Consider the following 57671-nt stretch of genomic DNA (forward strand, 5'->3'; position numbering starts at 1 on the left):
TACCCCCTGCTGCGCAGGCCCGAATCAGTGATGAACCTTTAGCCGTCATTGCGAGCCGTACCCCCTGCTGCGCAGCCCGAATCAATGACGAACTGTTAGCCGTCATTGCGAGCCGTACCCGCCGGCGCGCGGCCCCGAATCAATGACGAACTGTTAGCCGTCATTGCGAGCCGTACCCCCTGCTGCGCAGGCCCGAATCGGTGACGAACCTTTAGCCGTCATTGCGAGGAGCCACAGCGACGCGGCAATCTGGGGCTTCGGGAGCAGGAGATTACTTCGTCGCCGGGGCTCCTCGTAATGACAGCGGGGCAAGTTCATCAGGAGGAGCCTCAGCGACGCGGCAATCTGGGGTTTGGAAGCAGGAGATTACGTCGTCGCTGGGGCTCCTCGTAATGACAGCGGAGGGAAGTTCTTCAGGAGGAGCCCCGGCGACGAAGTAATCTCTACTCCCAACCCCGAGATTGCCGCGTCGCCGGGGCTCCTGAAGAACGTAACGATTCACCCCTTGAATTTCGAACTAGGAAAAACGGGGCGCACTCGGTCCTGCGCAGCCGGGAGATAGTTCGTCACTGATTCGGGCTCCGGAGCGGCGGGTGTGCTCGTAATGTCAGGCTAAAAATTGCCGGCAAGTTTCCCATCTATATACACTTGGCACTGGGGTTTGGTGGTGCCCACGTCCGTATGATAGCGGCACGCAAAATCCACCGGGCGCCCGCCATGCTCACCTTGAACCCGCTCAAAACGATTCGCCAGGGACAGTGCGATCGTGGCAACAGACTGCCCGTTTATCACGAGTTCCATGTCATCCTTAATCGCTTTGTTTTCCTGATTGATTTGTAGCTGCCAGGCGGGGCCGGAGTAATTGGCGGGGCGGTATAATTGCGATGACGAAGTAGAGGCGCAACCGGACACGGCGGCGATGACAAGAATGATCGGCAGTATACGCATGGTTACGTCCTCCTGGTTCGGGACCGAAAAGCCTACCATGAACCATGAACGATAGGCCGGACTTGACTGGCAGAACCTTGCACCTTGTCGCATGCTGTGGTTCGCATAATGTATATTATGTAAAATTAGAGAACCGTGAAGATGCAGACTGGGACCTGCAGCCTCACCGTGGTCCAGTCCGCAACTCCAAATACAGCCAAGGTACCCTCGTACTTTTACCGCCCGCAGGCTTCAGCTGTAAGGGGCTGTACTTCTTCTGTTACCAGATTGTTGGTTCTGGCGAAATCCAGCAGAAACTTCAACAGCATCGGCTCATTCTGTTCCAGACTGACGTCCACCAGCACGCAGTTGGCACCGTCGATGGTGATCACGCGAACTTTGGGATTGAATCGAATACGGCCCCCTGAATCTGTAAGGCCGGCGACAGATGCCAGGCGTTGTGCCCAGTCGCTGGGTCGGAATCGCTGTCCGTCCTTGGTGAAACTCCTGATGATGAACTGCTCTGAAGAACCCATAAGCTCCCTGGATGTGAATACAAAAAGTTGCGAACAAGCCTTGTTTAGGGCCAAGTGAATTCTATATACTTATAACATATACTGATGGACTTAAACAATTATGCCGGAATCCTCACTGCGCCATCTGAAGCCCAGCGGCGCCTATGAACTGCTTCAGCACGAACCACGGGCCGTACTCATCGATATTCGTTCGAGCATGGAGTTCCTCTTCGTCGGCCATCCGGTCGGTGCCATTCACATTGCCTGGATTGACGAACCGGATTGGGACATCAATCCAAACTTCGTCAGACAGGTAAAGGCCCTGATGCTGGGAGGGGTAATCTGTGAGGCGGACAGTATGTGCGCCCCCGTGATTCTCATCTGCCGAAGTGGCAAACGTTCGCTCGAGGCGGGCAAGGCGCTGGTCCAGGCGGGGCTCCCACAGGTCTACAACGTGCTGGACGGCTTTGAAGGGGAACTGGATGAGCACCATCACCGGAGCAGTGTGGGTGGTTGGCGTTTCGAAAACCTTCCTTGGGAGCAGTGCTAACTCTCCCGACGGCATTTTGAACAGCTAAAGGTCCGCCCGCTATTTGCCCGGGCGGAACTGTAGTGCCTTACGAGGTCAATGCTTCCGCTGAAACTCGTCGGCCTTTTTCTCGGCATCATCCCTGGCGATGCCATAGCGCTCCTGGAGATAGCCGACCAGACGGTCACGTTTGCCTTCGATGCGATCGAGATCATCATCGGTCAGCTTGCCCCACTGCTCCTTTGCGCGTCCTTTCCATTGCTTCCAGTTGCCCTCGATCTGATTCCAGTCCATGGCTGCCTCCATTTGGTTTCCCTTCCTTATTTCTAGACGTTGAACTCGGGTATGGGCCATCCGTTCAAGTACGGAGTATTTCGGAACGTACCTTGCATCAGTCCGGTCTAGAATCGTTTAAGCAGGCCCCTGGCGTTCACGGCCTGCCTACCAACGACAGGGAGTTTGGGGCAATGATAATGGACATTGTGTGGCTAGGAGCCATTGTGGTCGCTGCCATTGGCCCGATGGTGCAGTCCACCTTTTTACGGGATCCCGCCGTGAATCCCGTCAAATACGTGGCGTTCACCTTTGTCTGGCCCCTCGTGGTTTTAAGCAGTCTGCCACTGCTCTGGAGCGACCAGCTATCCCCGGACATACTGGTGATTGCTGTACTGGTATCCATCTCCATGGTGATTTGTGCAGGGGTGTTCATTCTCCGGCGGAGGTGAACGGCGCAAGGTTAGAAGATACAGCCGCTGCCGATCGTTTCGGTGGCGGTCAGTTCAGTCGCCGCGATCGATGGTCGTCTTCAAGAAGTGGGTCGAACAGGAGATGCAGGGATCGTAGTTCCTGACCCCTGCCTCCAGATGCGCCTGCAACGCGCCATCATCCAGGTCCAGAGATTCCAGCACACTCTGACGCAGATCGTTTTCCATGTGCGCCTGGTTCTGGCTGGTGGGCGGGGTAATCACCGCCTTGACCACCTTGCCTTCGGCATTGAATCGATATCGGTGCCAGAGAAGTCCCCGCGGGGCTTCTGTGCAACCAGCCCCCTCGCCCTCTTTCGGTACGATGTTCACATACGGCTTGGGCAGGGGTTGCTTGAGATAGGCTGCCAGGATGCGGATGGCCTCTTCGATGGCGATATGTATTTCCACCGCCCGCGCCACAGCACTGTGAAAGGGATTGTTGCTCGGAAACCGGATGCCGGTCTTCTCCAGGAGGTGGGCCGTAGCATCCGGCAGTCTGTCCAGGTTGTTATTGAGTCGCGGCAACGGACCGACCCAATAGGGTTTGCCGTCTAGATGGGCGTGCAGGGCCGTGGAGTGCGGGACCTGGAATTCCCGATAGTGATGCTCGAAGTCCGCAACATCGATTTCCAGCCCTGTACTGGCAAGGATATTACCCTGCGCCATGGGGTACTCACTGTGGTGGCGAAGGCTTACCCGGGGGGCGTCCCGCTGAATATCGGGAAAGTTGAACTTGGCAGTCCAGGCAATGAGTTCCGCTGCATCGTCCTGAGCCGCACGGAAGCGCTCCAGCATGGCGCGTACTTCCGAGTACGAGGGCGCCCGATAGAAGCCGCCCGGCCGTGCACCCACCGGGTTGACGGCCCGGCCGCCGAACATCTTGACCAGGTCATTGCCCAGGCCCTGGAGATGCAGACCACGGCGGACCTCTGCGGGGTGAGATTTTGCCAGCGACATGGCATCCGGGAATCCGAAAAAATCGGGCGCCGCCAACAGATGAATATGCAGCGCATGGCTCTCGATCCACTCCCCGCAATAGTAGAGACGGCGAAGAGCACGGATCTCCGGGGTCAGTACCGCGCCAAACGCGGCTTCAATGGCCTGGGAAGAGCTAAGCTGGTAGGCCACTGGACAGATACCGCAAATGCGTGAGGTGATATCGGGAATTTCCCACCAGTCCCGCTGCTGAAGAAAGGTCTCGAAAAAGCGCGGCGGCTCGAAGATGCGCAGCCTCAGATCCTCGACCTGACCGTCACGGATTTTGACATGGAGTGCACCCTCCCCCTCGACCCTCGCCAGAACGGGGACTTCGATCTTTCGCTCGCTCACGATCTCATCCCTCCATGTTTATGGGGTTGCGGCGGCAGCGGTGCACCTTGAGCCCCCTGCTCCCATCTCCGGGATGCCTCCCGGAAAGGTTCGGCCCAGCTGTAGATTAGTCGCAGTCGACTCACCACATCGGTCGGCGTCAGTCCGGCGCCATTGAAGCGGCGGCCGAGGGCATCGATATTGCCTCCCCCCTGGGGTCCGAAGCAGCCGTAGCAGTCCCGCTCTTGATGGGGGCAGAGTGCACCGCAGCCAGTGCGCGTAATCGGCCCCATACAGGGCTGTTCCTGCGAGACCAGCACGCAGACATTGCCGTCGCGTTTGCACTGCAGGCACACCGCTTCACTGGGCAGGTTCGGCTTGGCGCCCGACAGCAGACTATTGATGACATATTTGAGTTGCCCCTGGTCCGGCGGGCAACCGGGCACCTCCCAGTCCACATCAATGTGGTCATGAAAAGCCGTGGACTGCGGCAGCGCGTCGATGTGCTCGGGTTCGGTATAGAAGTCATTGAGGTAGTAGGTGAGATCCCCCCAATTTCGCAGTGCCTGAAGACCACCGGACTGACCGCAGGCACCGATGGAAACCACGACCTTGCTGATATCCCGAACATGCTGGATTCGCTCTATCTCATGCGGAGTGGAAACCGAACCTTCGACGAAAGAGACGTCGTACGGACCCGGATTCATACGGCTGGTGGCCTCGGCGAAGAAGGCGATATCCACCCGGTCGGCCAGCTGCAGCAGTTCTTCCTCGAGGCTCAATATCTGAACCTGGCAACCGTCACAGGAAGAAAACTTGTGAACGGAGATCTTCGGCTTCTCCATTGTTCAGTATCCCTTGACCTTCATCAGTTTACGGACCCGTGCATAAGGAAAAACGGGACCATCCTTGCAGATGAAATCGGGCCCGTACTGGCAATGCCCGCAATGTCCCAGACCGCACTGCATACTCCGCTCCATCGACAGATAAATATCATCGATGGGCCGCCCCCGCCTCAACAACTCCTCGGCTACGGCACGCATCATCGGCTCAGGGCCGCACATCATGATCATTCCCTCGATAGCCTCAGGCTCGACCTGGTCGAGTAGTTCGGTGACCAGTCCGAGGTGCCATTTCCAGTTCGGGCCCGACTCCTGGGAAGCGAACAGGCACTGCGTGTCTTTCGCATCGCACCAGGCATCGAATCGATTGCCGTAGATCAGATCCCGCGGCTGGCGAACACCATGCAGCACCGTGACCTTTCCGTACTGATCACGGCGTTCATGGGCATAGCCCACCACCGAGGCGGTCGGAGCACAGCCGATACCGCCGGTAATCACCAGCAGATTCCGGTCTTTCGCCTTTTGCATCGGCCAGCCGGTACCGAAAGGACCGCGCAGCCCTACCTTGTCACCCTCGCGAAGTCGGACCAGGCCCTCGGTCACGCGCCCTACTGCGCGAATGGTGTGGTCGATGAGCTCCGGCTCGGCCGGATCCGATGAAATGGAAATGGGGACCTCCCCTACCCGTCCCAAATACAACATGTTGAACTGGCCAGGCTCGAAGCGATAGGCATCCCGCTCATGCGGCTCCGTCAGGCGCAGGCGCAATGTGACGATATCGGGTGCCTCCTCCATCTGGTCCACCACTTCGGCGACCATCGGCAGATAAGGATTGTTGCTCGGTAGTGCACTCACGATGCCTTCTCCCCCGGTTGATCCCTGATGGCGGCGATCTCTTCGGTCAGATCAATCCCGGTGGGACACCAGGTGATGCAGCGGCCGCAACCGACACACCCCGAGGTTTCGAACTGTTCCCACCACGCCCCCACCTTGTGCGTGAGCCACTGCCGGTAACGTTGACGTACCTCGGGCCGAAGGTGTCTGCCGTGAGTACTTCCGTGTTCGAGGGTAAAACAGGCATCCCACTGCCGAACGTGATCACTGCCGGTACCGTCCATAGAGGGCACTTCCACTTCACGGTGGCAAAAACAGGTGGGACACACCATCACGCAATTGGCACAGGAGAGACAGCGTTCGGCGACATCATCCCAACGGGGATGCTCCAGATTATTGAAAAGCAATTCATAGATACCGTCATTATCGATATAGCGCACCTGGGCTTGGGCACAGGCCTTGATGGACTCTTCGGCGCGCTCCCTGGCACCTTTGGGTGGTATCAGGTCCAGCTTTGCTGCAATGGCCTCACCCGCGGCACTGCCGGTCTCCACTACGAACCCGTCCTCCAGCTCTGTTAATGAGATATCGAAACCGTCTTCTGCCATGGGCCCGGCGTTTTGGGAGGCGCAGAAGCAGGTGCTGACGCAAACAGTGCAATTAACCGCAACTACAAACAGGTTTCTCCGTCGATCGGCGTAGTAAGGGTCCGTATGGGGCGAGTGTTTCCCTTTCAGGAAAGTCCGGTCCTGGACCTTCATCCCCGCGATGTCACAGGCCCTTGCCCCGATGACTGCGGTTCTGGGGGATTCGGACAGACCGGACTGGAAGGTCCCATCGGCAGAAAAGGACCACAGTTTTTCCTGAGAAGCGAAGGTGAAACGCTTGAGCGATTCATGACCATTGACGAAGTCGAAGAACCGGCGGTTGCCGCTTTCCTCCAGCCGGTAGCGGCCCGGCTCCTGAACGCTCGCCAGCCCTACCGGCAGCTGCGCCGCAGAATCGACCCGATCGAAAACCACGGCCCCGGCCCGGACCGTCGGCCCGAACACACGATAACCCGAATCGGCTAGCTGCCTGATCAGGTCATCCAGCCCTTCCTTCGGCATGAATGCAGTGTCCATAGGCTCTCCGGTTCGTTATCAGTAAACGCGGGATGTTGCTGCAAGGTCCCCCCTAAGCAAAGCAGCGGGACAGTGAATTTCAACTCGGCCCGTCGACACTGCAGAATACCTGTGTTGTCACAACCAGAGAACACCGAATACGCCGTCAACCGTTTAGCCCCTCCGGGCAGGGTAAACCATCTCACAAGCTAGATAGAAGTTCCGAAATGGTGCCCGTTACTCCCCTCATCCTAACCTTCTCCCTGAGGAAGAAGGGACTATAGGTGGATACCATTTCCCAACACGTATCGGTGCATCACTCGCTTCAATGTACGGTTGCCCTGCCCCTCTGGGTCACCTGATGGAAAAAGCTGTTCTCCACGCGCTAAGGTAGATGTCTATTCGACAAGCTGGCAAAAAACATGACCGAACAGGAGTTCCCCCTCAAAGAGGGCTTCATTCATCTCAACCATGCCGCCGTTTCGCCCTGGCCCCGCCGTACCGTCGAGGCATTGAAGGCATTCGCCGAGGAAAACGGAACCCAGGGTTCACTCGGCTATCCACGCTGGCTGAAAACCGAAGAGCAGCTGCGGGAGCAACTGCGCAGGCTGATCCATGCGCCGGCAGTCGAGGATATTGCGCTGGTTAAAAACACCTCCGAAGCCCTTTCCTTCGTGGCTTATGGTCTCGACTGGCGGGCCGGAGACTCCGTCGTTATCACCGATCAGGAATTCCCTTCCAATCGGGTGGTTTGGGAATCGCTGCAGGACCAGGGTGTTTCGGTCCGAAAGGCCAGACTCGACCAGCATGCCTCTCCCGAAGAGGCGATTATGGCCGAAACGGACGGCTCCACCCGGCTGGTGGCGGTCAGTTCCGTTCAGTACGCCAGCGGACTGCGGATGGATCTGGCCCGAATCGGCCGCTTCTGCCGCGAACGGGAGGTCCTGTTCTGTGTCGACGCGATTCAGAGCGTCGGCGCGCTGCCGATGGACGTTCAGGCAATCCATGCTGATTTCCTGGCCGCCGATGGGCACAAGTGGATGCTGGGTCCCGAAGGGCTCGGGGTGTTCTATTGCCGTTCGGAGATTCGACCCCGCCTGAAACTGATGCAATATGGCTGGCATATGCTCGAAGCCATCGGTGAATTCGATCGCCAGGAGTGGAAAGCGGCGGAAAGTGCCCGCCGTTTCGAATGCGGCAGCCCCAACATGCTGGGGGTTCATGGGCTGCACGCCAGCCTTTCACTGCTTCTGGAGATCGGGATCCCCGCCGTGGAGGAATCCATCCACAGGCGAATGAATCGACTGGTGACCGGTCTTCAGGCGATACCGGATATCGAAATCCTGTCGGATCTCCGTTCGGAACGGCGCTCCGGAATCTTGACCTTTCGCCACCGTCGGCTATCGGATGAAGTGATCCATGATGTCCTGAGCCGGCAAGGCGTCTTTTGCGCCCGTCGAGGCGGGGGAATACGTCTGTCCCCGCATTTTTATACGCCACTGGAAGCGATTAACCAAACCTTGAAGTGGATCACCGAATGCCGATGAGGCCGAGCCCCTTTGCCCATGTCTCGTTGTGAGGTGCGATGGCAGGTGTTAGCATCAGCCCCGTCCAGCATCCCGGCTCTCCGATTTATGCCGGCCCCCTTGACCAGCCGATTCTTCAAAGATGAGCGAGAGCACACACGTCAATGCCCAGGAGTTGAGGCGCTTTATTCCCCTTGCGGAATTGACGCATGAAAACCTCATCGACGTGTCGAAGAAAGCCGTTATCGAGAAGCTTTCCAAGGGGCGGGTCCTTTTTAAAACAGGCGATACGATCAACCAGTCGTTTTACCTGCTCTCGGGAGAAGTGCAGCTCGCCGCAGCCGGCTCTGAGAAAGTGATAGCGGCCAATACACCCCAGGCGCGTTATCCGCTGGACCACCACAACCCCCGTTTGGCTACGGTAACCACCCGCACCGATATCCGCTTCTGCCGGATCGATAATGATCTGCTGGATATCCTGCTCACGTGGGATCAAAACGCCGGGTATATGGTCAGCGAGATCGATGCCGCCAAGAGTGCTGAGAAAGGTGTCATCGCGGATAAGAAGGATCGAGACTGGATGACCCAGATGCTGCGCTCCAGTATTTTCCATCGCATTCCACCGACCAATATTCAGGCCGTATTCATGCATATGGAGCCGATATCCGTCCGTGCCGGTGATGTGGTCATCCAACAGGGTGACGAGGGGGATTATTATTATCATCTCCAATCCGGCCGCGCCATCGTGACCCATACCTCGGCAAAAAGCGGCAATATCATCAAGCTGGCAAATTTGGGGCCCGGTCAGGGATTCGGAGAAGAGGCGCTGATCTCCAATTCCAGACGTAACGCCAACATCACCATGCTGACCGACGGTTCACTGATGCGGCTGGCCAAAGAGCATTTTGGAAAGCTGCTCAAATCACCGGTCCTGCGGACGGTTGACTGTCAGAAGGCCCAGGCCATGCTGAAAAACGGCGCCCTGTTTCTTGACGTTCGTCTCGACAGCGAGCATCGGAACGCGAGCCTTCCGAACAGCCTCAATATTCCTTTTTACCTGTTGCGTATCAAGGCGAAGAGCCTCGACCCGGGAAAAACCTATATCGTTTACTGCGATACCGGACGGCGCAGTTCCTCGGCCGCCTATCTCCTCAGTGAGCGAGGCTTCAACGCCTACGTCCTCGACGGCGGTCTGATGGCCGTTAAACAGGCCAAAACCACTTGATTTTTTCCTGATTGTGGGAAGACAAAACCCGGGAGGCTTCTCCGTTTCCCCGGAAAAGCCGCCCCGGCACGATATCTCCGTGGGGAAATTCGCCACGGGGATATGCCCCCTGGCGGGATGTGCCTCTGTTCTTAGTCGGATTACCTGGATACCGGCGGCTGCATCCTTTAGCCGGCACTGGGAAACAGTCGGCGGTAATTCTCCGTAGTCCGGCGCGCCACACTCTCCAAATCCACGCCGCGCTCCTTGGCAATCCGCTCGGCCACATGCAGCACGTAAGCGGGATAATTCGGCTTTCCACGTTTCGGCACCGGGGCCAGATAGGGCGAGTCGGTTTCGACCAGCAGGCGGTCATCGGGCACCTGCTTCGCCACTTCCCTCAGTTCCCGGGCGCTGTTGAAGGTGATGATCCCGGAAAAAGAGATATAGAAACCGAGTTCGATGGCCCGCCGGGCGGTTTCCCAATCCTCGACAAAGCAGTGCATGATGCCACCGGCTTCGTCTGCCCTCTCCTCCTGCATGATCCGAATGGTGTCCTCGCGCGCCTCACGGGAATGGACAATGAGCGGTTTTCCGGCACGTCGCGCGGCACGAATGTGGGTACGGAACCGGGCCCGTTGCCATTCCAGATCGCCTTCACTGCGGAAATAATCCAGCCCCGTCTCCCCGATGGCCACCACGTCCGGGACATCGGACAGCCGCAGTAGTTCATCCTCGTCCAGTGCATCTTCCTCTTCATTGGGATGCACGCCCACCGACGCCGAGACATTCGGGTAGCGGCGGGCGATCTCAAGAACGTCGGGAAGGCTGTCACGGCTGATGCCGACGCACAGGAGGGAGACGACGCCATTTTCGGCCGCCGCTTCGATGACTCCGTCCAGGCTGCCGCCGAAAGGTTGGAGATCGAGACGATCAAGATGACAGTGTGAATCGACGAGTTTTGAATGCATAGAATTCGCTGGTATTTTCCCTGCACCGCAAAGATACCGGAGGAAGGGGGCGTGCCTTTTGCGGTGGATAACCGGGGTCATCCTTGGGAGAATCTTACATCGTATGGGTTTGGCGTTCCGACTTCAGGGCCCCGGCCAGGTAGGTTTCGACCTTGCTGCGCACCGTGCCTTTATCCTGCTCACTGAATTGCACACCAATGCCGGCGGCACGGTTGCCTTGGGCACCTTTTGGCGTGACCCAGACGACCTTGCCGGCGATGGGCAGTTTTTCCGCTTCATCCATCAGGGTCAGGAGCATGAAAACCTCATCCCCAAGCTGATAGTCCTTCTCGGTGGGGATAAACAGGCCACCGTTTATAACAAATGGCATATAAGCGGCATACAGCGCGCTTTTATCTTTAATGGCCAGCGAAAGAATGCCTTGTCGGCCTCCACCAGGGATCATGTCCGCCTCGTCTCAATATCAACTGTTAGCCGCAAAGGCACAAAGAACCCAATAGATACTTCAGGTATGGCTTCGTTCGCATTCTACCGGTGCACAGCACGAAAATAGCGTGCCCAGGTTATGACGATCTCTTCCAGCAGCAGCTGCGCGTTCACCTGGCGCTGAACCTGCTGCACTCCCTGCTGGGTGCGGTCCAGCAACCGATAAAGTGCTTCCAAGTCTACCTGTTCGGCAAGGGGTTGCAAACGCCCGCGCAGGTCGGGATTGGAGAGCCGCGCACTCTGTGGAGCCGACCGCAGGCGGATCAGATCGGCCAGACAGCTCGACTGCCAGCGAAGTACCGGTTCCGCGCCTCCCTTGAACCAGCGTTCGGAGACTTCGAGAGGCAGTTCCCGCCGTTCGCTGAGGGCCTGCAATGCGCCGATAACGGATTCGCGTATGGCCAACTGCTCGCCACTGGCCAGCTCCAGAGCCGCCAGGGGTGCCCCTCCACTCATCGTCAGCAAATCCGCGGCAGCACCCGCCTCCTCGACGCGGGCCTGGAGCCATTCACCCGCTTGCGCAAGTGTCGCGGGCGGCAGCGGGACCTGCTGACAACGGCTGCGGATGGTGGGCAAAAGGGCCGCTGGCCTGGCGCTGCACAGCAACAGGAGCGTATCCTCAGTGGGTTCCTCAAGGGTTTTCAGCAGGGCGTTGGCGGCATTCACGTTGAGCCGATCCGCGGGGGAAACAATGGCCACCCGCCGGTTGCCGTACTGTCCCTTCAAACCCTGAAATGCCACTACCCTTCGGACCCGATCCACGGTTATGGCCTTGCCCTCCTCCAGCGGCTCCACCATCAGGAAGTCCGGGTGACTGCCCGCCGCATAAAGCGTACAGCCGCGGCACCGACCGCAAGCCGTTCCATCTTCGCCGGGCTGCTCACAAAGCAGGGCCTGGGCCAACGCCGCGGCCAGCGAGCGTTTGCCGATCCCCTGTGGACCGGTCAGCAGCAATGCGTGGGGCAGACGATCGGCACGCTGGCGCCGTACCAGCTCCTGCCAGATGGCAATTTGCCACGGATATGGCTTCAGAGGGGCAGCATTCACGCGGCATGCCCTGCCAAATACTCATCCAGAACGACACCGATTACCCTCTGGACCGATTCGAGTGGGCCGGATGCATCGATAACCCGGATCCGTTCGGGGTACGCCGAAGCGCGACGCCGATAGCCTTCACGTACCCTTTCGAAAAACGCGACCGCCTCACGCTCGAAGCGATCGGGTTCGCTGCGCGCGCCGGCTCGCGCCAGCCCCACCTCGACAGGTACGTCGAGGTATAGGGTCAGATCGGGCTGAAGCCCCGCCTGAACAAAGGATTCCAGCGTAGCGATACGCTCATCGGGAACACCGCGGCCAGCCCCCTGATAGGCATAGGTGGCATCGGTGAATCGATCACAAAGCACCCAGTGTCCCGTATCGAGCGCGGGAAGGATCCGTTCATGCAGGTGTTGGGCCCGGGCAGCGAATATCAGCAGTAATTCGGTATCGGTACCCATGTCGGAATTGCGGTGATCGAGCAACAGGTCACGGATGGACTCGCCAAGAGGCGTGCCTCCGGGCTCACGGGTCACTTCCACGTCGATACCGGCCTCCTCCAACCGCTGACGAACATAGGCCAGATTGGTACTTTTACCGCTACCTTCGGAACCTTCCAGGGTAATGAAACGGCCTCGCATCGGACGCCCTCATGGAGTAGACCCCGCAATCGTACCGGGCGCCCGCAGGTCGGGCAAATGCATGGACCACTAGAACACTAAACAGATAAATCCCGAGCGGGGTGCAAGTCATTGATTTTGAGGCGTCGGCCGCACGCCGCCAGGGACGGCGGTGTTAGACAATGCAGGAGCACACTTGTCGAGGGATGCGGCCGTCGAGCCTACAGGGATGTATTCATGGCGTCCCCGAAATCAATGATTTGCACCTCGCCCCACAGGTATCTGATCGGTGCTTTAGGGGCGGGATCCAAATAAAGCGCAGTGCACCTCGAATCTTGCATCTCGAATCCCGTATCTGCGATGCGATCAGCCGAACGGCCCCTCGAAGGCGGTACGCAACCTTTTCAGCGCGGCCGGGGTCTCTACTTCCATCACCTGCTCCTGGACCCATTTGTTATCGGCACCCATTACAGACTCGACATGGCTTCCGAACAGGCGCAGAAGTGGATAGCTCGGCTCGCCGTCGATGACCTTGTATTGGGAGTAGTCGGACAGGCGCGCATTGAGCCGCTCGAGGAATTCTTCCCGGTAGTCGCCCGGACCGAGCTCCTCGACCCGGTTTTCATTCATGGTATCGACTAGCTTCAGTGCCAGGGCATTGGTGAAGCGCTGGCGCTCAGCGTCATCGGAAACACGCTCGACGACCCAGTGATCGGCCATGATGATAAAAAAACCGAGGAACTCACCGATAGTATCCAAAAGCTGTTCATTGGAGCGGAAATTGAAACCGTCACTGTACATCTTGTTGACGCTGTCCTGGGCGATTCGCCAGCCGTTGAATGCGACCACGCCGGCAATCTCCTCAATGGACTTCTCACGCTTTTTGTTGTGCCATTTACTCTTGACGCGCACGGGGAATCTCCTGGTTGGTGGCCGCACAGAGGCAGCCGGGATGCAAACGCTAGCGCTACCGCCATTGATAGTTTAGTATTTTACTCAACATTTATCTGGAGGCAACCTCTCCAGGCGATATGGAGTCCATCATGGTAACCGCCAGCGACGAGATGCTGCACGCCCTTGTAGCGACCGTGCAGCACAATTGTGACATCTCCGACGCCCTCTATGCCCGTGAATACACGATCTGCATCTATTTGCTGAAAATGCGTGAGTTATTCCGCTGGGAGCAGGCCTATGGTTACGCGGATCCCCTTCCCAAAGAGGCGTTGGGCGCCTGGGTGATGGCCCGGGAAGCCCACTGGGAAACCCTCGAAGGCCAGGAGTACGCGCCTGTATCGATAGACGGGGAGGAGTTTGACCCCTTTGCCGACCAAGAGATCAACAACAGGCTTTCCGAACTCGGCATGGTCTATTCGGGTGGCATCGGCACCTGGCGGAAACCGCACTTTTTTCTCGCCGACCTGGAGCGCCGCGAGACCCTCGATGAACGCACGATCTACATCGCCGGTCGTGAACGGGCCAGAGACATCACCGCGCCGCCGGCCATGACCCGGGAAGGCAGCGTTTTCGTCCGCCGGGAGTCACTGCGGCGCACGATTTGGGAAAAAGTCGAAGAGTGGCAGTGGCGCAAGGACTATGAGCACCCGATGGCGCATCTGATTCAGGCCTATCGACTGGACGATAATGTCGAAAAGGGGCTCGATCGGCTCACGGATGATGAAATCGAAACGCTGATCCTCCACGAACTCGGCGAAATCGAAGCCGGGAAACGCCTGGGGAGGGAGTGGGAGGAGATGCTGGCCGAAAGCGGTCGCACCCGCTTCGAACTGATTGCCCGGTCGGTGCGGGACCACCTGGCGGATACCCTGGTGACCCTCCCCCGTCTGCTGGAGCGGGACAACCCCGCCGCCCTGCACTTTTACATGGCCAATCTGTCCGGCATCCGCCGTGAACTTTTCCCCTCTCTGCGCAATGCCAACGCCACCTGGTTGAACAAGGGGCGTATCGAACCCCTCCTGAAAGTGATCGAAAAGGGCCAGTCCCACTGGGAAGCCGTGGCGCGCCAGCTTCTCGCGAACTACCGGGAGCAGCCGGAGCCGGAGGCCATGGCCATAGAAGAGGTCGCGTTGTAAGTTTCACCACGGGGTGCACTGGGAACACTGGGAAGACAATCCACGAGGGCGAGCCCACGGCGATGACGGCTTCGCCGTGTTTGGCCACGGGGTGGCCTCCTACCGGCGTAGAACCTCCGCCGGTGCAGGAAGCCGGCCCTCCGGCCGAAAACGGCCCGCAGGGCCATCCCTGTGTTCCCGGCAGGGCCAATGCGCCTCCAGACCGGGAACGCTTCGCGGTGCCTGCCCAATAAATCCCCCGTGTTCCCCGTGTCCCCGTGGTTAATCTTTCTTTCGCGCCTTGCGATCCAACTCCGCCAGATGGGCCAGTTTCTCGCCGATCTTGATCTCCAGGCCGCGGGGTGCTGGCTGGTAATAGTGCCGCTCGGGAAGTTCCTCGGGAAAGTAGTGTTCGCCTGCGGCATAGGCGTCCGGCTCGTCATGGGCATAGCGGTATTTACGTCCGTAGCCCAGTTCCTTCATGAGCTTGGTGGGGGCGTTGCGCAGATGGATCGGCACCTCCAGCGAGCCGTGCTGCTTTACCTCTTCCATGGCCGTGTTGAAGGCCTTGTAGACCGCATTGCTCTTCGGGGCGGCGGCCAGATACAGGATGGCCTGGGCGATCGCCAGCTCCCCTTCCGGGCTGCCCAGGCGCTCCTGGACGTCCCAGGCATTCAGGGCGATTTCCATGGCCCGGGGATCGGCATTGCCGATCTCCTCCGAGGCCATCCGCACCACGCGACGGGCGATATAGAGCGGATCGCAGCCCCCGTCCAGCATGCGCGCAAACCAGTAGAGCGCCCCGTCAGGCGATGAACCACGAACCGATTTATGCAGAGCCGAAATCTGATCGTAAAAGGCCTCGCCGCCTTTATCGAAACGGCGCACACCACCGGCCAACACCTCCTTGAGGACCGCTTCACTGATGACTTCCCGACCGGCCTCCGGCTCGGCGAGATCCGCAGCGATCTCCAGTAGATTCAACGCCCGCCGGGCATCGCCGTCCGCCACTTCCGCCAGGTAGTCCCGGAGCGCCGGATCCAGAGCGAGGTGGCGCGCTCCGAGTCCCCTTTCGGGCTCATCCAGGGCACGGTCGACAATCGTCCGAATGTCCGCAGCCCCGAGCGTCTTCAGCACATAGACACGGGCCCGGGAGAGGAGCGCGTTGTTGAGTTCGAACGAGGGATTTTCGGTCGTGGCGCCAATAAAGGTAACGGTGCCGTCCTCGACGTAGGGCAGAAAGGCATCCTGCTGGGCCTTGTTGAAGCGGTGTACCTCGTCGACGAACAGCACGGCTCCCCTTCCCTCCCTTGCCTGGAACTCCCGGGCCTTCTCGACCGCAGCACGAATATCCTTGACTCCTGAGAGCACGGCCGAGAGGGAGAGGAAAAGTGCCCGGGCGCGGCCGGCCGCCATGCGCGCCAGGGTGGTCTTACCGGTTCCCGGCGGCCCCCAGAGGATCATGGAGTGCAGATTGCCCGATTCGATGGCGGTACGCAGCGGCTTGCCCGGCCCAAGCAGATGAGCCTGTCCAAAGAACTCATCGGGGCTACGCGGGCGCATCCGATCCGCCAGCGGTCTCAGCGGTTCCGTTTCATGATCGCCCATGCCGTTTTCAAACAGGTCCGTCACTGGTTGGCCCGGATTATTTACCGCAGAGTACGCAGAGGATGAAATTTCATAAAACTAGAACCGACCCTGTTAGAGCTAGCTGATTGATAACCGTTCGACGCCCTTACAGGAACTGCTTTCTCTGCGTTCTCCGCGTCTCTGCGGTGATTGGTCTAGTAGCCCTCGCCAACGACGTCCACGCCCTCCGGCGGCTGGAAATCGAAGGCGGCGGGCCTGATGCCCGGATTGCGTTCCACGGTGTTGAAGTAGAGCCGGGTGATCTGGCCGAGCCCGTCGACCATCTCCATGGCCCGAAGCAGGTTCGGTTCGAGGGCGAGGCGTATCGACTCAAAGGTGGCATCGCCACCCTTGGGGCGCAGTTCCAGCCAGGTGAAACCTTCGTGATAGCCTAATTCCTTGATTTCGAAACCTTCGTCAATCGGGCGGGTGCCGGAAAGCAGCATCGCCGGGGTATCACCCAGCGTGTCGCCCTGTTCGCGGACGGAGACCTGTTCCAGATCGTGATCATACATCCAGAACCGTTCGCCATCGGCCACATAGGTTTGCCGGTAGGGCTTCAGGTACTCCAGCCGGAAGCGGCCCGGCCGCTTGACCAACAGCTCCCCCTGGCTCTCCTCGACAATGCTGCCGTCGGCCTCCACCAGGGTCTGGACGAATTCCGCACGCATCGTATCGAGGCCGCTCAGAAAGGATTCCAGATGCTGCTGTCCTTCGCCGCCCTGCGCCAGGGTGGCAAAGGCCAGCAGGGGTATCGAAAGCAGGAGGTTTGTTAAAGGTCGCATTATGGGTGTCTCTAGGTTGTGAAGGGCCACGGGCGTTGTGTAGCTACTTTTCGGGTGGCGGTGGCGCGAGCACCTCGCGGGAGCCGTTGGACTGCAGTGGTCCGACGATACCGGCCCGCTCCATATCCTCGACCATCCGGGCGGCACGGTTATAACCGATTTTCAGCCGCCGCTGCACACCGGAAATCGAGGCCCGACGCGTCTCGGCAACAATCTGGACCGCCTCGTCGTAGAGCGGGTCCGATTCATCACCACCGCCGCCACTACTTTTTTCACCGGGAAGCAGTATCTCCGCGCCGCCGCTGTTGCCTTCAAGGATCTCGTCCAGGTAATTCGGCTCGCCGCGCCTTTTCAGGTCCTCGACCACATTGTGGACTTCGTGATCATCCACGAAGGCCCCGTGTACGCGGGTTGGCACCGCCTGCCCCGGTGGCAGATAGAGCATATCACCGTGTCCCAGCAGGGCCTCAGCGCCCATCTGGTCCAGGATAGTGCGCGAATCGATGCGCGACGAAACCTGGAAGGCGATTCGCGTGGGGATATTGGCCTTGATAAGGCCGGTCAAAACATCCACCGAAGGCCGCTGGGTAGCGAGTATCAGGTGGACACCGGCGGCCCTCGCCTTCTGGGCCAGGCGGGCGATCAACTCCTCCACCTTTTTTCCTACGACCATCATCATATCGGCCAGTTCGTCGACCACGACAACAATGTAGGGAAGCGGTTCAAGATCGGGGCGCTGCTCCTCCAGTTCCGGCGCATCCGGCACCAGGGGCTGCCAGGTCGGATCCTTGATGGGCTGTCTGGCCTCTATCGCCTCACGTACCTTGCGATTGTAGCCATTGATGTTTCGCACCCCGAGGGATGCCATCAATTTATAGCGGCGCTCCATCTCCGCCACACACCAGCGCAATGCGTTGGAGGCATCCTTCATGTCGGTGACTACCGGGGCCAGCAGGTGCGGGATCCCCTCGTACACTGAAAGCTCCAGCATCTTCGGGTCGACCATGATCATTCGCACGTCGCGCGGACTGGCGTTGTAGAGTAGCGAGAGGATCATGGCGTTAATCGCCACTGATTTACCCGAGCCGGTAGTGCCTGCCACCAGCAGGTGGGGCATCTTGGCCAGATCGGCCACCGCCACCTGGCCATTGATATCCTTGCCCAGCGCCAGGGTCAGGGGTGAACCGGCCTTGTCATAGGTAGGAGACTTGAAGCATTCGGCGAGCTGAACGATTTCCCGGTTTTCGTTGGGGATTTCCAGGCCGACCGTGGTTTTGCCCGGGATCACCTCGACCACACGCACGCTGATGGCGGATAGCGAACGCGCCAGATCCTTGGAAAGGTTGCTGATTTGACTGACTTTTACGCCCGGTGCGGGCTGCAACTCGAAGCGGGTAATCACCGGGCCGGGATGGACTGCTTCCACCACCACCTCGATACCGAAATCCTGCAGCTTCATCTCCACCAGCCGCGACATCGCCTCAAGCGATTCCCTGGAGATGCTGTGCTTGGGGCCGGTCACCGCATCCAGCAGCGCCAGTGACGGCAGCGCTGCATTGGCATTCGGCTCGAACAGCGGAACCTGCCGCTCCTTTTGTTCCCGCTCGCTCGGTTTCGGTTTCGGGAGAGCCCCTATAGTGGGGGGGATGCGTCCGGATTGGCGCTTCTGCGCCGTTTCGCGGACCTGTTCGCGTTCACGGCGCGCCTTCCGGGCGGCTACGCGATCCGGGATCGAGGCCACCTGCTCAACGATCCGGTTGGCGATCCGAAGCGTAAGTGCGCCGGTCGCATCTATCACCCTGAGCCAGGAGATGCCGGTAAAAAGAGTGGCGCCGCTCAGAAAAAGGGCTAGCAGAAACAGCGTGGCCCCCAAAAAGCTGACGACACTTGCCAATCCGCGGCCGACCACATCGCCCAGCACGCCGCCCGCCGTCAAAGGTACCGAGGCCGGATCAAATTCAAAGTGCAGAAACGCCAGACCGGCACCCGAAGCCAGGGTGACGACGAATCCAAGCCCCCGAAGCCCGAGTTGCGCGGCCGAGGCCTGTTCCTCCACCCCGCTCCCACCACGGAACAGCAGCCATCCTGCATAAGCCACCATGATCGGAAACAGAAAGGCCATATGTCCGAACAGATAGAGGAAGATGTCAGCGAACCAGGCACCAGCCTGTCCGCCCCAGTTCGCGACCGGCCCCTCTCCCCCACTGTGCGACCAGCCGGGATCCGTCGGGTGATAACTGCTCAGCGAAATCAGCAGATACGCCGCTAGGGCGGCCGTCAAATAGAGCGCACCCTCACGGAGCCCACGGTGCAGGTGAGTTCCGAGACCGAAGCCGCTTTCATTTTTTGAGGTTGCCTGAGCCAAGAATTAATCTCTAACTTTAATTTAGTTGTGCAAGTTATTGTAAACGCGTATTAAATAGAAACCAAGAAACCGCAAAGGGATGGATTACATGGCCTCAGCTTAACAGGTCATAATGACCTTGCCCGGACCTCCGTTTCACTAACCAGAATTATTCACCGCAGAGGCGCAGAGCACGCAAGGATTAAGCAGAGATCATGTTCTTTGGGTCTCTGCGGTAATTCATGACTTCGGCCAGCGGGCCTCGGACCACATCAGGTCTTCAGCGCCGGATGGACTATCTCTCCGTCCCGGAGATTGATACCGGCGGCCAGTGACGGGTCTTCCTCCCAGCCGGGTTGGGCGAGACGTTCGGCAAACGGGAGCAGTGCTGCCGAAAGCGCCTGTGAGGCGGAGCGCGGCACGGCACCGGGCATGTTGGTCACACCGAAGTGCACGACACCTTCCCATATAAAGGTGGGGTCGGCATAGGTGGTGGGGCGTGTGGTTTCGATACATCCACCCTGATCGACCGAGATGTCGATCACGGCACTGCCCGTCGACATCCGTCGAATAACCTCCCCGGAGACCAGATGAGGCGCGCGGGCGCCGGGGATCAATACGGCCCCGATGAGCAGGTCCGCCGCTGTCACTGCGCTTTCCAGTTCGTGTGTGTACGGGTAAAGGGCGGTAACGTTCGGTCCCAGGTCGCGCATGGCCTCCAGCTTCTCCCGTTTCTTGTCGAATACGGTCACTTCGGCGCCCAGCGCGGCGGCGACTCGTGTGGCACTGCCTCCGGCCACTCCGGCGCCGAGTACCACGACCCGCCCCCGCTCTGCGGCAGGCAATCCACCGAGCAGCAGGCCTTTGCCGCCCTGGGGCGCATGCAGCAGGTGAGCACCGACCTGAGCGGCGACACGCCCGGCAATATCGCTCATTGGTGCCAGCAGGGGCAGACCACCATCTGCCTCCACAGTCTCGAAGGCGACCGCTGTCAAGCCGATATCGAGCAAATCGGCCATCAGTTTCGGCTCGGCGGCGAGGTGCAGATAACAGAACAGCAGATGGCCCCGATGGAGCAGCTTCAGCTCTTCCGGCTGCGGCTCCTTGACCTTGATGACCATCTCCGCCCGCTCGTAGACGGCAACGGCATCCGGCAAAAGACCCACGCCCGCGGCGCGGTACTGTTCGTCATCGTAACCACTGGCGGTACCCGCCCCCATCTGGATGAACACCTCGTTTCCGCGGCGTACCAGTTCCGCTGCGGCGGCGGGAACCAATCCGACACGACCCTCCAGCGTCTTCATTTCCGTGGGGATACCGATGCGCATAGCGTCTCCTTTACCCTGTGTACCGCATTTCGTACCATAGCCGGCCTTCGCCACCTACACTTCTGCACTAGCTGACGAACCGTCATCCAAGGTGCGTTAGTTAGAAATGCAGGTTTAAAAAGGTGCATAGAGCACCCACATAGTTCACATCCATGGAAACGGGTGCCGTCACACGAGATACCGGGGCTGTTGGGCCCAAGGGCACCGTGGCTGGGCACTTACAGCCGATACCCGTTTGCGAATGGCAACTACAAATACGGTCGAATTGCGTTCGGAGTCTAACACATGAGTGAAGTCAAGCACTGTCGCCTTCTCATCCTCGGGTCCGGCCCGGCTGGCTATACCGCCGCCGTTTACGCCGCCCGTGCCAACCTCAATCCGGTGCTGGTGACCGGCATGCAGCAGGGCGGTCAATTGATGACCACTACCGAGGTCGATAACTGGCCCGGCGACAACGAGGGTGTACAGGGCCCGGCTCTCATGGATCGCATGCGGCAGCACGCCGAGCGATTCGGTACCGAGCTGCGTTTCGACCATATCAATGAAGTGGATCTCACCAACCGCCCCTTCCGCCTCAAGGGCGACGCTGCCGAATACAGCTGCGATGCCCTGATTATCGCCACGGGGGCATCGGCGCAATATCTCGGCCTCGAGTCCGAAGAAGCCTTCAAAGGTCGCGGCGTCTCGGCCTGTGCCACCTGCGACGGCTTTTTCTATAAAAACCAGGATGTCGTCGTCGTCGGCGGCGGCAATTCGGCAGTGGAGGAGGCGCTATACCTCTCCAATATTGCCAACCATGTCACCGTGGTGCATCGGCGCGACAAGTTCCGGTCCGAAAAGATCCTCTCAGACCAACTGCTCGAAAAGGCGAAAAGCGGCAATGTCACCATCGAGTGGAATCACTCCATTCAGGAGGTCCTGGGTGATAACAGCGGCGTCACTGGCGTTCGCATCAAAAACACCGAGACCGGAGCCGTCAAGGACCTCAAGGCCCACGGTATGTTTGTCGCCATCGGTCACAAGCCCAATACCGTGATGTTCGAGGGGCAGCTCGAGATGGATTATGGCTATATCAAGGTAAAAGGCAGTACCGAAGGCAATGCCACCGCCACCAGCATCCAGGGTGTATTCGCCGCCGGCGACGTAGCCGACCACATCTATCGTCAGGCCATCACCTCCGCCGGCACCGGCTGTATGGCGGCGCTGGATGCCGAACGGTATCTGGAGGGGCTCGATAGCTGAAGCGGCACCTCTGCACAGCGCCAAGGCACCGAATATCTGCAATAAAGGAGCTGCACCACAGAGGCGTTAAGTAGGCAGAGCTTCGCTCTTCGTCCTCTGCGGTGAACGTCTTCCTTCCGGGCCATCGGCTGGTACCGGCGTCAGCACGGCACTACACTGCCTGAGTAGACTTCCACCGGGACCGCTAATGCAGGTTTCTGTTGTTGCCAGCCTGTCCGAGATCGAATGCGAAGCATGGGATCGCCTCGCCGAGCCGACAGGCAACCCGTTTCTTCGTTACGCATTTCTTGAGGGGCTCGAACGATTCGACTGTCTCGGTGAACGCTGGGGCTGGCTGCCCCGCCACCTGGTCGTTCATGAAAAAGACGAGTTGATCGGTGCCGCTCCCCTTTACCTCAAAACCAACTCCTATGGTGAGTTCGTCTTCGACTGGTCATGGGCAGACGCATGGGAGCGGGCCGGAGGCCGCTATTATCCCAAACTGGTATCCGGCATCCCCTACACTCCGGTGACCGGCCCCCGACTTTTGACAGCCGAAGGTACCGATACGGCAGCTGTTCGACAGACCCTCGCCACAAGCGAACTGGAGTTGGCCAGAGAGTTGGGGGTCTCCTCGCTGCACTGGCTTTTCCCGACAGTGGAAGAGCTCGATAGCCACCTCGTCGGTGGAGAACTGATGCGCCGCCTTGGCACCCAGTTCCACTGGTACAACCGGGGCTACCGCGACTTCGATGACTTCCTCGATCGCTTCACCGCACAAAAACGCAAGAAGATAAAACGGGAGCGAAAACGGGTCGCGGAGGCCGGGATCGAGCTGGAGGTGCTCTCGGGGCAAGAAGCAACCAATGAGCACTGGCGGGTCTTTCATCGCTTCTATTGCACCACTTTCGAGCGGCATGGTGGCTATCCAACCCTCACCGAGGGATTTTTTCGTCATCTGGGCGAGACCATGCCCGATGCAATACTCCTCGTGCTCGCCCGCAAGGGTGGGGACTACGTGGCCGGCGCCTTTAATCTGCGGGGCCGGGACGCTTTATTCGGCCGCCACTGGGGCTGTGCCGAAGCATTCCACAGTCTTCATTTCGAGGCCTGCTACTATACCGGCATCGAGTACTGCATCCGGGAGGGGCTGGCCCGATTCGAACCGGGAGCCCAGGGCGAACACAAGGTCTCCCGTGGCTTCGAACCGGTGCCCTCCTGGTCCGCCCACTGGCTGGCCGATGCCGGGTTCAGCGCCTCTGTTCGCCGCTACGTGGAAAACGAAGAAGCACTGATGCGCGATTATATGGACGAACTTGCCGGGCACTTGCCGTTCAAACAGGATACAGCGGCAAAATGAGAGAGACCGGCGCCCCGTTTCTGCTGGAGCCCGGGCGGCCCGGATTTCCCGATCCGGAGCTGGCCCTGGAGGATCCCGACGGTCTGCTTGCGATCGGGGGCGATCTCTCGCCGCGGCGCCTGCTGTCCGGCTACCGGATGGGTATCTTCCCCTGGTATAGCGAGGAACAGCCGATTCTGTGGTGGACCCCCGACCCGCGAGCGGTGCTGTTTCCCGCGGACCTCAAGGTCTCCCGCAGTCTTCGCAAGGCGCTGCGCAAACACCCCTTCGAGGTGACCCTGGATCGTGCTTTTGACGCCGTCATCGAGGGCTGTGCGGCCCCGCGCGGCGACGGCCTGGGCACCTGGATCACCCCTGAAATGAATGCCGCCTACCACCGGCTGCATGAAATGGGCTTCGCCCATTCGGTGGAGAGCTGGGAGGCGGATGAGCTGATCGGAGGGCTTTACGGTATTGCCATCGGGAGGGTATTTTTCGGCGAATCGATGTTCACCCGCCGAACCAATGCGTCGAAAATCGCCTTCGTACACCTGGTTCGCCAGTTGCAGGCCTGGGGATTCGAATTGATCGATTGTCAGGTGGCTTCGGAGCACCTGGCCAGTTTTGGCGCAATGGATATTCCGCGCCGGGAATTTATGAGCCTTTTGGATGATCATTGTGAGCGTCCCGGGGTCCCTTCACCGTGGCATTTCGATACGGACCCGACGGAGTTTCTCTGGTGATGAATGAACTGAATCACTTCATTCCGCCGGATATGGCCTTCTACGCCACCCCGCCGCACGAGTGCAGCTATTTCCCCGAGCGGCGCGCGGTCACCCTCTTCGCCGATCCTCATGTGCCGATGAGTAACCAGCTCTACGGCGTGCTGGCTCCGCTCGGTTTTCGCCGCAGCGGAGAGTATGTCTATCGTCCACGCTGCTCTCACTGCGATGCCTGCCAGCCGGCACGCATTCCGATCCGGGATGTTCGGCTTAACCGCAGCCAAAAGCGCACCTGGAAAGAAAACCGGGACCTCCGGGTCATACGCCGCCCCGCCGGATATCATGAAGAACACTACCGGCTCTATCGAGACTATATCCACGCGCGTCACGCCGAAGGCGGCATGGATGTGGACAGCGTCGAACAGTACACGGCCTTTCTGACCAGTAGCTGGTCCGACACCGACTTCGTGGAATTCCGCAGCCCTGAGCGACTGCTCGCGATTGCGGTCGTGGACCGATTCGACCATGGCCTGTCGGCGGTGTACACCTTCTTCGACCCCCGGGAGCGCAGGCGTGGACTCGGCACCTATGCCGTGCTCTGGCAGATGGAAGAGGCGCGGCAGCTTGGACTCGACTATGTCTATCTCGGCTATTACATCGCCGAATCGCCAAAGATGGCCTACAAGCGAAACTACCGCCCCCTCGAGATCCTTGTGAATGGTTACTGGAAACCGATAGAAACCTGAAAGCTCTTCTACTGCCCGTAGAGCACTTCCAGTAATCCAACGCGGATTCTGTTGGGTCCACAAAATCGTCGAGGCCAGGGGGCGCTGCGCAGGCCGCGGCTTCGGGCGTCCTGCCCTTTCACCGCATACCGGCCATCCTGGCCATCAGGGTGGCTCCCTTTCAAGCGGCGCACAAATCTGCCGGGAGCGGATTTGGACGGCCGCAGGCCGGCCCGAAGGGCGGGCTCCAGGGATGGAGTCCGCAACGCCGGGATCGGCGATTCAGGACCCAACCCTTCGGGCTCGGGACCGTTTTGCCCGCCTGGACTGCGTTACAGCTCGCTCATGTGAGGCAACCACATCACTCGCTGTGCCTTGCCAGCGAACAAAACGGCCGCGAGCAGCGTTGGATGATTAGAAGTGCCCTATACTTGCTCTTTGATTCCTGCGGCGAGATCGGGCACTATAAGCCGCCTTTGAAACGTAGGTGTAAACGCCTACCTCATTTCCAACTAAAAACGAAGACTGCATGGCGAAAGAAGAGAGCATCGAGATGGAAGGGGTGGTCATCGAGACCCTTCCGAATACCATGTTCCGCGTCGAACTGGAGAATGGCCACGTGGTTACGGCACATATCTCCGGCAAAATGCGTAAGCACTACATCCGCATCCTGACCGGCGACAAGGTCACGGTTCAGGTGACCCCCTACGACTTGTCGAAGGGGCGTATCACTTTCCGCACCCGCTAAATATCAAGCCGGCACCGCACCGCTGAAGGAAAAAGTGTCCGACCGGGTGACCGGCCGGCGCTTTGGCGTGCGCGCTTGTCCGAGGCGAATGCGCAGAGTTCAACCTGCGCCCTGCGGTTACCCTGAAACGAAAAACGCCCGACCGGTTTCCCGGGCCAGGCGCTTTCGTGCGTGCGGAGGGTCGGGCCGGTTAATGCACTACCGCCTCCTCCTTGCCCTCGAACTCGAAGGTGAGTTCGTCGTTTTGCTCGGTGACGATAACGTGACCGCCTCCCTCCAGCCGTCCGAACAGCAACTCCTCCGCCAGGGATTTCTTGATGTGTTCCTTGATAATCCGGGCCATGGGCCGGGCACCCATGGTGGGGTCGTAACCTCGCTTGGCCAGCCAGGCCTTCGCCGTCTCGTCGATATCGAGGGTGACGCCCTTCTCTTCCAGCTGCGCCTCAAGCTCCATGATGAACTTCTCCACCACATGCTTGATGGTGTCCGCCTCCAGGGACTTGAACTGGATGATGCCGTCGAGCCGGTTACGGAACTCCGGCGAGAACATCTTTTTGACCATCTCCAGGCTGTCCGTGGAATGGTCCTGCGGCGCGAAGCCGATGGAAGCCTTCGCCAGCTGTTCGGCGCCGGCGTTGGTGGTCATGACGATGATCACATTGCGGAAGTCCGCCTTGCGACCATTGTTGTCGGTCAGGGTGCCGTGGTCCATCACCTGCAGCAGCAGATTGAATACTTCCGGATGCGCCTTCTCGATCTCGTCAAGCAGCAACACCGCATGCGGATGCTTGGTGACCGCCTCGGTCAACAGGCCGCCCTGGTCGAAGCCGACATACCCCGGCGGTGCACCAATGAGACGCGAAACCGTGTGCCGCTCCATGTATTCCGACATATCGAACCGAATCAGTTCAATGCCGAGCACCCGTGCCAGCTGACGTGTCACCTCGGTCTTGCCGACCCCGGTCGGCCCTGCGAACAGGAACGAGCCAATCGGCCGCTGATCCTGACCTAGCCCCGAGCGCGCCATCTTGATGGCCGTCGACAGCGTACTGATCGCCTCGTCCTGACCATAGATCATCAACTTCAGATCCCGTTCCAGGGTACGCAGGCTCTCCTTGTCCGAGCTGGAGACCGTCTTCGGCGGGATGCGGGCCATCTTTGCGATCACCTCTTCGATGTCCTTAACGCCCACCGTTTTCTTGCGCTTCGATGCCGGCAACAGCCGCTGTTGGGCACCGGCCTCGTCAATGACGTCGATCGCCTTGTCGGGGAGATGGCGTTCCTGGATATAGCGGGCCGAGAGGTCCGCCGCTGTCTTCAGCGCCTGCTTTGTGTAACGCACACTGTGGTGTGACTCAAAGCGGGTCTTCAGCCCCTCCAGGATCTGGAAGGTCTCTTCGGCGGTCGGCTCCGGCACATCGATCTTCTGAAAGCGGCGTGCCAGGGCGTGATCCTTCTCGAAGATGCCCCGGTACTCCTGATAGGTGGTGGAGCCGATGCACTTGAGCTCACCGGAGGCCAGCACCGGCTTTATCAGATTGGAGGCATCCATCGCCCCTCCCGAAGCCGCACCGGCACCGATGATGGTATGGATCTCATCGATGAACAGAATCGCGCCCTTTTCCCGCTTGAGCTGGGCGAGCACCGCCTTCAGGCGTTTCTCGAAATCACCCCGGTATTTGGTGCCGGCGAGGAGCGCTCCCATATCCAGGGAGTGTACGGTGGCGTCTTTCAACACCTCCGGGACTTCGCCGTCCACCACCCGCTTTGCCAGCCCTTCCGCCAGCGCGGTCTTTCCCACGCCGGCTTCACCGACGAATAGCGGATTGTTCTTTCGGCGCCGGCAAAGCACCTGCATGGTCCGCTGCAGTTCCTGTTTGCGACCGATGAGCGGATCAATGCGACCTTTGCGCGCCATTTCGTTCAGGTTGGTGGCGTAGGATTCGAGGGGGCTGCGGGCGGACTCCTGTTCCGCCTCGGCGGCACCCAACTCATCCTCGTCGGACTCCTCTTCCCCCGGATTTTTGGCGATACCGTGGGAAATATAATCGACGATATCCAGGCGGGTAATCTGTTGTTTATTCAGGAAGAATACGGCCTGGGACTCTTTTTCACTGAAAATGGCGGCCAACACGTTGGCGCCCGTGGCCTCCTTTTTTTCAGAGGACTGGACCTGGAAAACCGCCCGCTGCAGAACGCGCTGGAACCCCAGCGTGGGTTGGGTTTCGCGATCGCTGTTCTCGGGCAGCAATGGCACGGTCTCGTCCAGAAAGGCGGAGAGCTCGCGTCGCAGCGTGTCCATATCAGAGCCGCAAGCCCGGAGCACCTCTACGGCTGACGGGTTGTCCAGCAATGCAAGCAACAGGTGCTCCACCGTCATATATTCGTGACGCTTGGCCCGCGCTTCCTTGAAAGCCAGATTCAGGGTGAACTCGAGCTCTTTACTTAGCATGATTACCTCGTGGGCTTAGGCAGCTTCCATTGTGCAAAGGAGCGGGTGTTCGTGCTTGCGTGCATGTTCGCAGACCTGCACTACTTTCGTTTCGGCGATGTCCCGAGCAAAAGTGCCGCAAACTGCTTTACCTTCGGTATGTATCGCAAGCATCACCCGCGTCGCTTTATGGCGATCCATGCCGAAAAACTGCTCCAATACATGGACGACGAAGTCCATTGGAGTATAGTCATCGTTCAGTAAAATGACTTTGTACATGGGTGGCCGTCTTAGTTCCGGCTTACTCTCTTGGACCACCAGACTTTCGTCGTGTTCGTGTTGGGTCTTGTCCTTTTTCGACATGACCTGTTCCCCAAAAGCTTGCAAGAATTATGGGTCAACCCAAGACGGCCCTGGAACCTCTTTCCAGCGCCTGGTTGGATAAACCCTGTAAAAATTAGAGATTCCACGCATCTTCAGGTTCCCCTCGAACCCGTGTTGTTGCAGTGAAGCTCTTAGCCGTAAGTGTACTATGCCCAGCCACGGGTAAAACCATGAATTTTGTACGTGATGGTGGGCGGTTCGAGCGGGAATACCACTCCCCCTGGAAGGGTCCGATCTTCCGGTTAGCTAAACGAAAAAGGACGAAAGTCCAGCTTCGCCCTCCTCGTCTCCGGTGTCCGGTTCGACTCACATGTTGTCGATGACGGCGTCGCCGAATCCTGAACAGCTCAACAGGCTTGCGCCCTCCATCAGCCGCTCGAAATCATAGGTCACGGTCTTGGCCGCAATGGCACCGGCCATACCCTTGACGATACGATCGGCAGCTTCGCCCCAGCCCAGATGGCGCAACATCATTTCGGCAGAGAGGATCAGCGAGCCGGGATTCACCTGGTTCTTGCCGGCATATTTGGGTGCGGTACCGTGGGTCGCCTCGAACATCGCCACGCTGTCGGACAGGTTGGCCCCCGGCGCGATGCCGATGCCACCCACCTGCGCCGCCAAAGCGTCGGATACGTAGTCACCGTTCAGATTCAGAGTGGCGATCACATCGTATTCGGCCGGGCGCAGGAGGATCTGCTGCAGAAAGGCATCAGCGATGGAATCCTTGATGATGATCGCCTTCCCGCTTCTGGGGTTTTTCAGGGTCATCCAGGGGCCGCCGTCCAGCAACTCGGCGCCGAACTCCTCGGCTGCCAGTTCATAGCCCCAGTTTTTGAAGGCGCCTTCGGTGAATTTCATGATATTGCCCTTGTGCACCAGGGTTACCGAATCGCGCTCATTATCAATGGCGTACTGGATGGCCTTGCGTACCAGGCGCTTGGTGCCCTCTTCTGATACCGGCTTGATGCCGATCCCCGAACTCTCCGGGAAGCGGATTTTGGTCACGCCCATTTCGTTCCGGAAGAAGTCGATTACCTTCCTGACCTCGGGGGTACCGGCAGCCCATTCGATACCGGCGTAGATATCTTCGGAGTTCTCGCGGAAGATGACCATATCGGTCTTTTCCGGCTCCTTTACGGGGCTGGGAGTACCCTGATAGTAGCGTACGGGGCGCAGACACACGTAAAGGTCCAGATCCTGGCGCAGGGTCACGTTCAGAGAGCGAATACCGCCACCGACCGGCGTCGTCAGCGGGCCCTTGATGGCCACGGAAAAATCCCTGATCGCCTGTAGCGTCTCGGCCGGCAACCAGGTGTTCTCGCCGTAGCGTTCGTTGGCCTTCTCGCCGGCGTAGATTTCCATCCAGGCAATGGAGCGTTCACCACCGAAGGCTTTTTCCACGGCAGCGTCGACCACCTTGCGCATCACCGGCGTGATGTCGACTCCTGTGCCATCGCCTTCAATAAAGGGCACAATGGGGCGCTTCGAAACCTTCAGCGAAAAGTCGGCGTTCACGGTAATTTTCTCACCGTTTTCGGGCACCTGGATCTTGTCGTAGGCCATGCTCACTCCACTTCCGGAAAGCCAAAAAGAGTCGCGGATTCTAGCATTCCGCCCGCAATTTTCGGTAGTTTCCCGAACACAGCGCCGCATACCGACCCCGGGGAAGCAAAGAATTACTTTAGTTTGGTACTGCAAGATATTGAATTAAAACAATAATAGATAAAACCGGTTCTTAGTCCATCGAAACACGACGGCCTGAAGGCCGACAACAACGCAAGGCACGCCCCGGGAGATACTCACGTGACGAGCTAAAGCCCAACCTGTCGCGGTATTCGATTTCCATGACGAGACTTATCCTGTTCAACAAGCCCTACGGCGTCCTCACTCAGTTTCGGGATAATGAGGGCCGTGTCACCCTGGCAGACTACATTTCCATCAAGGGCGTCTATCCGGCCGGACGGTTGGACCGGGACAGTGAGGGATTGCTGCTGCTGACCGATTCGGGTCCCTTGCAGCACCGGATTGCCGACCCGCGTCATAAACTTGCCAAGACCTATTGGGTCCAAGTGGAGAGAGAGCCCGGCAAGGAGGTGTTGCAGCAGCTGGCCATGGGGGTGAACTTGAAAGATGGCCGAACCCGGCCGGCGAAGGTGGAGCGAATTGCCGAACCGGAACTCTGGCCGCGAGTTCCACCGGTGCGAGAGCGTAAGTCGATACCTACCGCCTGGCTGCAGCTGACCCTGACCGAGGGCCGGAATCGACAGGTCCGGCGCATGACCGCGGCGGTCGGTTATCCGACCCTGCGTCTGGTTCGTGTAGCCATCGGCCCGTTTGTACTGGAAGGGCTGGCGCCCGGCGAGTGGCGCGAGGTTGACCCCGAACAGTATCGGGGTATAGTTCCGCGGAAACCGACCCAGCGGCCGGTTCCTCGACACCGACGAGGAGACAGCCATGAGTACCGAAAAGCCACACGTCACCGTCGCCGCGATCATTGAACACGATGATCGGTTTTTGCTCGTGGAGGAGCAGCCTGCAGAGACGGTGGTGCTGAACCAGCCTGCCGGACACGTGGAACCCGGAGAGTCGATCCTCAGCGCCGTCATCCGCGAAACCTTCGAAGAGACGGGGCGTCACTTCACGCCCGATGCCCTGATCGGCATCTATACATGGACGAATCCACGTACTGGCGCCTGCTTTGTCCGCTTCGCCATCCATGGCCAGGCTTCGGATGCCGACGAGTCCCATGAGCTGGATAAAGATATTATCGAAACACTCTGGCTCAATCGGGTCGAGATTTGGTCTCAACGCCACAAATTGCGCAGCCCCATGGTGCTGCGGGTAATCGACGATTATCTCGCCGGTCACCGCCATCCGTTGAGCATATTGACCGATATCAGCTAACCCGAAGATTTCATGATTCGTGCCGAGATCACGCAGGATATCGGTCTCGCCAAGGAAATTTTCGAGGGAGCGGCGTATCGGTCAGGTCTATGGACGGACTGTTAGGGCGAAGCAGAATGCCCGAGCCGAGATTACGGCCGACTGAGAAACTGTTTTTTGTGAATCAAGAGACAAGTGAGATCGGTGCAAATTCATGAAAGATTCGAGCTAAATCCGATGCCCCATTCCAAGCGCGTCATCGTCGGCCTGTCCGGCGGGGTAGACTCCTCTGTCGCCGCACTTCTTCTCCAGGAACAGGGCCACCAGGTCGAAGGCCTGTTCATGAAAAACTGGGAGGAGGATGACACCCCCGGCCACTGTACAGCGGCGGAAGACCTCGCCGATGCCCAGGCGGTGGCCGATGCCCTCGGTATTCACCTGCACACTATCAATTTTTCTGCTGAATACTGGGACCGCGTCTTTACCCATTTCCTCGACGAATTTCGCGCCGGGCGAACCCCTAACCCCGACGTCCTGTGCAATACCGAGATCAAGTTCAAGGCGTTCCTCGAACATGCCATTGACCTGGGTGCTGATGCCATCGCCACCGGACACTATGCGCGGGTACGCGAGCGGAACGGAAGCTTCGAGCTCCTCAAGGGACTGGATGCGGTCAAGGACCAGAGCTATTTTCTGCACGGCCTCAATCAGTACCAGCTCTCCCGGGCCCTCTTCCCGCTGGGTGAACTCGATAAGGGCGAGGTACGAAAGATCGCTGAAGCGGCCGGGCTGGTCACCTTCGCCAAGCGCGACAGTACCGGGATCTGTTTTATCGGTGAGCGTGACTTTCGCACGTTTCTGAAGCGCTACCTGCCCGCCCAGCCGGGCGATATGCGGACCCCTGAAGGGGAGACGATCGGACGTCATGAAGGGCTCATGTACTACACACTGGGGCAGCGGCAGGGACTCGGTATTGGCGGTATACCCGGTTATCCGGAGGCGCCCTGGTTCGTGGTGGACAAGGACCTGGAAAACAACATCCTTGTGGTCGCCCAGGGACACAATCATCCGCGACTGCTGAGCAGTGGACTGATCACCGGCCCCGTTGACTGGATCAGCGGCGAGACGCCAGTCATGCCGCTGCCCTGCTCTGCCAGAGTCCGCTACCGGCAGTCCGATCAGTCCTGTATGGTGGAGAGCCATTCCGGGAATACCGTCCGCGCCAGCTTCGATGTCCCCCAGCGGGCGGTAACCCCCGGTCAGTCGGTGGTATTCTATGCAGGCGAAATCTGCCTGGGCGGCGCGGTGATCGAGACCGCGTTCACCCTGGTGTCCTGTCCGAGCATGGCAATGGGCTCCAAAATGTAGGTTGGCGCTGAGGAACGAAGCCCAACAAAAAATGAGCGTTGGGGTTCGCGTAGCTCACCCCAACCTTCAAAAAACGATGTTCTCGGACAAGCTCCTGGCCCCGGAGATTGAGTCGGGCTCTCTCCGCCCTTATCTTCCTATCGGATACATCCGTGGATCTTTCATGAACAAAAGCATCACCGACAGAACCCTGGCGCTCGCCGGTATCTTTCAGGCGGTCTACCTGGTCGATCAGGTTGCCCGGCGGGGGTCCGCTAATCCGGCGGCGTTCGAGACCTCCATCCGCAGCCTGTTCGCAACTACGCCAAAAAGTGCCGAGGATGTCTACGGGAGCAGTAGTCAACTGCGAACCGGACTGGAATGCCTGCAGTCCCAACTCGGCTTCGGAAAGTCGCCCAGAAACCTGGAATTGACCCGCTACGCCATCGGCATTCTTAACCTGGAACGGAAACTCGCTAAAAAACCCCGATACCTCGACAATATCGGCAAGGGTATCGATCGCGCCCGTCGACAGGCAGAGCACTTCTCCCTCACCCACGAGAACGTCGTTGCCAGTCTGGCCGATACCTACGTGAACAGCGTCAGTATTCTTACGCCGCGAATCATGGTGGCCGGCGAACATGGCCATTTGAATCAAAGCGCCAATGCTAACCGGGTGCGCGCCCTGCTGCTCTCTGCCATACGCTCAGCTGTGCTCTGGAAACAGAGCGGTGGTGGCCGTCTTCAGCTGCTGTTCCGCCGCAAGGCGTTTTTCGAAGAAGCGCAGAGGCTGCTCAGATAGGCGGCAATCCTGCTGGCGGTTGGCATCACGTCATATCGCGCCGGGGGCGGTTCTCCACCGAGAACAGCGCCGGCAATCCCCGGGGTAGGTGGCACGCCCTCGCGGCGATTGGCGTCACGGAGCTCTCGCGCCGGCCGCTTTCCCCCTAAGCCCGGGCCCAAAACAGTGCCGCGCATCCGACGATCTCGATGCCGCTATGTGGGAACCGCTCCTCAAGGGTCGTCTTCAGCTGCTCGAGATCATCATTGCTATTGCTGAAGATGCGCTTACGGTTATAGAGGGCCATCAGGCGTCGTGCCACCGGACTACGCGCAACCCCGTTTTGCAGGAGGGTCGAGCCAAACAGAGTACCGCCCGGATTGAGGTGCTGCCGCAGGTGGTCAAGCACCACCGCTTTCTCCATCATCGTCCCGGGAAGGCAGTGGAGAACGTAATTGAGACTGATGGAATCATAACGTTTGCCGTTCAGCTCGATGGGTTCAAGGGCGTTGCGCCAGAAAACCTCCGGCTTATAACGGGCGATGCGCTGAGAGGTACGGGCGAGGCTGCAGGGATTGAGGTCCAGCAGTCCAACACGCGGCGCCTCGGATGGAAACCGGCAGACATCGAGAAAATAGCCGGTACCAACGCCGACATCCAGGTGGTTATCCGTCACATGCCGGTCAAAATGCGCCACCAGCCGGTCTGTTGGGCACTTCCAGACGAAGCGGTTGGACACCCCGAGCACATACCAGTCGTAGACTGCGAGGGTAAACCGGTTATAGACCGAATGCCCCGAGGGTCCCTCGGGATACGTACTACTGGCTTCCATGGACATGTTCGGATACTTAGGGAATAGGTATCATGGGGCAATCACAAAGATCGATCAAATTCGATGTGATATTTTGCCTATAGAACTCCCGGAACGGGTAATTGACTCATATACGGGGTGACGAAGGGTGGCAGTATCATTCAGGACGGTTCCTTGGAGAAAAGGTGAAGCCTATGGCCCGCAGAGATTGTCGCCGAAGGCCTGAAGTTGAATGTCGCGACTGTGAACTTTTTGGCATCTGCCGGGTTGCCGGGCTGGGTTCGATTGACGATTCACTACTGGACGAAGTGGTCTCACGACGATGCCCTGTTGCCAAGGGCGAGAGGCTTCTGATTCCCGATACGCCATTTCGCGGTATTTTTGCAGTGAAATCGGGAGCATTCAGGACGATAAGCCATATCGGCCAGAGCGATCGTGTAATCAACTTCCATTTTTTGGGTGAATTGATTGGTCTTGAGACCATCGAAGGCGGCCATTACCTGCATACCGTCGAGGCTCTGGAAGAGAGTAGTGTCTGCGAACTCGGGTTTGCCCATCTGCACCGACTGGGTCCACGCCTGGTTCAGTTTCAGGAGCAGCTCATCCAGGCGATGAGCCGGCGAATGCTGCACGACCAGCAGATATGTACTTTGCTCAGGGCGCAGAACTCCGAGCGGCGATTGGCCGCATTTCTATACAGCGTCGCCAACCGACTCAATGCAGGCCGGGAACCTGCGTCCGAATTCCGTTTGCCGATGCGGCGCGAGGACATCGCCAGCTATCTCGGCCTGGCGGTGGAGACGGTTAGCCGTCTTCTCACCCAGTTCAGCCAGCGCAGAATCGCCGAATTGCGCGGCCGCAACGCTCGCATTCTCGATTTTGACAGTCTGTGTACAGTGGCGGGGCTCAACCTCCGGGTGGGACGGGCCGAGACCGAACACCCGGTAAAACAGCTTTAAAGCAGCCTTCGTCGACGCTGGACACTCGCCTCTGCGCCGTTTTCCCAACAAACCCGCGGCGAACCCCGACTGCCCAGTTGCCAGTTGCGCTGAGTGACCGGGAGCATTTGCGAGCTGCTTCTGCCGCATTGACCCAGGTCAATAGGGTTTCTTTCCCGGCTCGTGTATTCTCCCGGGTCGTCGGAAGTCGCATCCTTTCGCATGAACCAACAAGAACCCCGCATCGCCTCTCCGCCCATTAAAGAAAGAACACACCTATGGAAGAGATCCTGGAAATCCGTGACGGCTGTAGTACGCCTGAACAACTGCTGAAAAGCCTCGCCTTCGCCCGCTACCTGAAGATCTACAAGCAGGAGTTCATCGACGACTTGCGCCAGCGTAGCGGTCGCCAGCGACACGAGGCGCAGCAGAAGATCGCCGCGATCAAGGACATCCAGCCGCGTGACTTTCTCGAAATCCTGGGCACGGAACGTTTCCCGGACCCGCTCTCGGAGGAGCGGGCGCGTTCGCTGGTGCGCTTTCTCGATGGCGCATTCCACCACTTCCGCGGCACCGCCTACTCGCGGCTGGTGCGGTTGCAGAACGATGTGGTCTCCACCGGCACCGAAACCCCGGAGACGGTCAAGGACAAGGTGACCGACAAGGCGCTACACCTCTCGGACCTCATCAACGAGTCCCGTCGCCGCCTGTTGCTGCGGGTCGGCCTGGAGCGTGGCGTGCGGCGCACGCCGGGCACCGATGCCGCCCCCAACGTCACCGCCGGGGAGATCTCGGGTCACTACTTCAATCTCCCGGCAGGCTATGTCGCCCTCGCCCACGTGCCGCTCACCATTGCCGCTGATATCCGCACCGGTGTCGACTACGCCACACCGTCCAACCGACGGGCAAAGCCCTTTTACGAGCTCGAGCACAACCCGCTGGATGAAGCCAGTTTTGTCCCCAACCACTGGGTCGCCGTACCACTGCAGGTAGGTGCATGGCTCATCGTTGCCTACATCCACAAGTCGCGCGGCTGCATCGAGATGGAGCCGGGGCTACTCAACATCTTTCCGTTTGCGCCGATCGAAGACATCGAAAACCATCGCCGCCCTGACGGCATCTTCATTTTCGGTGACCCGAACGCTGCCGACCACGACCTGGGCTATTGGTGGGATGAGCGCCACCAGGTGCTGGTGGGCATGGTGCCCAACCGTGACGAATTGAAATACTTCGGGTACTGCAAAAAACCGATTTTGACCCTCCATAACGTCCTCGCGATCCGCGCCGGTGAGGTGCCGCTGCACTGCGGCTGTACCCGTTATGTGGTGCGCTTCGATGAGCACGATGAACCCTATATCGCGGATATGCTGATCAAGGCCGACGATATGGGCCGGGTACGGCTCGAACGCGGTCCCGACAACCGCACCCGGCCCATCTTCTACGGCACCGAGACCGGTGCCTTCGCCTGCCTGGATGGCTTTTCGGAACAGGCCAAGCTGCAAATGGCCGGGCGTGAAGTGGGCTACAACAAGGACACCGGCTCCAACGCACGCCAGATCGTCCCGGTGACCGACGAGGCGGAGATTGGCCGTGGCGATCGACTCGATATGCTGCTCTACGTAAACAATTTCACACTCATCGAACAGGGCGCCTCCACGCTTCACGCCACGATGGATACCGAGGAAGCCATTCAACACTTCCGCCTCGGCGAACGGGTCGCCTCCGGCAGCACCGGCACCCACCGCGGCAACAAGGAAAGCAGCTACTGGGCCAACCCCTTTCCGCTTCTGGTCGACGATGACGGCACTGTTTTGCATCCCGAGCTGCACGACAAATTCCAGGAGAACGAGCAGGCCTTCATCGCCGACCTCAACGTGGCGATCTCGCACGGTGAGATGCGCATCGGCGTGGCGTATAGCCAGCTCATGGCCGGCGTCTACAAGAACAACAGCGACGAAGATATCACCCGCTGTGGCTACCGTGGCCGCGACGAGGTGGAGCAGCAGGGCCCCGTCCGTCTGGCCGAGGACCTCATTGATACCATCAAGGAACTCGCCCGCGCCAAGCGGGAGCGCCTCGGCGCGACCGACGAGGTCAGTATCACCGTGGCCCTGGTGGGCGACAGCCGTACCGGCAAGTCCGAGACCGCCGAAAAGATGGAGGGTATCCTGGGGCTGCAACTGGTGTGATGCTCACCGACAGCGGTGAATGTCGCCCGGCCCAAAGGCTGAGCCGACCGCAATACGCAAGGCGAGACCAATGGCTACCGAACAGGTCTACGGGTACTGTCCACTCTGCATCTCGCGCTGTGGCTGTATCTCTACCATTACCGACGGGCGATTGACGGCCGTCGAGCCCAACCCGGGCCACCCGACCGGTCGGCACCTCTGCATCAAGGGACGCGCCGCCCCGGAGCTGGTCTACAGCCCCGGCCGGCTGCTGCGCCCTTTGCGCCGGACCCGCCCCAAGGGGGCCTCCGATCCCGGCTGGCAGCCGGTCAGTTGGGATGAGGCACTGAGTGAAATCGCCGAACGGATGCAGGCCATCCGGGCGAATCACGGCAGCGAAGGGGTGGCATTCGGCGTCACCACCCCGAGCGGCACCTCGATTGCCGACGCCTTCGGCTGGATCCACCGCCTCGCCCACGCCTTCGGTTCGCCGAACGTCATGTTCGCGACCGAGAACTGCAACTGGCACAAGGATCAGGCGCCCGCCGAGACCTTCGGCTCCGGAATCGGTGTTCCGGATTTCGAGAACGCCGACTGCATTCTGCTCTGGGGCTTCAACCCGGCCGTCACCTGGCCCGCTTACGCCGATGCCATTCTCCAGGCAAAGCGACGCGGAGCACGCCTGGTCGTTGTGGACCCCCGACGGGCCGGACTCGCCGGACGTGCGGATAGCCACCTGCAGCCGCGACCGGGTACGGACGGGGTTCTCGCCCTCGGGCTGGCCGGTCTGATGATGGAACGGGGCTGGTTTGACCACGACTTCATTCGCAACTGGAGCAATGGCCCGTTTCTGGTACGGCCCGACGGGCAGATGCTAACCGAAGCGGATCTGCGTGGAGGTAACCGTGATCGGCGGGTCGTCTGGGATGAAGGGTTGCAACGTCCCCTGTTCTACGACCCGGCCACCCGCGCCTTCAACGAACCCGCAAAGCGCCCTGCCCTGTTCGGCTCGTATACCCTGCAGACAGCGACCGGTCCCCTTACCTGCCGGCCGGCCTTCGAGCTCTATGCGCAGGAGTGCCGCGCCTATACAACCGATCGCGTGGCCGAAGAGACCGGTGTACTGCCCGAGCAACTGGAGAACACCGCACGTCTTCTGTTCGAGGCCCGGCCGCTCGCCTACTATCACTGGACCGGCATCTGCCAGCAGCTCGAAGCCACCCAAATCGGGCGCGCGATCGGCCTGCTCTATGCCCTGACCGGCTCGCTCGACGCCCCCGGCGGCAATGTGCGCTTTCCGCGACCGGCCCTGAACGACATCTCCGGCCGCGAACTGTTAAATCCGGCCCAGGCACAGAAGAGTCTCGGCCATGCCGAACGGCCACTGGGTCCTCCCGCAAAAGGCTGGATCACCACCCGCGACCTGGCACGGGCGGTGCTCGACGGCGCTCCCTATCCGGTACGCGGACTGATCAACTTCGGAGCCAACTTCCGGCTCACCAAGCCGGCCACCCCCGGGCTCGAGGCGATGCTGAAGGAGCTCGACCTGTTCGTACATGTCGACCTGTTCGAAAACCCCACCGCACGGTTTGCAGACTTCCTCCTGCCGGCGGCCTCACCCTGGGAGCGCTCCGGACTGGCGGCGGGTTTTCAGCTCGGCGAACGGGGCGAAGCGCTGCTGCAACTACGCCCGGCAGTGATTCCGCCAAGGGGTGAATCGCGTAGCGACAGTGATATCGTTTTCGATCTGGCCGAGCGGCTGGGACTCTCGGATCGGTTCTTCGGGGGAGACAGAGAGGCGGGACTGCGGCATACGCTCGCACCAGGCGGTGTAGGTGCCGGAACGCTTCGCGCTCACCCGCAGGGGGTGCCGGCCGCCGGACCCACCCGCTATCGTAAATACCGGCAAAAGGGCTTCGAGACGCCGAGCGGCCGAATCGAAATCTACTCCGAGCGACTGCTGGACGCCGGCCATGCCCCGCTGCCGCAATTCGGCGCGACCGAACAGCGGGACGCCGGCTATCCGCTTGCGCTAACCACGGCCAAGTGGCCCCAGTTCTGCCACAGCCAGCATCGCGGACTGCCCTCCCTGCGCCGTCGCCTGCCGGACCCGCTGGTACAGCTACATCCGGATACCGCGGCAGCGCGCGGCATCATCGACGGGCAGTGGGTGCTCCTTCAAACCCCCGTGGGCCGCATGCAGGCCAAGGCCCAGCTCGATGGCGGCATCCGTCCCGATACCGTTTGCGCCCAGTATGGCTGGTGGGAGGCGTGCCCGGAACTCGGGCTGCCCGGACACGCCCTCGGCGGCGTGAACAACAGCAGCTACAACGCCCTGATCTCCGGCGAACGTTTTGACCCGATCAGCGGTTCCAACGGGTTGCGCACCCAGTGTTGCCAAATACTGCCGCTGGCTCCCGGGCAGGAAGCTCACTCACGCCAGTAGTTATTCGCCGCCGAGATGGTCTGGAAATTGATCGCCACAACCTGTGAGGCCGCGATCAGGCTGTCCGGGTCATGCGCATAGGCACCACGCAATACCTGGCGGACATTGGCGTCGGTCTGCGTGGTCGAGACGGCCTTCTGTGACAGCTTCACCGCGAGCGCAAAGCCCTCTTCAGGGGTTGCTGTGACCAGGGTGATCGGGCCGCCCTCGTCTGCCTTGGTCTCTTGCTGGTTCTCTTCCTGGGCCTGAACCGTGGCCGCCACCCCGAAGGTGAGTGCGATCGTCAGTAGCAGGACCAGAATCAGCCGCACCCCTGCCGATCTCGAGCGGTAATGCATTACTGTCCATTGGTCGTCTTCCTCCTTGTGCCTGTGCTCACTTGGGACTACTACCTACTCCCATAAGCTAGCAGCCGAGTTCGCGATTTGAATCGAACGATTTACAAGGAGCGATAGGGTTTTCAAGCTCAGTGCAGTGCCCGCACCTTGAAGCGCCGCCCCTTGATCTTCCCTTCCGACAGGACCCGCAGGGCCTTCTTGCGAATACTGCGTTCGATGGCCACGTAGGCCACGTGATCGAAGATATCCATCTTGCCCACCTTGTCAGCAGGCACTGCATTGTCTGCGGTAAGCGCACCGAGAATATCGCCGGGACGCACCTTCTGCTTGCGCCCGCCGTCGATGCAGAGAGTGACCATGGGTGAAGGCAGACTGAAGCCTTCGGGCAGATCGAGGCCCCGCACCTGCCCCAGCTGCACCTTGCTGTTTTGATACTCCTCGATAGCATTGACGCGGTAGGCCTCGGAGGGAATGAACAGGCTCAGTGCCACCCCTTTGCTACCGGCCCGACCGGTGCGGCCGATGCGATGGACATAGATCTCCGGATCCCGGGGCAGCTCGTAGTTGATAACCGCCTCGAGTTCCTTGATATCGAGACCGCGCGCGGCCACATCGGTGGCCACCAGCACCGGCACGCTCTTGTTCGAAAAACGCACCAGCACCAGGTCGCGCTCCTTCTGGTCCAGGTCGCCGTGCAACGCCAGCGCCTGAATCCCCCGCTGCTGGAGTTCTTCAGTGACCTCCTGACACTGTTGGCGCGTGTGGCAGAAGACAACCGTCGAAACCGGTCGGTGTTCCGCCAGCAACGCAGCAAGGGTCTTGGTGCGCTTGCCCTTGTCGACTTCGTAGAAGCGTTGCCTGATCTTCAGTTCACTGTGCTGCGACTCGACACTCACCTCCACCGGATCGCGCTGAAAGGCGCGGCTCAGCTCCCGGATCGTCGCCGGATAGGTCGCCGAGAAGAACAGCGTCTGGCGCTGCGACGGTGTGGCAGAAAGGATGACCTCCATATCGTCGTAAAAACCCATATCGAGCATGCGGTCCGCCTCATCGAGCACCACCGTCCTTACGCTCCCGAGCGTCAGGGTGCCCTTTTGCAAATGCTTGAGGACCCGCCCCGGCGTACCCACTACCACATGGGCGCCATGCTCCAGCGAACCGACCTGCGGCCCCAGGGGGGTGCCACCGCACAGGGTGACGATCTTGGTGTTGGCACTGGCGCGCGCGAGTCGGCGCAGTTCCCTGGCCACCTGATCGGCCAGCTCACGGGTAGGACAGAGCACCAGCGCCTGCACCGCAAAACACTGCCGGTCAAGCCTGTCCAACAGGCCAAGGCCGAAGGCGACCGTCTTGCCGCTACCGGTCTTCGCCCTGGCAATGAGATCGCTGCCGGCCAGTACATGAGGAAGCCCCTCGGCCTGGATCGGGGTCATTTGCTGATAGCCCAGCGAGTCGAGATTGCCGAGAACGGCGGGATCCAGCGGGAGGCAGGAGAAATTAGTATTCACGTGATGCTCTTGGCATTCCGGGGAACCGACACGGCGCCCGGGGAACGGTATGATAACAGCAGACGCGACCGATCGTCGGCGGGCTAACCGGATGAACTGCGGGAATCTTCATGTCCTCAGGAGGGCCTGGGCCGGCCGGAAGCTCCTCGGGATGCTGAACCGTCTTCATTTGATGTCCGGAACCATGACTGGTCATCTATCAATCAGGTGTTGAGCACATATCTTGGTACGCCACGGAACAGGATTCTCCCAAATAAACCGGACCACCGAAAGCACAACCCTGCGACCGCGCATCCAGATTCCTCTACCATATGGAGCCCTTTTCACTGAGACCCTGCGATGCATCACTTTACTCCCGGCCAGCGCTGGATCAGCGATACCGAACCGCAGATGGGGCTCGGCACGGTGCTTTCAGTCGAGCCGCGCACGGTCACGTTCCTCTTCCTCGCCATCGAGGAGGTCCGCACTTATGCCCGGCAAACGGCTCCGCTGAGCCGCGCGGCATTTGCTCCCGGCGACCGGGTACAGAGTCACGAAGGCTGGTTCCTGGAGGTACACTCGGTGATCGAGCGCGACGGGCTGCTCACCTATCGCGGCCAACACGAAAATGGCGATGAAGCCGAATTGCCGGAGGGAGAACTCGATAACCTGATGCAGTTGAACCGCCCGGCCGACCGGCTCTTTACCGGCCAAATCGACCCGGACAGGTGGTTTGTCCTGCGCCAGCGCACGCGCGATAAGGCAGCCGAACTGGCCTCCTCCGATCTCCACGGACTCACCGGCGCCCGCACCAGCCTTATCCCCCACCAGCTCTACATCGCCCATGAGATAGCCGATCGCTACGCACCGCGGGTGCTGCTGGCGGACGAAGTCGGGCTCGGCAAGACCATAGAGGCGGGACTGATCCTGCACTACCAGCTACTCAGCGAACGCGCCCGGCGCGTGCTGATTGTGGTACCGGAGAACCTCCAGCATCAATGGCTGGTGGAGATGCGGCGCCGGTTCAATCTGCGTTTCAGTCTGTTCGATGAGGGTCGCTGCCGTGCCGCCGAGGAGAGCGAAAACGGCGTCAATCCGTTTCAGACCGAACAGCTCGTTCTGTGTGACCTCGCGTTCCTGGCCGAACAGCCGACCCGTTTAGCGCAGGCGCTGGAGGCCGGCTGGGACCTGTTGGTGGTCGACGAGGCCCACCACCTGCAGTGGTCGCCCAATGCCGTCAGCCGCGAATACCGCTGCATCGAGCAACTCGCTAGACGCACCGCCGGCGCGCTGCTGCTCACCGCTACCCCCGAGCAACTGGGCAAGGAGGGCCACTTCGCCCGCCTGCGCTTGCTCGACCCGGATCGCTTCCCGGACTTCGACCGCTTTATTGCCGAGGAACAGGCCTACGAGCCGGTTGCCGCGGCAGTCGGTGAACTGCTGGCGGGCACTCCCTTGAGCGAAGCGGCCGAGGCCACCCTGCGCGGCACGGTCGACGAAGGTGACAATCAACCGCTGCTCGACGCACTGGCGTCCGGCGATTTCGAGACTTCAGGCAGCGCGCGCGAGGAACTGGTCGAGCACCTGCTGGACCGCCACTGCACCGGCCTGGTGCTGTTTCGTAATACCCGCGCTGCGGTCAAAGGCTTTCCCGCAAGGCAGCTCCACGCCATCCCGTTACCGCTGCCCGAAGCCTATGCCGAGACCTTCTCCGCCGTTCAGACCACAGGCGCCCGCGAAACGCCGCTGCTGCTCTGCCCGGAGCGGCTGTATCAGCGTGAAGGGGCTGCAACCCCCTGGACCCGCATCGACCCGCGGGTCGGGTGGCTTGTCGCCCGGCTCCAACAGCTGCGGCCGGAAAAGGTGGTGGTGATCACCGCCAGCATGGAGAGCGCCGGGGATCTGGCCGAGGCGCTGCGGGTTACGGCCGGCATTCAGGCGGCCCTGTTCCACGACGGGATGACCCTGCTGGAGCGGGACCGCTCCGCCGCCTTCTTCGCCGACCGGGAGTATGGCAGCCCGGTACTGATCTGCTCCGAGATCGGCTCGGAAGGACGCAACCTCCAGTTTGCACACCATCTGGTCCTGTTCGACCTGCCGCTCAATCCCGACCTGCTGGAGCAACGCATCGGCCGGCTGGATCGCATCGGCCAGAGCGAGACCATCCACATTCATGTCCCCTACCTCGAGGAGACTCCCCAGTCGGTCCTTTTCCACTGGTACCACGAGGGGCTCGGCGCCTTCGAGCATACCTGCCCCACCGGACACAGCGTATTCGTTCAGGTCGAAGCCGCGCTGGAGGAGGCACTGCACGATGTCGATGCCGACACCGAAAGCCTCCCTGCCCTCATCACCGCCACGCGGCAACTGAACGAGCGCCTGCTGGACGCCCTGCACCGCGGCCGTGACCGCCTGCTCGAATACAGCTCGTGCCGACCGCAGCGGGCCGAGGCGCTGACCCGGCGGGCACGCACCGAGGCCGCCGCCGGCGAGACCGATCTGCTGAGCTATCTGGAAGAGCTGTTCGATGCCTTCGGTGTCGAGCTGGAGGAGCACAGCGAGCACGCCTTCATCATTCGTCCCGGCGCACAGATGCAGGAACCATTCCCCGGTCTTCCGGAAGACGGTCTTACCTTCACTTGTCATCGCGATACTGCGCTCGCCAATGAAGATATCGAGTTCTTCACCTGGGAACACCCACTCGTCCTGCGGGGGATGGAGATGGTACTGAGCGGCGAACGCGGCAATACCGGCATCACCGCGGTCAAGCATCCCCGCATCAGACCGGGCACCCTGCTGCTGGAAGGCATCTACCTGTTGGAGAGTGCGTCGAGTCGGGCGGTGCAATCCGGCCGTTATTTGCCCCCGTCCAGGATACGGGTGGTGGTCGACCCCCAGGGAGGCGACCACGCCGCTGAACTATCGGAGTCGTCGCTGAACACCAATGGTACTGCGGTGGAGAGCGAAACCGCCCGGGAAATCGTGAATGCCTATAGGCAACCGCTGCGCGACCTGCTCCGGCACAGTGAAGCGGCGGCACGCCGGCGTATCCCTGAGCTCCTGGAGCAGGCCGGGCATCGCCTTCACCAGATTTTGGATCGGGAAATCGACCGCATGCACGCCCTACGGCAGGTCAACCCGAATGTGCGTGAAGAGGAGGTATACTATCTGGAGCGCCAGCGAAAGGCGGCAGGAAAGGCCATCGACTCGGCGGTTCTGCGCCTCGATGCGCAGCGGGTGATCGTGGGGACATGACCGTCGTATTCTGCACCCGGATGCCTGCGGTCGACTCCCCGGATCGGATGGGAAGGTGAGCACCGTACAGCTGCATTTACCTGGAGGTCGCAGACACTATTCGGATAAAGGACACTCGCCCCATGAAGACCGCCTACATCGCCGTGTGGATACTGACCACCGCTCTGTGGTGGCCGACCATTGTTCTCGCGGAGGGGCTTGTAGACCCCGAATCGATGCTGTCCGAACACAATGCGATCCGCAGCCAGCACGAACTGCCGCCCCTGCGCTGGTCTCCCTCGCTTGCCGAAGATGCCGCCGCCTGGGCAGACCATCTGGCCGAACAGGAATCCTGTCGGATGGTCCACGGCGAATCCGGCCAGGGCGAAAACCTCTTTTGGGCCAGTCCCCGGCGCTGGTCCGACGGCAGGACCGTCATTCAGCCCATCGAACCTGAAGAGGTGGTGCAGCACTGGGCGGCCGAGCAGGCGTTCTACGATTACGCCACCAATACCTGCCGGAGTGGCGAACAGTGTGGGCACTACACCCAGATCGTCTGGGAAGAGACCGAAGAGGTCGGCTGCGCCAAACGGATCTGTCCGGACCAGTCGCAACTCTGGGTCTGCCGCTATCATCCGCCGGGGAATGTCGTCGGCCGGAAGCCGTACTGACACAATCCCCTGCTAAAAAACCAGACTCGGTTGTTCCAGAACAGGCCGGTATCCGCCTGCTCCCGTCGATGAACCTGCGGTGCGGCCCTACGGACAGGGCCGCGCCTGTTTCCGTTACTAAAACCGCTCCCAATGGCCCATATAGCGCCACTCCCCCGCCGGCAGCTTCGCCATCGGCAGCCGGCCGATACGGATCCGCTTCATCGCCACCACCTTGAGCCCCACCTGTTCGCACATATGGCGGATCTGGCCCGGCCGGGGATCCTTGAGCGCAAAACGCAGTCGGGTTTCATTCTGCCAACTGACATTGATACGCGGCAATACCCGGCCCTCAAAATCAAGTCCGTGCTGAAGCCGTTCGAGCCCGTCCGGCGCCAGCGTACCGGCCACCTCGACGATGTACTCCTGTTCGAATCGGTCGGCATCTTCGGTGAGCTTTCGCATCAGGCGTCGGTCCTGGGTAAATACGGCCAGGCCACCGGCGCCCGGCTGCAGCGGCAACATCGGGGAGAGGCGTGCGAAGTGGCACTTGAGTACACGCCGTTCGCTCGGATCATCCGGCGAGTGCGAGGCGCGCGAAATCAGCTGCAGCGCGCTGTCCGGATCCACCTCCGACGGCTGGTTCAGCAGAAGCGTCACCGGTTCAAGGGGCACGGCCTTCGCCTGCGGGTCCACCTCGATTTTTTCGTCGGTGACCCTGAAGTGCGGCTCTTCCACCACCACCCCATCCACCCGCACCCAAGCGCCTTTGATGTAGAGCTCGGCCTCGCGGCGGGAACACGGCAGCAAACGGGCAAGGCGCTTGGAGAGGCGGAGACTTTCAGTCATGACACGGCATCCTGGTTGGCAAGCGGCCATTGTAACCGGTACGGATTCGAAGGTATTCGGAACCGTGGCTATTTACCCTCCCCCGAAGTCGCATCCGAAACCGCATGCTCCCGACGGGCCAGCAGAACAAAAGGCAGCGCCAGAAGCGACACGCCCGCCCCTAACACATAGGAGATCGCATAACTCCAGACGTCGGCTGCCCGACCCAGCGCAGGCTGCAGCACCACGCCTCCGCTGGAGCTGAGCAGATTATCGAAAGAGAGCACCGTCGCCCTCTCCACGGACGGGATCAAACCGTTGATGAAGGCCTGACGGACCGGATAGCTGATCGCGTCCACAACTGCCCACAGCGTCAGCAACACCAACGCGATCCAGAACACCGAGGTAAAGCCGATTAGCGCCAATGCTCCCGCCCCCGTGAGGTAGGTGAAAAAGACCAGCGTGGTCCTGCGCCCGAACGCCCGTCGCACATACGGCACCAGGAAACCGCCCACAATCTGCGCACCGGCAAAAATCGCCGCCGCCAGCCCGGCGATGGCGTAGGACTCTTCCCTGCCGTAGAGAGCGAGCAGGTAGGGTTGCATGGCATAGAAGGCGTAATAACCGACACCGGCCACAAAAAGTTCCGCCAGCATCAACCAGCGTACCGGCGGGTTTCGAAATCCATGGGTCAATGAAGAGCTGAAAACCCCGCGCACCTCACCTGACACAGAGGCGCCACTTCGCCTGGTAAAGCCATAATCATGCATCAGGGCATAGGCCACCAGAAAGGTCAGACCCAGCATGAGCGCACGCAAAAGGTAAGGCACCCCAAGATGGGTCAGCTGAGCCACCACACCGCCGCTCACCGTCCCAATCAGCATGGCGATACCTCCGGCGATCTGCCCTTTGGCGAAGGCTGCATCGAGCGTCCCCCGATAGTCAGCAAACTTCAGGGCATCGACCAACCACGCTTCGGTGGCGCCGCTGAAGAAGGTAAAGCCAAGTCCAAGAGCGATTGAAGTAATCGCCCACGCCCAGAACGGGCCTTCGATCTCCCAGAGCAGGAGGTACAAGGCCGTCGACACAAACAGCGTAAGCGCGCCGAGCAGATAGGAGACCCGTCGGCCAAACGCATCGGCAACGACACCAGTGGGCACCTCGAACAGTACCTGACCGACGGTAAAGAATGCGTTGGCAGCAAAAGCCTCGGTGATACTGAGGCCCGCATCCAGCAGGAACAGCGTATTGATGCCCCAGATGAACGAAAAAGAAAAGGTCGAGAGCACGGTCAGCGTGAGGTAGGTATTGAGGATCTGCCGCGCGGTGACTCTCATTTGCTCCAGTATAGAGTGTTTGTCCCTTCGTCCCTTTTATCCAGCGGTTCAATCCACCAGCAGCTTCACCTGCACTTCCGCCGTTGCTTTATCAAGCTCGATTTCCACCTCGCAGTATTCACTCAGTTCATCGACAGGGGTGGGGTCGTCGGCACAGCTGCAACCGGCAATGATGCTCGAGTAATGGATGCCGACCCTTGCACGAATAATCCCGGGGCTATCCGATATTCCGAGGATCATCACCTCAAACTGATCGCCACTCACATAGCTACCGTGTGATAGCCCCTGTTGCAGGAGTAATGCATCGGGATCCAGTTGCTCCAGCTCCAACTTGAGGGTGCCAGTGAAATCCGAGGTTCCCCAGGCAGCAACGACTTGCGGCAATCCAGAAAGCGGTACGCTCATTTCTCCTCCACGTTGGCGGTTTTCCTGGCTGACCACCAGCTTTTTCCTCGATTCGCCCAGAGGCTGGGCTCCTTCGGGATGAACAAAATTTGCTCGTCGATGTGAGCCCCGGAGTGGCCTAAACTGGCAGCAAAGCCCACTGAGAAGAGTGCCATGCCTACGATAAAAGGACGCCCGGAGGGGATAAATTGGCTCGTCCCCTATCTCACTGTCGCCGATGCCGAGGCTTCGCTCGATTTCTACCACCGTGCCTTTGGCTTCGAACCAGAGGATCCTGTGGCCGGACCCGAAGGCGGTATCATGCATGCGAGCATGAAATACCAAGGCGCGACCGTCATTATGTTTTCGCCGGAAGGGGCCATGGGTGATCAGAAAATGCGCACGCCGGTGCACATGGGCGTAGAACTCCCGATCAATCTCTATGTCTACTGCCCGGACGTGGATGCACTGGCTGCGCAGGCGCGCGATGCCGGCGCCGTGATCCTGCAGGGACCGGAGGACATGTTCTGGGGTGACCGCTGGGTGGGACTCCGTGATCCGGACGGGTATTTTTGGTCCTTCGCCACCAACATCGGCCCGTTCGACGCGTCCAGGATACCGCAGGGCTGAGCGCTTTTGTCCACCTGGCTGGATAGAAGTTCCGAAATGGTATCCCTTTACTCCCTTCTCCCTCAGCGCGAAGGTTAGGATGAGGGGGAGTGATGGACACCATTTCTGAACACGTATTTTAGTGCTGCGTCCCCTTCCCGATCTGTTCGGCACGGGCACGCTGCCGCTCCTCTTGCGCCCGCAACTCGGGCGTGAATTCGGCCCCGAAATCCTCAGCCTCAAACAGCGGGCGCAGTTCAATCTCGGTGTCCTGCATGGGTGAACGCTTGATCCAGTCGATCGCCTCTTCCAGTGACCCCACCTTCCATAGCCAGAAGCCCGCCATCATATCGTCCGTAAGCCCGAAAGGTCCATTGGTGACGGTGGCGTCCTTGCCGGAAAAGCGCACACGCACCCCTTTCGAGGTCGGGTGCAGACCCTCCCCCGCGAGGATCACCCCGGCATCAACGAGTTCCTCATTGAATTGCCCCATTGTCTTGAGCTCTTCTGTGGTTGGCATCAAGCCAGCCTCGGAATCTTTGGATGCTTTGACAATCACCATTACGCGCATTGTGATTAACTCCTTGGTTGAATTGGACTGCAGCCTTCCATGATTGCTGGTGTTATGCACGAAGGCCCCTTACCAACATAAAGAATAGGAGCTGGACGGCCTTGATGTTTTTTTTTAGCCGGAAAGATGACGACCGCCTCCTCCCTATGGTGGCGGAGGTGATTGGGACCGCTGCAATCTGCGGCATAGTCAAGCTCGAGGGGCGCAAAACAGATTGGAGTGGACTCTCCTCTTCCACCAACTAACAGCGCGTCCATCACGCCTTACTGGGCGACAGACTCTCTACGAAATGAAAGCCGCCTTTCGACATGCCCTCACGTTCGTAAAATCTGTGCGTGTCTTCTCTTTGAAGGCCTGAATCCAGGTGCAATTGCTTGCAATTTTCAGACACTGCATATTCACGCAACCATAACAGCAACTTAGCACCGTAACCCTTCGAGCGGTGCTTTTTGGAAGTAACCAGATCGTCGACGTAAAGGAAGCGCCCCCATGCAAGGCTCTCTCCAATTCTGAACCCGGCTACCGCAACAATCTCCTTTTCCGCTTCCGCGGCCACCAACCTGTAACCGCTTTTCTCTTGGCGCCGTACTCGAGAAACAAACTCGTTTTCAGGAACGTGCGGCCGAAGCTCCCGCATCACGGGATAGCAAGCGGCGATCTCTCTATCTGTTCCGGCCTGACCTATCTTCATGGTTTTCGCTTTCCAGACGCCGACGCAGTAGGAACACTGATTACCCGGCCCCCATCCCAAGCCATTGCCATCCTCGCCCAGTTCTGAGGACCTGTAAACCCGCACCGCCATCAAGGAATAGATGCCATACCCAAGCTAAGGAAAGCCTTCGTCTCGCTTGAGACCACCCCTACTCTCAGTGCGTCGCCCGTGGTGTACGCCGCGCCCTCCCCTGTGGTGAAGAGCCGTCTCGGGCAGCAGCTTTCGAGCATCGCCGACGCTGCGCGCCGACGGTATCCGCATGATGGTCAAGCCGGTTCCGGGTGAAGAGCCGGAAGCCGCCGACGGCGTACAGCGCTGGAAGGCTGATCTTCGTTTGGAACTCGAACAGGGACTCCGAGTCGGCTATCGAGGATTTTACTTCTGCGATACGGGTTGATATGGCACCTCTAACCTTGGTTTCGTGCCGAACGGTCGCTAATTTCCGCTTTGCGACCAAAAAAAGCCCGAATTTTTTTCCGCAATTCAGGATCCAAAGAGAGCAAATGGGTGACCCCCATCTTCTACTACCCCGGAGGAACCTCCAAAAACCACCTGACCGGCTTAAAGAGGCATTAGCGACAAAGGCTTCGGTGATACTCAGGCCCGCATCCAACGACAAAAGAGCGTGTTGATTCCCCGGATGGGCGAGGAGAAAAAGGTCGAGAGTGCCGTGAGCGTGAGGTAGATCTTGAGGTTCTGTCCGGACGTCACCGGACGTTACTTCTATCTGCCTCGGTATTAAGCTTTCGGCTTTTCGTCCCCCCAGCCACTCCCAGGCGAAAGCTTTCTGGACCGTTGCCGCACTGCGGCTCCCCGGAATCGCTCCGCAGGCTGAGAAAATGACACTTCAGCAACAGTTGATACTATTAAATGAGTGTTGCGAATCGGCGGCATCATACATGCAAGAGCGCCTCCGGAAAGGGACATTCCCATGCTAAGCCCGAGTGGGAGCTATGGCAGGACGGAATGAAAAGAGGAACAAGTCAGTCCGTGACCACGCGCCGCACGACGCGTTGATCCTCGCTGAACAGGTCCGACAGCTTTACGCCATGGCCCCAATAGGCTTCGCGGCAAGCTTGATCAATTCGCTGATTGTATTCTTCGTCACCAAGAATGTGATCGGCTACTCGTTCATTGTCCCTTGGCTTGTGGGTGTCTGGATGATCACCCTCCTGCGCATTGCCCTCAGGGTACGGTTTCAATCCGTTCCCTTCGAGCCCGAAACGGCGCCACTATGGAAGAAACGGTTCCTGGTTTCGGTTTTCCTCGCTGGACTCGCCTGGGGGAGCATCGGCCTTTTCACACTCGGGGAAATCTCCTCAGCCTACCAAGTCTTTCTTGCCTTTGTGGTCGGAGGCATGGCGGCAGGCGCCTCTTCCTCCTTCGCCATGGTGAAGTATGGTTATGCCGCCTACAGCTTCCCCGCTCTCCTCCCCCTTGCCGTGCATTTTGTTTATTTACAGGACGCCTTTCACTACGCCATGGCAGTGATGATCCTTTTGTTTGGAGTACTGCTCTGGAGGATGTCCCTGCACAACTATTCGGTCAACAGGACATCACTGCTGCTGCGCTTTGAAAACCTGGGGATGATCGACAGACTGAAGACAGCGAAAGAACATGCGGAGGAACTCAACGTGCAGATGGTCGCAGAGATGAATGCCAAACTCAACGCGGAAGCTGAACTTAAACGATCACATGAGCACCTCGAACGCGTTGTCGAGGAGCGGACCGCAGACCTCAGCACGGCAAACAGGGAACTGGAACAATTCGCCTACGTCGCCTCCCACGACCTGAAGGCACCGCTGCGGGCGATATCCAATCTCGCACTGGTCATCGACGAAGATGCCACCGATCGGCTCGATGCAGAAAACCGCCGGCGCCTCGAGCTACTCCGCAAGCGTGTGGAGCGCATGGATGCTCTCATCGAAGGAATGCTCGCTTATGCCCGGCTCGGCCAGCCGTCCGCTGGAACTTCAAGCGTGGCACTTGCCGACGTCCTTACCGAGCTGACCGGTGAACTGCCGCTGCCCGCGGGCTTCGTTGTGGAATGGAAGGAGCCGTTGCCGCACCTAAATGCCAACCCGGCACATGTGCGGCAAATCTTCCAGAATCTCATTTCCAACGCGGTTCAGCATCACGATCGTTCCTCCGGCCACATCCGTGTTCGTGCTCGCGAGGTCGGAGACTATTGGCACTTGGAAGTGGCCGACGACGGACCGGGTATTCCCGAAGAGGAGCGACAACAGGTGTTTCGCATGTTCGCCACTGGCGACAAAAGAAGCCACACCGGAATTGGCCTGGCGGTGGTACGAAAGCTCGCACAGGGTTACGGCGCTCAGGTGGAAGCTCTGCCAAATCGCCCGCGCGGCACCGTCATTCGGATGGCTTGGCCGAAGTAATCACCGTTTCGGGCTTGTTTACTTGGACACCCACCACAAGCTTGCCGGCAAAACCGCATTCTGCGATGGTGATTTGGACTAACGGAAAAACCCGGGGTAAGGAAATGCCCAAGCCAAGTAGAAGCCCCGTGGCGCTCGAAGCGACACCCTACTAATCTCCCGCTGCGTTCGCCGTGCCTTTCTCGGCAATTGCTCCTGCATTGCTCTACCACCTACATCCATGTAGGTGTCTGCGGCGAGGAGTTACTTTCTCCGACCTTGCGCGCCAGGCGCAGTATTCGCTGGGTGCGACACCGTACAGCGAACACCATTTTCCAACATTTCTACCGTTACGGTTCTTCTCGATGAGTTTGAAAGGCGAAGCTGTATCGCTGGCAAATGGAGCATAGGAATGGCCAGCTACGGGAAAATAAGCACATGAAGCCAGAGAAAGTTCCTTCCAAAAGAAGGTCAGATCGAGCGGTTCCCACCCAGGAAATGCGAGACAAGCACACCGCTGCTGAAAAGCGAATCAAACAACTGGAGCGAGAGCTAAAAAACCGCAACGAGGAGCTCGATCTGTGAGCAATATCTAGCCCTGCCCAATACATACCATGCTGGCTGGAGGGTATGCACAAATATTGCAAAGTAACTTTTTGATCGCCCTTCGGTGCGCTACCCTATGTGATACTAGGCGCCTCACATATTTCTTCAAGATGGGAAAGCACTATGGTCCGCCGCAACGCATCCCGCGTCGATACCTCTCGCCTGAAAACGCACGTCAACGCCATGGCGGAACAGATCGTCGACGTAACCCCGGATGCCTCATCCCGGCATTTGCACAATGGCGTAGACACACCACTGCCACCCGCCGACCTGCATGGCAGCTATGTCAATCATCGCCCGCTGCCCACCGAAGGCATCGAGAATCGCCATGCCTACATTGTTGGCAGCGGAATCGGCGGCCTGTCCGCGGCCTTTTTCCTGATCCGTGACGGCCACATGCCGGCGGAGAATATCACCATTCTGGAATCCCAAAAGGTCGAGGGAGGCGCACTGGATGGCGCGGGCAATGCCGACGAGGGCTATATCGTTCGAGGTGGCCGCGAAATGGAGATGACCTACCAGAACTTCTGGGACGTTTTCTCCGAAATACCGGCACTCGAGTTGCCGGAACCCTTCACCGTGCTCGACGAGTACCGGATCGTTAACGATGCGGACAAGAACTGGTCAAAAGCCCGGCTGCTGGAAAAACAGGGACAGGTCGGGGATTTCTCAACCATGGGGCTCAGCCGACTGCAGCAGCTCGAGCTGGTCCGGCTTTTCCTCGCACGCAAGCAAGACCTGGACGACGTCACGGTCGAGGAATGGTTCAGTGAAGGCTTTCTTGGCACCAACTTCTACACTTTCTGGCGCACCATGTTCGCCTTCCAGAACTGGCATTCCGTGCTCGAAATGAAGCTGTACATGCACCGTTTCCTGCATCTGATGGACGGGCTGAATAATATGACATCGCTCGTCTTTCCCAAGTACAACCAGTACGACAGCTTTGTGCGCCCGTTGATGAGTTGGCTGAAGGATCAGGGCGTCAACATTCAATACGACACGATTGTGCGTGATTTGGATATGGATATCCGCGGCGAGTCCAAAACCACTACCGCGATCCAGTGCCACACCACCGACGGCGAGGAGACCATCAAGGTGGACCCGTGCGATCTGGTGTTCGTCACCGTCGGCTCGATTGTAGAGGACACCGCTTTCGGGACGGACGACACGGTGCCCGAACTGAGGGTCAACCAGCCAGACCCACAGACTGGCTCAAGCTGGCAGCTGTGGAAAAAACTCGCCGAGAAATCCCCCGACTTCGGGCGGCCCGAGAAATTCTGTGCCGACGTGCCCAGTTCAACCTGGGAATCTGCAACACTGACGTGCAAGCCCTCCGCCCTGACCGAGAAAATCAAGGAACTGGCGGTCAACGATCCCTATTCCGGGAAAACTGTAACCGGCGGCATCGTTACCTTCACAGACTCGGCCTGGTTGATGAGCATGACCGTCAACCGCCAGCCACACTTTCCGGACCAGCCCGCCGACGTGATCGTGCCGTGGGTGTATGCCTTGTTCATGGACAAGCCCGGCGACTACGTAAAAAAGCCGATGCCGGAATGCACCGGCGAGGAAATCCTGACGGAGCTGTGCTACCACCTCGGCCTTATCGAACAGGTAGACCACGTCATTGCGGCCACCAAAGTCCGAACCGCACTGATGCCCTACATCACCGCCCAGTTTATGCCCCGTGCGCAGGGAGACCGCCCCTGGGCCGTGCCGGCAGGCTCCACCAACCTCGCCTGCCTCGGCCAGTTCGTTGAAACCCATAACGACGTGGTGTTTACCCTGGAAAGCTCGGTTCGCACCGCCCGCACCGGTGTCTACAGCCTGCTTGACCTCAAAAAGCAGGTGCCCGACATTTACCCCGGCCAATACGACATCCGCAGCCTGCTGCGCGCCACACGCACACTGAACAATGACGAGGCATTCCTTGGCGAGGGCTTGCTGCGCCGGCTTCTGGCGGGGACCTATCTCGAGAATATCCTGCCCCTTGGCCCCGGTGAAACACCCGATGACCTGAAAGGCCCCGGCATGTTCGAGCAACAACTGACCAAGTTGCGTGAACTGGTCGAAGACAACCATTCACTGGAGACCGCAAAGGAATGGCTCCAGGAAGTTATAGACAGCCTCCGCAAACGGCACTGAGGGCGCAGGCATCGATGACCTGGCAGCCTTCCGTTGCCAGGCAAACGGTCCTTCGAGAACCCGTAATATAATTTTGGGTTCAGGTCCTGTGTTTCGCGCACTTTAAAGACGGAAAAGGGAACGGAGGAATAACGCGCGGTACGGGACCTGCTTCGCCGGCGGCGCTTCCCGTGCGCCAGCGTTCCCTTCACCATTTAAGCCTTCAAAGCCTCATAGCCCAAGTGACCACACTCGCCCGTTCTTTCCCTGACTTCCCGGCCAGAACAACCCCGGACCTCACGCAGCCTATCTATGTCAACAGGATTCTTATCCGTGCCGCTTCGGCGCGTGAGGCCCCGAATAGCTGATCCGAGTCCGCCGAAATCAGCTCGCGGAAACCGCCTGCCGGCCACCGCTTACGATGGGTGTCTATGTAGTTACTGTTATTCGGTTAATATGCTTGCTGTTCAATTGTTTTCCGGGCTTCGGGATAACAGACTTCAACAATGTTCTTGCTCGGCGTGCGAAAGAGGGAAGTTCTTCCGCCTCTTTGCGCCTTGGGGCCTGCCACGACTGGCAAATTGGATTCGTTAATCTTCCTCACCCAACCGTCAAACTCCGACTTCGGACACGCTGAGCGCTAGGTGCGCCATTGTGAATGCTAAACCATCGTAATCAGGATTCTCTATCAGCCCAATCACCGGTCCCTCTTTCGATTCTACATACGCCTGCCGGGGAGACTCCCTTTTTTTTGGAAAAAGTCACAACTCAATAAATCCGATGAAAAACTGGATTTCTCTTTCCAGGGAAACGGCATTAAGCGCTACGTAGTCGATATTCGTGCGAAATACTCTTCTGCCGAACGACTGGTTCAGGCGCGCACTAAAGTGGCCTACCAAAGATTCATCTCAACTGAAGTTCACGCCAGAACTCAATGGTTAGAGGCCTAGCTCCAAAAAGTTCGACATACAGTCTTCGAAAACCTTAAGGTGACTCGCTCCAGAACTGCCTAATCGCATGATCGGGTTAGTTACAGTTACCGCTCAAACCCAGTCCATCACGGTGTGTCGCTGCCTCTATGAAGCTCGGTGACCGGAACAGAGACTCGAAGAGGGGTATCGTTCCGGAATTGATGAATTTTAGGTCGCCGTCGATGGACCCCACATAGTAAATAGCGGCATCTTCCCAGCTTTCTGTCGATGAGACATAAAGTATGCCGTGGTCCCGCCCTCCCAAGTACCCCAATACCTCGCGTCCGACCACGTCACGTATCCAACGCGTCGCATCGACACCTGTCTTCGGGAGCGACTCTACCCACACTTTGCTTTTCGCTGAATGTAATGCCCGGAAATTTTCAAAATCTCCGGACTTTAAGGCGGAAACGGCACGCTGATACAGAGCGAAGGCGGGATGACCTCCCAGATCGGCCCCGATGACCACCTCCGGGATGCCAATACAAACACCTTTAGTGTTCTCCTGCCCTACCCGACCACTCAGCGGAAACTTGACGGCTGCCGGGCCCAGTCCTACTGCTGCAGAAGACCCGTACCGGTGCGGCGACCTCTGATACTGACTCAACCACTTATCGAGCAATTGATACTCCGCAGACTCTAGCCCCTTCGGGATGTAGTAGAGTTTTCCGGAAGTCGTCTGCCGAATGTCGAAAACAGGATTTAGCGTCTTCTCCCCAAGCTTCGCGCTCAATACAAACAGTTCACCATCGGACAGCGCTACCCGTTTTTCAACTTTTTTGTCACCTAGCCGCTGCCACAGGCCGAACCCGCTATCGAGGAAGCCCTTGGTTTCGGCGGTGTTCAGCTTCTCTGGTACAAGACCTAGCAGTTTCTCGATGTCGGCCGAGCCCAGTGCTTTGAGAATGACGGACAAAAGCCGTTCCTCAGGTGTTGTTGTTGTTGCGTAAAACGCATCCAGACTCATTCCGTACTCGTACTCCCTTACCAGTAGAGAAAATTCACTTGGCTGAAATCCATTATCGACGGGGAACGGTACAGGATAGGCGTGTCGCGACTGTGCGGCTGCGTTCAGGGAGAGGGTCGCTATGGCTACGGTGCATATGGTAACTATCCAGTTCATCGATCCCTTGGTTCCGAGGGTCAGCATGTTTACCTCTAACGCCACGCATCACCGGCAGCGAAAAGCAGAGCGAGGAAAGAGCGGCGCTTTTTGCTGTCCGAGTGCATGTGATTGTTAGCTGATTGCGGGTTTATAAAGTTTGATAGCATTTTTGCTAAATACCTTTTTTGCAGCCTCAACCCCGATAACATCCGCTACCTTAGCTATATCACTATCCTGAAATGGGGTTGGCGCTCTTATTGATGGTAAATCCGTTCCGAACATCAATGAATCGGGGTTTGTGTTATAGAGCTCAGCTATGGCATGCAGGGCATCAAAGTCAATACGACCGAAACGGTAGCTTTTATTTTCACACCGTTACCCGCAAGCTTGAGCAAATGAGCAAACCCAGACTTGCTCATACCAAGATGATCAATGCTCACGGATGGCAGTTGTATCAATGTGGTAGACAAGTATTCAAGTGCAGCTGAATCAACGTACAATTCGATATGCCAGCCAACCAAGTCATGAACTCGTTTTGCCATTGACACCATGTGTTCAAGCGTTTCAGAGCCACCGCGATACAGATTAAATC

At 59.2% G+C, this 57671-nt stretch carries 51 protein-coding genes and 1 pseudogene (1 of these 52 running past the window's edge); 23 read left to right on the forward strand and 29 right to left on the reverse strand.

Annotated elements, in window-relative coordinates; all coding sequences use genetic code 11:
* Positions 1–612: 612 nt before the first annotated feature.
* Together Q7L05_RS05440 and Q7L05_RS05445 are read right to left on the reverse strand one after the other, a co-directional pair.
* On the reverse strand, positions 613–948 hold the full coding sequence (locus Q7L05_RS05440; RefSeq protein WP_303903107.1) for a hypothetical protein: 336 nt from the start codon (positions 946–948) through the stop codon (positions 613–615).
* Positions 949–1163: 215 nt separating this feature from the next.
* Positions 1164–1463: a DUF3579 domain-containing protein gene (locus Q7L05_RS05445; protein WP_303903110.1), complete on the reverse strand. Its 300-nt coding sequence runs from the start codon at positions 1461–1463 to the stop codon at positions 1164–1166.
* A 100-nt stretch (positions 1464–1563) separates the two neighbouring features.
* Here Q7L05_RS05445 and Q7L05_RS05450 point away from each other — a divergent pair, with 100 nt between their 5' ends.
* On the forward strand, positions 1564–1992 hold the full coding sequence (locus tag Q7L05_RS05450; protein WP_303903111.1) for a rhodanese-like domain-containing protein: 429 nt from the start codon (positions 1564–1566) through the stop codon (positions 1990–1992).
* A gap of 75 nt (positions 1993–2067) precedes the next feature.
* Here the strand turns inward: Q7L05_RS05450 and Q7L05_RS05455 are convergent, their stop codons facing one another.
* On the reverse strand, positions 2068–2265 hold the full coding sequence (locus tag Q7L05_RS05455; protein WP_092996269.1) for a CsbD family protein: 198 nt from the start codon (positions 2263–2265) through the stop codon (positions 2068–2070).
* Positions 2266–2438: 173 nt separating this feature from the next.
* On the opposite strand from Q7L05_RS05455, the gene Q7L05_RS05460 reads away from it, so the two are divergent.
* A complete protein-coding gene (locus Q7L05_RS05460; protein ID WP_303903115.1) occupies positions 2439–2696 on the forward strand; it encodes a hypothetical protein in 258 nt (85 codons plus the stop codon).
* 54 nt (positions 2697–2750) lie between these two features.
* On the opposite strand, the gene Q7L05_RS05465 is transcribed toward Q7L05_RS05460, so the two are convergent.
* Genes Q7L05_RS05465 through Q7L05_RS05480 form a run of 4 tightly spaced genes read right to left on the reverse strand, consistent with a single transcriptional unit; the run spans position 2751 to position 6825 of the window.
* The gene (locus tag Q7L05_RS05465) at positions 2751–4046 is read right to left on the reverse strand and encodes a Ni/Fe hydrogenase subunit alpha (RefSeq protein ID WP_303903118.1); all 1296 of its coding nucleotides are present in this window, start codon (positions 4044–4046) and stop codon (positions 2751–2753) included.
* Positions 4043–4870, reverse strand: coding sequence for a sulfhydrogenase subunit delta (locus tag Q7L05_RS05470; RefSeq protein WP_303903120.1), 828 nt, complete (start codon positions 4868–4870; stop codon positions 4043–4045). Before Q7L05_RS05470 ends, Q7L05_RS05465 begins: the two co-directional genes overlap by 4 nt.
* 3 nt (positions 4871–4873) lie before the next feature.
* A complete protein-coding gene (locus tag Q7L05_RS05475; RefSeq protein ID WP_303903122.1) occupies positions 4874–5722 on the reverse strand; it encodes an FAD/NAD(P)-binding protein in 849 nt (282 codons plus the stop codon).
* Positions 5719–6825, reverse strand: coding sequence for a 4Fe-4S dicluster domain-containing protein (locus Q7L05_RS05480; RefSeq protein ID WP_303903125.1), 1107 nt, complete (start codon positions 6823–6825; stop codon positions 5719–5721). Before Q7L05_RS05480 ends, Q7L05_RS05475 begins: the two co-directional genes overlap by 4 nt.
* A 401-nt stretch (positions 6826–7226) precedes the next feature.
* Between Q7L05_RS05480 and Q7L05_RS05485 the strand changes: the two genes are divergently transcribed.
* Together Q7L05_RS05485 and Q7L05_RS05490 are read left to right on the forward strand one after the other, a co-directional pair.
* On the forward strand, positions 7227–8351 hold the full coding sequence (locus Q7L05_RS05485; protein ID WP_303903131.1) for an aminotransferase class V-fold PLP-dependent enzyme: 1125 nt from the start codon (positions 7227–7229) through the stop codon (positions 8349–8351).
* Positions 8352–8472: 121 nt separating this feature from the next.
* Positions 8473–9555, forward strand: coding sequence for a cyclic nucleotide-binding domain-containing protein (locus Q7L05_RS05490; protein ID WP_303903134.1), 1083 nt, complete (start codon positions 8473–8475; stop codon positions 9553–9555).
* A 167-nt stretch (positions 9556–9722) separates the two neighbouring features.
* Here the strand turns inward: Q7L05_RS05490 and Q7L05_RS05495 are convergent, their stop codons facing one another.
* The 5 genes from Q7L05_RS05495 to Q7L05_RS05515 form a co-directional block, all read right to left on the reverse strand.
* Positions 9723–10505, reverse strand: a complete 783-nt coding sequence (locus tag Q7L05_RS05495; protein ID WP_303903137.1) for a TatD family hydrolase — start codon at positions 10503–10505, stop codon at positions 9723–9725.
* Positions 10506–10599: 94 nt separating this feature from the next.
* Entirely contained in the window at positions 10600–10950 is a 351-nt protein-coding gene (locus Q7L05_RS05500; RefSeq protein WP_303903140.1) for a PilZ domain-containing protein, read from the reverse strand.
* An 83-nt stretch (positions 10951–11033) separates the two neighbouring features.
* Complete coding sequence (locus Q7L05_RS05505) at positions 11034–12038, reverse strand: DNA polymerase III subunit delta' (protein WP_303903143.1); 1005 nt, start codon at positions 12036–12038, stop codon at positions 11034–11036.
* The gene (gene tmk, locus Q7L05_RS05510) at positions 12035–12667 is read right to left on the reverse strand and encodes a dTMP kinase (protein WP_303903147.1); all 633 of its coding nucleotides are present in this window, start codon (positions 12665–12667) and stop codon (positions 12035–12037) included. Before tmk ends, Q7L05_RS05505 begins: the two co-directional genes overlap by 4 nt.
* Positions 12668–13012: 345 nt before the next feature.
* Positions 13013–13558, reverse strand: coding sequence for a hypothetical protein (locus Q7L05_RS05515; RefSeq protein ID WP_303903150.1), 546 nt, complete (start codon positions 13556–13558; stop codon positions 13013–13015).
* A gap of 131 nt (positions 13559–13689) precedes the next feature.
* Between Q7L05_RS05515 and Q7L05_RS05520 the strand changes: the two genes are divergently transcribed.
* Positions 13690–14736 carry an Sfum_1244 family protein gene (locus Q7L05_RS05520; RefSeq protein ID WP_303903153.1) on the forward strand — a complete coding sequence of 349 codons (1047 nt, stop codon included), beginning with the start codon at positions 13690–13692 and terminating at the stop codon, positions 14734–14736.
* Between the two features lie 261 nt (positions 14737–14997).
* Here the strand turns inward: Q7L05_RS05520 and Q7L05_RS05525 are convergent, their stop codons facing one another.
* From Q7L05_RS05525 to ald, 4 genes are all read right to left on the reverse strand, one after another.
* Entirely contained in the window at positions 14998–16323 is a 1326-nt protein-coding gene (locus Q7L05_RS05525; RefSeq protein ID WP_303903244.1) for a replication-associated recombination protein A, read from the reverse strand.
* 176 nt (positions 16324–16499) lie between these two features.
* Entirely contained in the window at positions 16500–17129 is a 630-nt protein-coding gene (gene lolA, locus Q7L05_RS05530) for an outer membrane lipoprotein chaperone LolA (protein WP_303903155.1), read from the reverse strand.
* Positions 17130–17172: 43 nt separating this feature from the next.
* The gene (locus Q7L05_RS05535) at positions 17173–19494 is read right to left on the reverse strand and encodes a DNA translocase FtsK (protein ID WP_303903158.1); all 2322 of its coding nucleotides are present in this window, start codon (positions 19492–19494) and stop codon (positions 17173–17175) included.
* Between the two features lie 251 nt (positions 19495–19745).
* On the reverse strand, positions 19746–20801 hold the full coding sequence (gene ald / locus Q7L05_RS05540) for an alanine dehydrogenase (RefSeq protein ID WP_303903161.1): 1056 nt from the start codon (positions 20799–20801) through the stop codon (positions 19746–19748).
* A 285-nt stretch (positions 20802–21086) separates the two neighbouring features.
* Between ald and trxB the strand changes: the two genes are divergently transcribed.
* The 5 genes from trxB (at position 21087) to infA (ending at position 25556) form a co-directional block, all read left to right on the forward strand.
* Positions 21087–22043, forward strand: coding sequence for a thioredoxin-disulfide reductase (trxB, locus tag Q7L05_RS05545; RefSeq protein ID WP_303903164.1), 957 nt, complete (start codon positions 21087–21089; stop codon positions 22041–22043).
* A 187-nt stretch (positions 22044–22230) separates the two neighbouring features.
* On the forward strand, positions 22231–23382 hold the full coding sequence (locus tag Q7L05_RS05550) for a GNAT family N-acetyltransferase (protein WP_303903166.1): 1152 nt from the start codon (positions 22231–22233) through the stop codon (positions 23380–23382).
* Complete coding sequence (gene aat / locus Q7L05_RS05555; protein ID WP_317623095.1) at positions 23379–24104, forward strand: leucyl/phenylalanyl-tRNA--protein transferase; 726 nt, start codon at positions 23379–23381, stop codon at positions 24102–24104. The genes Q7L05_RS05550 and aat overlap by 4 nt, the downstream gene beginning before the upstream one ends.
* Positions 24104–24829 (forward strand): arginyltransferase, encoded by a 726-nt coding sequence (locus Q7L05_RS05560; RefSeq protein WP_303903169.1) that lies wholly within the window; start codon positions 24104–24106, stop codon positions 24827–24829. The genes aat and Q7L05_RS05560 overlap by 1 nt, the downstream gene beginning before the upstream one ends.
* Positions 24830–25337: 508 nt before the next feature.
* A complete protein-coding gene (infA, locus tag Q7L05_RS05565; RefSeq protein WP_092995669.1) occupies positions 25338–25556 on the forward strand; it encodes a translation initiation factor IF-1 in 219 nt (72 codons plus the stop codon).
* A gap of 190 nt (positions 25557–25746) precedes the next feature.
* Here the strand turns inward: infA and clpA are convergent, their stop codons facing one another.
* From clpA to icd, 3 genes are all read right to left on the reverse strand, one after another.
* On the reverse strand, positions 25747–28008 hold the full coding sequence (gene clpA, locus Q7L05_RS05570) for an ATP-dependent Clp protease ATP-binding subunit ClpA (protein WP_303903174.1): 2262 nt from the start codon (positions 28006–28008) through the stop codon (positions 25747–25749).
* A gap of 15 nt (positions 28009–28023) precedes the next feature.
* Complete coding sequence (gene clpS / locus Q7L05_RS05575) at positions 28024–28350, reverse strand: ATP-dependent Clp protease adapter ClpS (protein ID WP_303903177.1); 327 nt, start codon at positions 28348–28350, stop codon at positions 28024–28026.
* A gap of 327 nt (positions 28351–28677) precedes the next feature.
* Positions 28678–29934, reverse strand: coding sequence for an NADP-dependent isocitrate dehydrogenase (icd, locus tag Q7L05_RS05580; protein ID WP_303903179.1), 1257 nt, complete (start codon positions 29932–29934; stop codon positions 28678–28680).
* Between the two features lie 281 nt (positions 29935–30215).
* On the opposite strand from icd, the gene Q7L05_RS05585 reads away from it, so the two are divergent.
* From Q7L05_RS05585 to hflD, 4 genes are all read left to right on the forward strand, one after another.
* Positions 30216–30869, forward strand: coding sequence for a pseudouridine synthase (locus Q7L05_RS05585; RefSeq protein WP_303903182.1), 654 nt, complete (start codon positions 30216–30218; stop codon positions 30867–30869).
* Positions 30826–31275 carry an NUDIX hydrolase gene (locus Q7L05_RS05590; RefSeq protein ID WP_303903185.1) on the forward strand — a complete coding sequence of 150 codons (450 nt, stop codon included), beginning with the start codon at positions 30826–30828 and terminating at the stop codon, positions 31273–31275. Before Q7L05_RS05585 ends, Q7L05_RS05590 begins: the two co-directional genes overlap by 44 nt.
* A 216-nt stretch (positions 31276–31491) precedes the next feature.
* A complete protein-coding gene (gene mnmA / locus Q7L05_RS05595) occupies positions 31492–32622 on the forward strand; it encodes a tRNA 2-thiouridine(34) synthase MnmA (RefSeq protein WP_303903188.1) in 1131 nt (376 codons plus the stop codon).
* 163 nt (positions 32623–32785) lie between these two features.
* Positions 32786–33403, forward strand: coding sequence for a high frequency lysogenization protein HflD (gene hflD, locus Q7L05_RS05600; RefSeq protein ID WP_303903191.1), 618 nt, complete (start codon positions 32786–32788; stop codon positions 33401–33403).
* A 145-nt stretch (positions 33404–33548) separates the two neighbouring features.
* On the opposite strand, the gene Q7L05_RS05605 is transcribed toward hflD, so the two are convergent.
* Positions 33549–34220, reverse strand: a complete 672-nt coding sequence (locus Q7L05_RS05605) for a class I SAM-dependent methyltransferase (protein ID WP_303903193.1) — start codon at positions 34218–34220, stop codon at positions 33549–33551.
* 167 nt (positions 34221–34387) lie between these two features.
* On the opposite strand from Q7L05_RS05605, the gene Q7L05_RS05610 reads away from it, so the two are divergent.
* The 3 genes from Q7L05_RS05610 (at position 34388) to Q7L05_RS05620 (ending at position 39745) form a co-directional block, all read left to right on the forward strand.
* On the forward strand, positions 34388–35152 hold the full coding sequence (locus Q7L05_RS05610) for a helix-turn-helix domain-containing protein (protein ID WP_303903196.1): 765 nt from the start codon (positions 34388–34390) through the stop codon (positions 35150–35152).
* Between the two features lie 257 nt (positions 35153–35409).
* Positions 35410–37320: a hypothetical protein gene (locus Q7L05_RS05615; RefSeq protein WP_303903198.1), complete on the forward strand. Its 1911-nt coding sequence runs from the start codon at positions 35410–35412 to the stop codon at positions 37318–37320.
* A 70-nt stretch (positions 37321–37390) separates the two neighbouring features.
* Positions 37391–39745, forward strand: coding sequence for a molybdopterin-containing oxidoreductase family protein (locus Q7L05_RS05620; protein WP_303903201.1), 2355 nt, complete (start codon positions 37391–37393; stop codon positions 39743–39745).
* On the opposite strand, the gene Q7L05_RS05625 is transcribed toward Q7L05_RS05620, so the two are convergent.
* Both Q7L05_RS05625 and dbpA read right to left on the reverse strand, forming a co-directional pair.
* Positions 39730–40083, reverse strand: a complete 354-nt coding sequence (locus Q7L05_RS05625; RefSeq protein ID WP_303903203.1) for a hexameric tyrosine-coordinated heme protein — start codon at positions 40081–40083, stop codon at positions 39730–39732. The two genes, Q7L05_RS05620 and Q7L05_RS05625, sit on opposite strands and share 16 nt — an antisense overlap.
* A 128-nt stretch (positions 40084–40211) precedes the next feature.
* Positions 40212–41591 carry an ATP-dependent RNA helicase DbpA gene (gene dbpA / locus Q7L05_RS05630; RefSeq protein ID WP_303903207.1) on the reverse strand — a complete coding sequence of 460 codons (1380 nt, stop codon included), beginning with the start codon at positions 41589–41591 and terminating at the stop codon, positions 40212–40214.
* 339 nt (positions 41592–41930) lie between these two features.
* On the opposite strand from dbpA, the gene rapA reads away from it, so the two are divergent.
* Entirely contained in the window at positions 41931–44825 is a 2895-nt protein-coding gene (gene rapA / locus Q7L05_RS05635) for an RNA polymerase-associated protein RapA (protein ID WP_303903210.1), read from the forward strand.
* 122 nt (positions 44826–44947) lie between these two features.
* Positions 44948–45475 carry a CAP domain-containing protein gene (locus tag Q7L05_RS05640; protein ID WP_303903212.1) on the forward strand — a complete coding sequence of 176 codons (528 nt, stop codon included), beginning with the start codon at positions 44948–44950 and terminating at the stop codon, positions 45473–45475.
* A 117-nt stretch (positions 45476–45592) separates the two neighbouring features.
* On the opposite strand, the gene Q7L05_RS05645 is transcribed toward Q7L05_RS05640, so the two are convergent.
* The 3 genes from Q7L05_RS05645 to Q7L05_RS05655 all read right to left on the reverse strand — a co-directional run bounded on the left by Q7L05_RS05645 (position 45593) and on the right by Q7L05_RS05655 (position 48024).
* Positions 45593–46303, reverse strand: coding sequence for an rRNA pseudouridine synthase (locus Q7L05_RS05645; RefSeq protein WP_303903215.1), 711 nt, complete (start codon positions 46301–46303; stop codon positions 45593–45595).
* 68 nt (positions 46304–46371) lie between these two features.
* Positions 46372–47619 (reverse strand): MFS transporter, encoded by a 1248-nt coding sequence (locus tag Q7L05_RS05650; RefSeq protein WP_303903216.1) that lies wholly within the window; start codon positions 47617–47619, stop codon positions 46372–46374.
* Positions 47620–47667: 48 nt separating this feature from the next.
* Complete coding sequence (locus tag Q7L05_RS05655) at positions 47668–48024, reverse strand: hypothetical protein (protein ID WP_303903218.1); 357 nt, start codon at positions 48022–48024, stop codon at positions 47668–47670.
* A gap of 153 nt (positions 48025–48177) precedes the next feature.
* On the opposite strand from Q7L05_RS05655, the gene Q7L05_RS05660 reads away from it, so the two are divergent.
* Positions 48178–48633 carry a VOC family protein gene (locus Q7L05_RS05660; RefSeq protein ID WP_303903221.1) on the forward strand — a complete coding sequence of 152 codons (456 nt, stop codon included), beginning with the start codon at positions 48178–48180 and terminating at the stop codon, positions 48631–48633.
* A 118-nt stretch (positions 48634–48751) separates the two neighbouring features.
* Here the strand turns inward: Q7L05_RS05660 and Q7L05_RS05665 are convergent, their stop codons facing one another.
* Both Q7L05_RS05665 and Q7L05_RS05670 read right to left on the reverse strand, forming a co-directional pair.
* The gene (locus tag Q7L05_RS05665) at positions 48752–49183 is read right to left on the reverse strand and encodes a YciI family protein (protein ID WP_303903223.1); all 432 of its coding nucleotides are present in this window, start codon (positions 49181–49183) and stop codon (positions 48752–48754) included.
* 256 nt (positions 49184–49439) lie between these two features.
* On the reverse strand, positions 49440–49874 hold the full coding sequence (locus tag Q7L05_RS05670) for a GNAT family N-acetyltransferase (RefSeq protein WP_303903225.1): 435 nt from the start codon (positions 49872–49874) through the stop codon (positions 49440–49442).
* A gap of 280 nt (positions 49875–50154) precedes the next feature.
* Between Q7L05_RS05670 and Q7L05_RS05675 the strand changes: the two genes are divergently transcribed.
* The 3 genes from Q7L05_RS05675 (at position 50155) to Q7L05_RS05685 (ending at position 55024) form a co-directional block, all read left to right on the forward strand.
* Positions 50155–50292: a hypothetical protein gene (locus Q7L05_RS05675; RefSeq protein WP_303903228.1), complete on the forward strand. Its 138-nt coding sequence runs from the start codon at positions 50155–50157 to the stop codon at positions 50290–50292.
* Positions 50293–50848: 556 nt separating this feature from the next.
* Positions 50849–52294, forward strand: a complete 1446-nt coding sequence (locus Q7L05_RS05680) for a sensor histidine kinase (RefSeq protein ID WP_303903231.1) — start codon at positions 50849–50851, stop codon at positions 52292–52294.
* 708 nt (positions 52295–53002) lie between these two features.
* Positions 53003–55024 (forward strand): oleate hydratase, encoded by a 2022-nt coding sequence (locus tag Q7L05_RS05685; protein ID WP_303903233.1) that lies wholly within the window; start codon positions 53003–53005, stop codon positions 55022–55024.
* 1005 nt (positions 55025–56029) lie between these two features.
* Here the strand turns inward: Q7L05_RS05685 and Q7L05_RS05690 are convergent.
* Both Q7L05_RS05690 and Q7L05_RS05695 read right to left on the reverse strand, forming a co-directional pair.
* A complete protein-coding gene (locus Q7L05_RS05690) occupies positions 56030–57124 on the reverse strand; it encodes a hypothetical protein (protein WP_303903236.1) in 1095 nt (364 codons plus the stop codon).
* 87 nt (positions 57125–57211) lie between these two features.
* Positions 57212–57671 (reverse strand): annotated as a pseudogene (locus Q7L05_RS05695) (amidohydrolase family protein) (it continues 346 nt past the right edge of the window).

The sequence above is a fragment of the Thiohalomonas denitrificans genome (assembly GCF_016841685.1).
In the GTDB taxonomy this organism is placed as follows: Bacteria; Pseudomonadota; Gammaproteobacteria; order Thiohalomonadales; family Thiohalomonadaceae; genus Thiohalomonas; species Thiohalomonas denitrificans_A.

What these genes read in the sequence shown, in the direction of transcription:
- Q7L05_RS05440 (WP_303903107.1), bottom strand. Translation starts at nt 948, where the DNA reads ATGCGTATACTGCCGATCATTCTTGTCATCGCCGCCGTGTCCGGTTGC.
- Q7L05_RS05445 (WP_303903110.1), bottom strand. Translation starts at nt 1,463, where the DNA reads ATGGGTTCTTCAGAGCAGTTCATCATCAGGAGTTTCACCAAGGACGGA.
- Q7L05_RS05450 (WP_303903111.1), top strand. Translation starts at nt 1,564, where the DNA reads ATGCCGGAATCCTCACTGCGCCATCTGAAGCCCAGCGGCGCCTATGAA.
- Q7L05_RS05455 (WP_092996269.1), bottom strand. Translation starts at nt 2,265, where the DNA reads ATGGACTGGAATCAGATCGAGGGCAACTGGAAGCAATGGAAAGGACGC.
- Q7L05_RS05460 (WP_303903115.1), top strand. Translation starts at nt 2,439, where the DNA reads ATGATAATGGACATTGTGTGGCTAGGAGCCATTGTGGTCGCTGCCATT.
- Q7L05_RS05470 (WP_303903120.1), bottom strand. Translation starts at nt 4,870, where the DNA reads ATGGAGAAGCCGAAGATCTCCGTTCACAAGTTTTCTTCCTGTGACGGT.
- Q7L05_RS05480 (WP_303903125.1), bottom strand. Translation starts at nt 6,825, where the DNA reads ATGGACACTGCATTCATGCCGAAGGAAGGGCTGGATGACCTGATCAGG.
- Q7L05_RS05485 (WP_303903131.1), top strand. Translation starts at nt 7,227, where the DNA reads ATGACCGAACAGGAGTTCCCCCTCAAAGAGGGCTTCATTCATCTCAAC.
- Q7L05_RS05490 (WP_303903134.1), top strand. Translation starts at nt 8,473, where the DNA reads ATGAGCGAGAGCACACACGTCAATGCCCAGGAGTTGAGGCGCTTTATT.
- Q7L05_RS05495 (WP_303903137.1), bottom strand. Translation starts at nt 10,505, where the DNA reads ATGCATTCAAAACTCGTCGATTCACACTGTCATCTTGATCGTCTCGAT.
- Q7L05_RS05500 (WP_303903140.1), bottom strand. Translation starts at nt 10,950, where the DNA reads ATGATCCCTGGTGGAGGCCGACAAGGCATTCTTTCGCTGGCCATTAAA.
- tmk (WP_303903147.1), bottom strand. Translation starts at nt 12,667, where the DNA reads ATGCGAGGCCGTTTCATTACCCTGGAAGGTTCCGAAGGTAGCGGTAAA.
- Q7L05_RS05520 (WP_303903153.1), top strand. Translation starts at nt 13,690, where the DNA reads ATGGTAACCGCCAGCGACGAGATGCTGCACGCCCTTGTAGCGACCGTG.
- Q7L05_RS05525 (WP_303903244.1), bottom strand. Translation starts at nt 16,323, where the DNA reads ATGGGCGATCATGAAACGGAACCGCTGAGACCGCTGGCGGATCGGATG.
- lolA (WP_303903155.1), bottom strand. Translation starts at nt 17,129, where the DNA reads ATGCGACCTTTAACAAACCTCCTGCTTTCGATACCCCTGCTGGCCTTT.
- ald (WP_303903161.1), bottom strand. Translation starts at nt 20,801, where the DNA reads ATGCGCATCGGTATCCCCACGGAAATGAAGACGCTGGAGGGTCGTGTC.
- trxB (WP_303903164.1), top strand. Translation starts at nt 21,087, where the DNA reads ATGAGTGAAGTCAAGCACTGTCGCCTTCTCATCCTCGGGTCCGGCCCG.
- Q7L05_RS05550 (WP_303903166.1), top strand. Translation starts at nt 22,231, where the DNA reads ATGCAGGTTTCTGTTGTTGCCAGCCTGTCCGAGATCGAATGCGAAGCA.
- aat (WP_317623095.1), top strand. Translation starts at nt 23,379, where the DNA reads ATGAGAGAGACCGGCGCCCCGTTTCTGCTGGAGCCCGGGCGGCCCGGA.
- Q7L05_RS05560 (WP_303903169.1), top strand. Translation starts at nt 24,104, where the DNA reads ATGAATGAACTGAATCACTTCATTCCGCCGGATATGGCCTTCTACGCC.
- infA (WP_092995669.1), top strand. Translation starts at nt 25,338, where the DNA reads ATGGCGAAAGAAGAGAGCATCGAGATGGAAGGGGTGGTCATCGAGACC.
- clpA (WP_303903174.1), bottom strand. Translation starts at nt 28,008, where the DNA reads ATGCTAAGTAAAGAGCTCGAGTTCACCCTGAATCTGGCTTTCAAGGAA.
- clpS (WP_303903177.1), bottom strand. Translation starts at nt 28,350, where the DNA reads ATGTCGAAAAAGGACAAGACCCAACACGAACACGACGAAAGTCTGGTG.
- icd (WP_303903179.1), bottom strand. Translation starts at nt 29,934, where the DNA reads ATGGCCTACGACAAGATCCAGGTGCCCGAAAACGGTGAGAAAATTACC.
- Q7L05_RS05585 (WP_303903182.1), top strand. Translation starts at nt 30,216, where the DNA reads ATGACGAGACTTATCCTGTTCAACAAGCCCTACGGCGTCCTCACTCAG.
- Q7L05_RS05590 (WP_303903185.1), top strand. Translation starts at nt 30,826, where the DNA reads ATGAGTACCGAAAAGCCACACGTCACCGTCGCCGCGATCATTGAACAC.
- mnmA (WP_303903188.1), top strand. Translation starts at nt 31,492, where the DNA reads ATGCCCCATTCCAAGCGCGTCATCGTCGGCCTGTCCGGCGGGGTAGAC.
- hflD (WP_303903191.1), top strand. Translation starts at nt 32,786, where the DNA reads ATGAACAAAAGCATCACCGACAGAACCCTGGCGCTCGCCGGTATCTTT.
- Q7L05_RS05605 (WP_303903193.1), bottom strand. Translation starts at nt 34,220, where the DNA reads ATGTCCATGGAAGCCAGTAGTACGTATCCCGAGGGACCCTCGGGGCAT.
- Q7L05_RS05610 (WP_303903196.1), top strand. Translation starts at nt 34,388, where the DNA reads ATGGCCCGCAGAGATTGTCGCCGAAGGCCTGAAGTTGAATGTCGCGAC.
- Q7L05_RS05615 (WP_303903198.1), top strand. Translation starts at nt 35,410, where the DNA reads ATGGAAGAGATCCTGGAAATCCGTGACGGCTGTAGTACGCCTGAACAA.
- Q7L05_RS05620 (WP_303903201.1), top strand. Translation starts at nt 37,391, where the DNA reads ATGGCTACCGAACAGGTCTACGGGTACTGTCCACTCTGCATCTCGCGC.
- Q7L05_RS05625 (WP_303903203.1), bottom strand. Translation starts at nt 40,083, where the DNA reads ATGCATTACCGCTCGAGATCGGCAGGGGTGCGGCTGATTCTGGTCCTG.
- rapA (WP_303903210.1), top strand. Translation starts at nt 41,931, where the DNA reads ATGCATCACTTTACTCCCGGCCAGCGCTGGATCAGCGATACCGAACCG.
- Q7L05_RS05640 (WP_303903212.1), top strand. Translation starts at nt 44,948, where the DNA reads ATGAAGACCGCCTACATCGCCGTGTGGATACTGACCACCGCTCTGTGG.
- Q7L05_RS05645 (WP_303903215.1), bottom strand. Translation starts at nt 46,303, where the DNA reads ATGACTGAAAGTCTCCGCCTCTCCAAGCGCCTTGCCCGTTTGCTGCCG.
- Q7L05_RS05650 (WP_303903216.1), bottom strand. Translation starts at nt 47,619, where the DNA reads ATGAGAGTCACCGCGCGGCAGATCCTCAATACCTACCTCACGCTGACC.
- Q7L05_RS05655 (WP_303903218.1), bottom strand. Translation starts at nt 48,024, where the DNA reads ATGAGCGTACCGCTTTCTGGATTGCCGCAAGTCGTTGCTGCCTGGGGA.
- Q7L05_RS05660 (WP_303903221.1), top strand. Translation starts at nt 48,178, where the DNA reads ATGCCTACGATAAAAGGACGCCCGGAGGGGATAAATTGGCTCGTCCCC.
- Q7L05_RS05665 (WP_303903223.1), bottom strand. Translation starts at nt 49,183, where the DNA reads ATGCGCGTAATGGTGATTGTCAAAGCATCCAAAGATTCCGAGGCTGGC.
- Q7L05_RS05670 (WP_303903225.1), bottom strand. Translation starts at nt 49,874, where the DNA reads ATGAAGATAGGTCAGGCCGGAACAGATAGAGAGATCGCCGCTTGCTAT.
- Q7L05_RS05675 (WP_303903228.1), top strand. Translation starts at nt 50,155, where the DNA reads ATGATGGTCAAGCCGGTTCCGGGTGAAGAGCCGGAAGCCGCCGACGGC.
- Q7L05_RS05680 (WP_303903231.1), top strand. Translation starts at nt 50,849, where the DNA reads ATGGCAGGACGGAATGAAAAGAGGAACAAGTCAGTCCGTGACCACGCG.
- Q7L05_RS05685 (WP_303903233.1), top strand. Translation starts at nt 53,003, where the DNA reads ATGGTCCGCCGCAACGCATCCCGCGTCGATACCTCTCGCCTGAAAACG.
- Q7L05_RS05690 (WP_303903236.1), bottom strand. Translation starts at nt 57,124, where the DNA reads ATGCTGACCCTCGGAACCAAGGGATCGATGAACTGGATAGTTACCATA.